General features: G+C 72.2%; 51 protein-coding genes. 26 read left to right on the top strand and 25 right to left on the bottom strand.

The genetic code is table 11. The features are described 5' to 3' along the window. Positions 1-232 precede the first annotated feature (232 nt). Both E1262_RS12845 and E1262_RS12840 read right to left on the bottom strand, forming a co-directional pair. A complete protein-coding gene (locus tag E1262_RS12845) occupies positions 233-910 on the bottom strand; it encodes a uracil-DNA glycosylase (RefSeq protein WP_132103527.1) in 678 nt (225 codons plus the stop codon). A 37-nt stretch (positions 911-947) separates the two neighbouring features. Beyond that, positions 948-2,549 carry a peptide chain release factor 3 gene (locus E1262_RS12840; protein ID WP_132103526.1) on the bottom strand — a complete coding sequence of 534 codons (1,602 nt, stop codon included), beginning with the start codon at positions 2,547-2,549 and terminating at the stop codon, positions 948-950. A gap of 88 nt (positions 2,550-2,637) precedes the next feature. Between E1262_RS12840 and E1262_RS12835 the strand changes: the two genes are divergently transcribed. After that, positions 2,638-3,234 carry a cysteine hydrolase family protein gene (locus E1262_RS12835; protein ID WP_132103525.1) on the top strand — a complete coding sequence of 199 codons (597 nt, stop codon included), beginning with the start codon at positions 2,638-2,640 and terminating at the stop codon, positions 3,232-3,234. Positions 3,235-3,312: 78 nt separating this feature from the next. After that, positions 3,313-3,678: a YybH family protein gene (locus E1262_RS12830; protein WP_132103524.1), complete on the top strand. Its 366-nt coding sequence runs from the start codon at positions 3,313-3,315 to the stop codon at positions 3,676-3,678. A 17-nt stretch (positions 3,679-3,695) separates the two neighbouring features. On the opposite strand, the gene E1262_RS12825 is transcribed toward E1262_RS12830, so the two are convergent. Beyond that, the gene (locus E1262_RS12825; protein ID WP_162605883.1) at positions 3,696-4,553 is read right to left on the bottom strand and encodes a helix-turn-helix transcriptional regulator; all 858 of its coding nucleotides are present in this window, start codon (positions 4,551-4,553) and stop codon (positions 3,696-3,698) included. A gap of 203 nt (positions 4,554-4,756) precedes the next feature. Here E1262_RS12825 and E1262_RS12820 point away from each other — a divergent pair, with 203 nt between their 5' ends. The 4 genes from E1262_RS12820 to E1262_RS12805 all read left to right on the top strand — a co-directional run bounded on the left by E1262_RS12820 (position 4,757) and on the right by E1262_RS12805 (position 13,060). Further along, complete coding sequence (locus E1262_RS12820; RefSeq protein WP_132103522.1) at positions 4,757-6,379, top strand: serine/threonine-protein kinase; 1,623 nt, start codon at positions 4,757-4,759, stop codon at positions 6,377-6,379. A gap of 94 nt (positions 6,380-6,473) precedes the next feature. After that, positions 6,474-7,085, top strand: a complete 612-nt coding sequence (locus E1262_RS12815; protein WP_132103521.1) for a DUF47 domain-containing protein — start codon at positions 6,474-6,476, stop codon at positions 7,083-7,085. Between the two features lie 4 nt (positions 7,086-7,089). Beyond that, positions 7,090-8,097, top strand: a complete 1,008-nt coding sequence (locus E1262_RS12810; protein ID WP_132103520.1) for an inorganic phosphate transporter — start codon at positions 7,090-7,092, stop codon at positions 8,095-8,097. Positions 8,098-8,341: 244 nt separating this feature from the next. After that, the gene (locus E1262_RS12805) at positions 8,342-13,060 is read left to right on the top strand and encodes a ThuA domain-containing protein (RefSeq protein ID WP_132103519.1); all 4,719 of its coding nucleotides are present in this window, start codon (positions 8,342-8,344) and stop codon (positions 13,058-13,060) included. A gap of 64 nt (positions 13,061-13,124) precedes the next feature. Here E1262_RS12805 and pstB read toward each other — a convergent pair whose 3' ends face one another. From pstB to E1262_RS12760, 9 genes are all read right to left on the bottom strand, one after another. Continuing rightward, positions 13,125-13,904 (bottom strand): phosphate ABC transporter ATP-binding protein PstB, encoded by a 780-nt coding sequence (gene pstB / locus E1262_RS12800; RefSeq protein ID WP_132103518.1) that lies wholly within the window; start codon positions 13,902-13,904, stop codon positions 13,125-13,127. 18 nt (positions 13,905-13,922) lie between these two features. Then, the gene (gene pstA, locus E1262_RS12795; RefSeq protein WP_132103517.1) at positions 13,923-15,038 is read right to left on the bottom strand and encodes a phosphate ABC transporter permease PstA; all 1,116 of its coding nucleotides are present in this window, start codon (positions 15,036-15,038) and stop codon (positions 13,923-13,925) included. Then, a complete protein-coding gene (gene pstC, locus E1262_RS12790) occupies positions 15,038-15,994 on the bottom strand; it encodes a phosphate ABC transporter permease subunit PstC (protein WP_132103516.1) in 957 nt (318 codons plus the stop codon). The genes pstA and pstC overlap by 1 nt, the downstream gene beginning before the upstream one ends. A gap of 122 nt (positions 15,995-16,116) precedes the next feature. Further along, positions 16,117-17,262 carry a phosphate ABC transporter substrate-binding protein PstS gene (gene pstS, locus E1262_RS12785; RefSeq protein WP_132103515.1) on the bottom strand — a complete coding sequence of 382 codons (1,146 nt, stop codon included), beginning with the start codon at positions 17,260-17,262 and terminating at the stop codon, positions 16,117-16,119. Between the two features lie 204 nt (positions 17,263-17,466). Beyond that, positions 17,467-18,384 (bottom strand): NUDIX hydrolase, encoded by a 918-nt coding sequence (locus tag E1262_RS12780; RefSeq protein ID WP_162605882.1) that lies wholly within the window; start codon positions 18,382-18,384, stop codon positions 17,467-17,469. After that, positions 18,381-19,922, bottom strand: a complete 1,542-nt coding sequence (locus E1262_RS12775; RefSeq protein ID WP_132103513.1) for a CYTH and CHAD domain-containing protein — start codon at positions 19,920-19,922, stop codon at positions 18,381-18,383. The genes E1262_RS12780 and E1262_RS12775 overlap by 4 nt, the downstream gene beginning before the upstream one ends. Continuing rightward, entirely contained in the window at positions 19,919-22,003 is a 2,085-nt protein-coding gene (locus E1262_RS12770; RefSeq protein ID WP_132103512.1) for an RNA degradosome polyphosphate kinase, read from the bottom strand. Before E1262_RS12770 ends, E1262_RS12775 begins: the two co-directional genes overlap by 4 nt. A gap of 127 nt (positions 22,004-22,130) precedes the next feature. Next, positions 22,131-22,775 carry a response regulator gene (locus E1262_RS12765; protein WP_132103511.1) on the bottom strand — a complete coding sequence of 215 codons (645 nt, stop codon included), beginning with the start codon at positions 22,773-22,775 and terminating at the stop codon, positions 22,131-22,133. Further along, positions 22,763-24,034 (bottom strand): sensor histidine kinase, encoded by a 1,272-nt coding sequence (locus E1262_RS12760; RefSeq protein WP_132103510.1) that lies wholly within the window; start codon positions 24,032-24,034, stop codon positions 22,763-22,765. The genes E1262_RS12765 and E1262_RS12760 overlap by 13 nt, the downstream gene beginning before the upstream one ends. A 141-nt stretch (positions 24,035-24,175) precedes the next feature. Here E1262_RS12760 and E1262_RS12755 point away from each other — a divergent pair, with 141 nt between their 5' ends. Together E1262_RS12755 and E1262_RS12750 are read left to right on the top strand one after the other, a co-directional pair. Continuing rightward, positions 24,176-24,907, top strand: coding sequence for an ABC transporter ATP-binding protein (locus tag E1262_RS12755; RefSeq protein ID WP_132103554.1), 732 nt, complete (start codon positions 24,176-24,178; stop codon positions 24,905-24,907). 2 nt (positions 24,908-24,909) lie between these two features. Next, complete coding sequence (locus E1262_RS12750; protein ID WP_132103555.1) at positions 24,910-27,450, top strand: ABC transporter permease; 2,541 nt, start codon at positions 24,910-24,912, stop codon at positions 27,448-27,450. A 178-nt stretch (positions 27,451-27,628) separates the two neighbouring features. Here E1262_RS12750 and mshD read toward each other — a convergent pair whose 3' ends face one another. Genes mshD through E1262_RS31910 form a run of 3 tightly spaced genes read right to left on the bottom strand, consistent with a single transcriptional unit; the run spans position 27,629 to position 30,113 of the window. Further along, positions 27,629-28,537: a mycothiol synthase gene (gene mshD, locus E1262_RS12745; protein WP_132103509.1), complete on the bottom strand. Its 909-nt coding sequence runs from the start codon at positions 28,535-28,537 to the stop codon at positions 27,629-27,631. Beyond that, positions 28,534-29,307, bottom strand: a complete 774-nt coding sequence (locus tag E1262_RS12740) for an alpha/beta fold hydrolase (RefSeq protein WP_132103508.1) — start codon at positions 29,305-29,307, stop codon at positions 28,534-28,536. Before E1262_RS12740 ends, mshD begins: the two co-directional genes overlap by 4 nt. A gap of 20 nt (positions 29,308-29,327) precedes the next feature. Beyond that, positions 29,328-30,113, bottom strand: coding sequence for a response regulator transcription factor (locus E1262_RS31910; protein WP_132103507.1), 786 nt, complete (start codon positions 30,111-30,113; stop codon positions 29,328-29,330). Positions 30,114-30,204: 91 nt separating this feature from the next. Between E1262_RS31910 and E1262_RS12730 the strand changes: the two genes are divergently transcribed. Together E1262_RS12730 and E1262_RS12725 are read left to right on the top strand one after the other, a co-directional pair. Further along, positions 30,205-31,035: an alpha/beta hydrolase gene (locus E1262_RS12730; RefSeq protein WP_203453812.1), complete on the top strand. Its 831-nt coding sequence runs from the start codon at positions 30,205-30,207 to the stop codon at positions 31,033-31,035. Positions 31,036-31,042: 7 nt separating this feature from the next. Further along, positions 31,043-31,309, top strand: a complete 267-nt coding sequence (locus E1262_RS12725; protein WP_132103506.1) for a MoaD/ThiS family protein — start codon at positions 31,043-31,045, stop codon at positions 31,307-31,309. Positions 31,310-31,791: 482 nt separating this feature from the next. On the opposite strand, the gene E1262_RS12720 is transcribed toward E1262_RS12725, so the two are convergent. Beyond that, positions 31,792-33,207 carry a PQQ-binding-like beta-propeller repeat protein gene (locus E1262_RS12720; protein ID WP_132103505.1) on the bottom strand — a complete coding sequence of 472 codons (1,416 nt, stop codon included), beginning with the start codon at positions 33,205-33,207 and terminating at the stop codon, positions 31,792-31,794. Positions 33,208-33,400: 193 nt separating this feature from the next. Here E1262_RS12720 and E1262_RS12715 point away from each other — a divergent pair, with 193 nt between their 5' ends. The 5 genes from E1262_RS12715 (at position 33,401) to E1262_RS12695 (ending at position 36,545) form a co-directional block, all read left to right on the top strand. Continuing rightward, positions 33,401-34,243, top strand: coding sequence for a hypothetical protein (locus E1262_RS12715; RefSeq protein ID WP_132103504.1), 843 nt, complete (start codon positions 33,401-33,403; stop codon positions 34,241-34,243). A gap of 52 nt (positions 34,244-34,295) precedes the next feature. After that, positions 34,296-34,700, top strand: coding sequence for a thioredoxin family protein (locus E1262_RS12710; RefSeq protein WP_132103503.1), 405 nt, complete (start codon positions 34,296-34,298; stop codon positions 34,698-34,700). A gap of 254 nt (positions 34,701-34,954) precedes the next feature. After that, positions 34,955-35,398 (top strand): DUF4395 domain-containing protein, encoded by a 444-nt coding sequence (locus E1262_RS12705; protein WP_132103502.1) that lies wholly within the window; start codon positions 34,955-34,957, stop codon positions 35,396-35,398. After that, the gene (locus E1262_RS12700; protein WP_132103501.1) at positions 35,395-36,243 is read left to right on the top strand and encodes a sulfurtransferase; all 849 of its coding nucleotides are present in this window, start codon (positions 35,395-35,397) and stop codon (positions 36,241-36,243) included. The genes E1262_RS12705 and E1262_RS12700 overlap by 4 nt, the downstream gene beginning before the upstream one ends. Before the next feature lie 5 nt (positions 36,244-36,248). After that, on the top strand, positions 36,249-36,545 hold the full coding sequence (locus tag E1262_RS12695) for a DUF1416 domain-containing protein (RefSeq protein ID WP_132103500.1): 297 nt from the start codon (positions 36,249-36,251) through the stop codon (positions 36,543-36,545). Positions 36,546-36,643: 98 nt separating this feature from the next. Here E1262_RS12695 and E1262_RS12690 read toward each other — a convergent pair whose 3' ends face one another. Beyond that, on the bottom strand, positions 36,644-37,006 hold the full coding sequence (locus E1262_RS12690) for a DsrE family protein (RefSeq protein ID WP_132103499.1): 363 nt from the start codon (positions 37,004-37,006) through the stop codon (positions 36,644-36,646). Positions 37,007-37,071: 65 nt separating this feature from the next. Here E1262_RS12690 and E1262_RS12685 point away from each other — a divergent pair, with 65 nt between their 5' ends. The 3 genes from E1262_RS12685 (at position 37,072) to ygfZ (ending at position 39,152) form a co-directional block, all read left to right on the top strand. After that, positions 37,072-37,494, top strand: a complete 423-nt coding sequence (locus E1262_RS12685) for a YybH family protein (RefSeq protein WP_203453811.1) — start codon at positions 37,072-37,074, stop codon at positions 37,492-37,494. A 135-nt stretch (positions 37,495-37,629) separates the two neighbouring features. Further along, positions 37,630-38,148, top strand: coding sequence for a heme-binding beta-barrel domain-containing protein (locus E1262_RS12680; protein ID WP_132103497.1), 519 nt, complete (start codon positions 37,630-37,632; stop codon positions 38,146-38,148). Between the two features lie 29 nt (positions 38,149-38,177). Next, entirely contained in the window at positions 38,178-39,152 is a 975-nt protein-coding gene (gene ygfZ, locus E1262_RS12675) for a CAF17-like 4Fe-4S cluster assembly/insertion protein YgfZ (protein WP_132103496.1), read from the top strand. Positions 39,153-39,156: 4 nt separating this feature from the next. On the opposite strand, the gene E1262_RS12670 is transcribed toward ygfZ, so the two are convergent. Together E1262_RS12670 and dtd are read right to left on the bottom strand one after the other, a co-directional pair. Beyond that, entirely contained in the window at positions 39,157-40,002 is an 846-nt protein-coding gene (locus E1262_RS12670; RefSeq protein ID WP_132103495.1) for an NAD-dependent epimerase/dehydratase family protein, read from the bottom strand. 18 nt (positions 40,003-40,020) lie between these two features. Continuing rightward, on the bottom strand, positions 40,021-40,452 hold the full coding sequence (gene dtd / locus E1262_RS12665; RefSeq protein ID WP_132103494.1) for a D-aminoacyl-tRNA deacylase: 432 nt from the start codon (positions 40,450-40,452) through the stop codon (positions 40,021-40,023). A 91-nt stretch (positions 40,453-40,543) separates the two neighbouring features. Here dtd and E1262_RS12660 point away from each other — a divergent pair, with 91 nt between their 5' ends. Beyond that, a complete protein-coding gene (locus E1262_RS12660; protein ID WP_132103493.1) occupies positions 40,544-41,293 on the top strand; it encodes an SDR family oxidoreductase in 750 nt (249 codons plus the stop codon). Positions 41,294-41,362: 69 nt separating this feature from the next. Beyond that, positions 41,363-42,316, top strand: coding sequence for an asparaginase (locus E1262_RS12655; protein WP_132103492.1), 954 nt, complete (start codon positions 41,363-41,365; stop codon positions 42,314-42,316). On the opposite strand, the gene E1262_RS12650 is transcribed toward E1262_RS12655, so the two are convergent. Then, complete coding sequence (locus E1262_RS12650; RefSeq protein WP_132103491.1) at positions 42,302-43,561, bottom strand: APC family permease; 1,260 nt, start codon at positions 43,559-43,561, stop codon at positions 42,302-42,304. The two genes, E1262_RS12655 and E1262_RS12650, sit on opposite strands and share 15 nt — an antisense overlap. 118 nt (positions 43,562-43,679) lie before the next feature. Here E1262_RS12650 and E1262_RS12645 point away from each other — a divergent pair, with 118 nt between their 5' ends. The 4 genes from E1262_RS12645 (at position 43,680) to E1262_RS12630 (ending at position 46,523) form a co-directional block, all read left to right on the top strand. Further along, positions 43,680-44,999 (top strand): glycoside hydrolase family 15 protein, encoded by a 1,320-nt coding sequence (locus E1262_RS12645; protein WP_132103490.1) that lies wholly within the window; start codon positions 43,680-43,682, stop codon positions 44,997-44,999. Between the two features lie 265 nt (positions 45,000-45,264). Next, complete coding sequence (locus E1262_RS12640) at positions 45,265-45,624, top strand: helix-turn-helix domain-containing protein (protein ID WP_119658675.1); 360 nt, start codon at positions 45,265-45,267, stop codon at positions 45,622-45,624. Between the two features lie 4 nt (positions 45,625-45,628). Continuing rightward, on the top strand, positions 45,629-46,117 hold the full coding sequence (locus tag E1262_RS12635) for a hypothetical protein (protein ID WP_132103489.1): 489 nt from the start codon (positions 45,629-45,631) through the stop codon (positions 46,115-46,117). Positions 46,118-46,196: 79 nt separating this feature from the next. Beyond that, complete coding sequence (locus tag E1262_RS12630) at positions 46,197-46,523, top strand: DUF2516 family protein (protein WP_238992917.1); 327 nt, start codon at positions 46,197-46,199, stop codon at positions 46,521-46,523. Here E1262_RS12630 and E1262_RS12625 read toward each other — a convergent pair. Then, positions 46,508-47,587, bottom strand: a complete 1,080-nt coding sequence (locus E1262_RS12625; protein WP_132103487.1) for a serine hydrolase — start codon at positions 47,585-47,587, stop codon at positions 46,508-46,510. The genes E1262_RS12630 and E1262_RS12625 overlap by 16 nt on opposite strands. Before the next feature lie 235 nt (positions 47,588-47,822). Between E1262_RS12625 and E1262_RS12620 the strand changes: the two genes are divergently transcribed. After that, complete coding sequence (locus E1262_RS12620; protein WP_132103486.1) at positions 47,823-50,366, top strand: ATP-dependent Clp protease ATP-binding subunit; 2,544 nt, start codon at positions 47,823-47,825, stop codon at positions 50,364-50,366. A 72-nt stretch (positions 50,367-50,438) separates the two neighbouring features. Here the strand turns inward: E1262_RS12620 and E1262_RS12615 are convergent, their stop codons facing one another. After that, positions 50,439-50,807, bottom strand: coding sequence for a hypothetical protein (locus tag E1262_RS12615; protein WP_132103485.1), 369 nt, complete (start codon positions 50,805-50,807; stop codon positions 50,439-50,441). A 219-nt stretch (positions 50,808-51,026) separates the two neighbouring features. Between E1262_RS12615 and E1262_RS12610 the strand changes: the two genes are divergently transcribed. After that, on the top strand, positions 51,027-51,833 hold the full coding sequence (locus E1262_RS12610; RefSeq protein WP_132103484.1) for an HAD-IIA family hydrolase: 807 nt from the start codon (positions 51,027-51,029) through the stop codon (positions 51,831-51,833). On the opposite strand, the gene E1262_RS12605 is transcribed toward E1262_RS12610, so the two are convergent. From E1262_RS12605 to E1262_RS12595, 3 genes are read right to left on the bottom strand one after another with little or no spacing between them, the layout of a single operon-like run. Then, entirely contained in the window at positions 51,817-53,529 is a 1,713-nt protein-coding gene (locus E1262_RS12605) for a serine hydrolase domain-containing protein (protein ID WP_203453810.1), read from the bottom strand. The two genes, E1262_RS12610 and E1262_RS12605, sit on opposite strands and share 17 nt — an antisense overlap. Before the next feature lie 20 nt (positions 53,530-53,549). Further along, positions 53,550-54,836, bottom strand: coding sequence for an exo-beta-N-acetylmuramidase NamZ family protein (locus E1262_RS12600; RefSeq protein WP_132103482.1), 1,287 nt, complete (start codon positions 54,834-54,836; stop codon positions 53,550-53,552). A 34-nt stretch (positions 54,837-54,870) separates the two neighbouring features. Continuing rightward, complete coding sequence (locus E1262_RS12595; protein WP_132103481.1) at positions 54,871-56,700, bottom strand: glycoside hydrolase family 3 protein; 1,830 nt, start codon at positions 56,698-56,700, stop codon at positions 54,871-54,873. Between the last annotated feature and the right edge of the window lie 41 nt (positions 56,701-56,741).

The raw sequence follows: 56,741 nt of genomic DNA, 5'->3' as shown, positions 1-56,741 counted from the left end.
GAAGCCGCACCGTGCGACCTCCGGGTTGCTGCCGCCGTCTCCCGCTACCACAGTGCTGGAGGCACAGAGAAGCGAAAAACGCCCGCGATAACATCCCACGGGCGTTCAAGGACGTGCGAGGAACTGTTACTGCAACCGCGGAAACAGTACCACCTTGGGCCCGCGCCGGGAAGCATACGATGATCGAACGCTAGTTGCACAAGTGTGTATCCCACTTAGTGAACGCGGCGTCTCAGGGAAGCTTCCAGTCGACCGGCAGGACACCAAGCCCCTCCAGAAGCTCGTTTGCCCTACTGAACGGGCGTGAGCCGAAGAAGCCGTTGCGGGCGGACATGGGGCTCGGGTGGGCCGACTCAATACATGGAACGTTACCAAGTAGTGGCCGGAGATTTCTCGCATCGCGACCCCACAAGATGGCCACGAAAGGCGTTCCGCGCCCGACGAGCGCCCGGATCGCTTGCTCGGTGACTTCTTCCCAGCCCTTTCCCCGGTGCGCGCCGGGATTTCTCGGCGCGACCGTCAGAGCCCGGTTGAGCAGCAGTACGCCGTGCTCGGCCCACGGGGTCAGGTCGCCGTTGCTGGGCGGCGGATACCCGAGGTCGTCGCAATACTCCTGGAAGATGTTGACCAGGCTCGGCGGCAGCGGCCGGACGTCGGACGCCACCGAGAAGCTCAGCCCCACCGCGTGCCCGGGCGTGGGATAGGGGTCCTGGCCCACGATGAGGACTCGGACGTCGTCGAACGGCTGGGTGAACGCCCGCAGTACGTGCTGCCCCGCCGGCAGGTAGCTGCGTCCGGCGGCCAGCTCGGCGCGCAGGAACTCGCCCATGGCGGCGATGCGCGGGGCGACCGGCTCGAGGGCGCGCGCCCAGCCGGGATCGACGAGTTCGGAGAGCGGCCGAGCGGTCATGGCGGTCAGTGTAGAGAAGGCGTGCCCTGTCCGTGCGTCAGTCAGCCCCGGCGACGAGCGGTTCGAGCACGATGTCGGGATGCCGGCGCTGCACCGACGCCAGCCGCCACTTGTCCGGGAACAGGGCCAGCAGCGCGCCGTCGCGGCGTTCCGCCACCTCGACACCGGCCTCCGCGTTCAGCACCGGGACCCCGTCGGCGTCGGTGCGCCGGGCCAAGCCGTAGGGAAGGGAGTCGAGGGCGACCGGCACGCCGAACTCCTGGCCGAGCCGGGTGGTGGCGACCTCGAACTGCAGCGGCCCGACGGCGGCCAGGATCGGTGCGCCGTCGCCACGCCGGTTCGAGGTGAGGATCTGGACGACGCCCTCCTCGGCCAGCTGCTCGATGCCGCGGCGGAACTGCTTGGCCTTGCTGGTGTCGGCGGTGCGGGCGGTGACGAAGTGCTCCGGCGCGAACGACGGCATCGGCGGGAACGCGACCGGGGCGCCCTCGGCGTGCAGGGTGTCGCCGACGGTCAGCGCGTTCGCGTTGACCAGGCCGACGATGTCGCCGGGGTAGGCGATGTCGATGGTCTCGCGCTCGCGGCCGAGCATGGTGCGGGCGTACTTGGTGGCGAACGGGCGGCCGGTGGCGGCGTGCGTGACGACGGCGCCGCGCTCGAACCGTCCGGAGCAGACCCGGACGAACGCCAGGCGGTCGCGGTGCGCCTTGTCCATGCCGGCCTGCACCTTGAACACCAGCCCCGAGAACGGCGCGTCGACCAGCCGCGGCGCGCCCTCGGCGTCGGGCCGGGCGCTCGGCGGAGGGGCCAGCGCGACCAGGGCGTCGAGCAGCTGACGCACGCCGACGTTCACCACGGCTGCGCCGAACAGCATGGGCGTCGACGTGCCGGTGAGGAACGTCTCCGTGTCGAGGGTGTCGAGCAGCGACACCTCGTCCAGCGCGGTGCCCCAGGCGTCGGCGTACCGCTCCTTGGCCTCGGCCGCGGTCAGGACGTGCTCCTCGGCGATGCGCGCGCCGCCGGGCGCCCGCTCGAACGTCGTCATGGTCTCGTCGTCGCGGTCCAGCAGGCCATGGAACGTGCCCGCCTCGCCGACCGGCCAGTTCAGCGGCGTGGCCGTCAGCCCGATGCGCTGGTCCAGCTCGTCGACGAGGTCGAGCACGTGCATACCCGGCCGGTCCCACTTGTTGACGAACGTCACGACCGGGACGCCGCGGTGCCGGCAGACGTCGAACAGCTTCAGCGTCTGCGGCTCCAGGCCCTTCGCGGCGTCGAGCAGCATGACCGCGCAGTCGACGGCGGCCAGCACCCGGTAGGTGTCCTCGGAGAAGTCGGCGTGTCCCGGGGTGTCGAGCAGGTTGATCACGTGTCCCTGGTACTCGAACTGCAGCGCCGCCGACGTGACCGAGATGCCCCGGGCCTGCTCCATCTCCATCCAGTCGGAGATGACCGTGCGCCGCCCCGACTTCCCGTGCACCGCGCCCGCCTCGCCGATGACGCGCGCGTGCAGCGCCAGGGCCTCGGTGAGCGTCGACTTGCCGGCGTCGGGGTGACTGATGACGGCGAACGTGCGGCGCCGCGCCGCCTCGGCGGCGACGCCGGAGACAGCAGCCGGCGACGCGGCGGAGGAGGGGGGCATGGCATCAAGTCTACGGTGGCCGGATGTCGCGGTAGATCGGCTCGATCGCGCCTGGGCACGGCCTCCCGCCCGGCGCACCATCGGTGACATGAGCAGAGCGCTACTCGTCATCGACGTCCAGGAGTCGTTCCGGCAGCGGCCGAGCTGGGAGCTGATCTCCGACCCGGACGTGGCCGGGAAGGCGGCCCGGTTGGTCGACCACGCCCGCGCCAAGGGCGACCTCGTCGTCTGGGTGCTGCACAGCGAGCCCGGCACCGGCACCGTCTTCGACCCGGAGCTGGGATACGTCCGGCTGCAGCCCGGCCTGGACCCGCGGCCCGGCGAGCCGGTGCTGACGAAGACCTCGCACAACGCCTTCACGACGACCGGCCTGCAGCAACTGCTCACCGAGCGCGGCGTCCGCGAGGTGGTGGTCAGCGGCATCCGCACCGAGCAGTGCTGCGAGACGACGGCGCGGCTGGCGTCGGACCTGGGCTACCGGGTGACGTTCGTGATCGATGCGACGGCGACGAATCCGATCGAGCACCCGGAGGCGCCGGCCGGGCGGAGCAACGCCGAGATCCTGGCCGACCCACGCACCCTGAGCGTCGAGGACGTCCTGACGCGGACGGAGTATGCGCTGGCCGGCCGGTTCGCGACAGTGGTGCGGGTCGACGAGCTGACCGGCGCGCCGGTGACTGCCTGACCGGCCGCGACTGGGGCCGGAGGCTCCCACGAGTGTGAGTGTGAGTGTGGCGTGCGTGGCCCGACATGTGAGGTGTTGATGGACGAACCAGCGGTCCGGGCCTGGATCGAGGCCTATGAGCGGGCGTGGCGCAGCCCGGGCGTCGACGCCCTGAACGAGGTGTTCACCGAGGACGCGACCTACCTGCAGGGACCGTACCGAGAACCGGTGGTCGGCCTGCCTGACATCGGGCGGATGTGGGAAGCCACACGCGAGGGGCCCGACGAGATTTTCCGGCTCTGGACGGAGATCGTCGCCGTCGACGGCGACACCGCGGTCGTGCGCGCCGAGGTCCACTACGGCGATCCGGTCACGCAGGAGTACCGCGATCTGTGGATCGTCCGGCTCGACGACGACGGGCGCTGCCGCGCCTTCGAGGAGTGGCCCCACGCGCCCGGACGGTGACGGCGGGCCGGCCGCCCCTAGTCAGCGGCCGGGACCGGGCGGAAGATCTCCCGCACGTCGCGCGGCTCGAACGTTTCGTGCGTGGGCTGCGCGGCGGTCACGTGGTCGAGCTGGAACCAGCGGCCGGCGTCGGCCTCGCGGCTCCACACCAGCACGAACCAAGCGCCGCGCGAGTGGGCGAACCCGAGCGGCTCGACCTGCTCGGTCACCGTGCCGGTGGCGCCGGCGGGTGCGTGGTCGAGCAGGACGACGCGGTGGTCGCGGATGGCGTCGGCGAGGACCGTGCGGACGGCGTCGTCGTGCGGTGGCTCCGGCTCGCCGGGGCGGATCCAGATGCGCTGCGCGACGGCGGTGACGTCGGCGCGGCGGTCGGGCGCGACCGCCCGCAGGACCTTGGCCGCCGCGGACGACCCGGCCGCGGCGAACGGCTGGTCGGGAACCGCCTGCAGCCCGACGACGATGGCCAGCGCTTCGTCGGGGGTCAGGCTGAGGGCGCGCTGCCCGGACTGGTCGATGACGTAGCCGCCCTGCGGCCCGCTGGACGCCCGGATCGGGACGCCGGCCTGCTGCAGGGCGATGACGTCGCGCTTCACCGTCCGAGCCGAGACACCGAGCCGCTCGGCCAGCCACGACGACGTGCGGCCTTGGCGGCCGGCGGCGTGAAGTTCGCGGGCCAGGCTGTCCAGGCGGGTGGTGCGGCTGGCCCGGCCGGTGGCGTCGCCGGGTGCCGGCGGAGCGCCGCCCGGCGCCGGTCGCGATGCGCTCGGTGCGCGCCGGGACGCCGACGGGGTCTCGGCCGGCCGGCGCATGCGCGGCAGCCGGGACGGTGCGTCGGTGCTGTCGTGCTGAGCCGTCGCCTGGCCCTGGCTGCCCATCGCCGGTCCTCCCCGAGCCGGGCTCCTTCGGCCCGGCCGCACCCCCATGATCAGTTGCTGGTCGCCGACCGCGAGGTCTGACGTCAGTCCCCGATGATCGTGTTGCGTCATAGCAAAGCACGCCGCGGCCCCTCAGGCGTGGCGCTCGCCCGGCGTGGCTCGCTGAATGCCTCGTCGCGGCCCGAGTCGGTTACCGTCTATGTGTGGATGCGAGGCCGGCCGAACTCACCCACATCGGCCCGTACCGGGTGGTCCGCCAGCTCGGCGAGGGCGGAATGGGGGTCGTGTACTTGGCGACCGCTCGCGACGGGCGTCCGGTCGCGGTCAAGACGCTGCGGCCGTGGCTGGTCGGGGGCACCGACGGCCGCCGCCGGTTCGAACGCGAGGTCGCCACGCTGGTCCGGGTGCGCGGCGACCGCGTGGCGGAGGTGCTCGACGCCGACGTGTCGGCCGATCCGCCGTACATCGTCACCCGGTTCGTCGACGGCGTCCCGCTGAGCGCGTGGGTGGCCGAGCACGGGCCGCTGGCCGCGCCCGACCTGCGGATCCTGGCGCGCGGCCTGCTCGAGGCGCTCACCTCGGTGCACGCGGCCGGTGTGGTGCACCGCGACATCAAGCCCGGCAACGTCATGCTGGCCGCCGGTGGGCCGGTGCTCATCGACTTCGGCATCGCGCACGCCACCGACGACACCCGGCTCACGGCCACCGGCCTGATCTCCGGGACGCCCGGCTACTTCGCCCCTGAGACGGTCCTCGGCCGCGACCCGACCCCGGCCACCGACGTGCACGCCTGGGCGGCGACGCTCACCTACGCCGCCACCGGCCGGCCGCCGTACGGCGGCGGGCCCGACCTCGCCGTCGTCGACCGCATCCGGCGTGGTGAGCACGACCTCAGCGGCGTCGAGCCCTGGCTCGCGACGGTGCTCGACGTCGCGCTGCACCCCGACCCGGCCCGCCGCCCCGGCGTTCCGGCCCTGGCCCAGGCGCTCGGCCCGGACGAGCCGCCGACGATCGCCGCGGCGCCGCCCACCCTCGCGGCCCCGCCGGCCCTCGACGACACAGCGGTCATCGCGCCGGTGCCACCGCTGCAGCTCCAGCCGGCGCCGCCGCCGTATGTCCCGCCGACCCAGGTGCAGCCCCCGACGCTGCCGGGCTACGACCGGCGCATCCGCGAGCAGCGCGCCCGCGAGCAGCAGCCGCCGAAGCCGTCGCCTCTGGCGGTGCCGCCGCCCCGGCCGGGCGGCGAGCCGCCGGCGCCGCGCAGCTGGCGGTCGCGACTGGCCATCGGCCTGGGCGGGTTGCTGCTGGTGTTCCTCATCGCGGGCATGCCGTACGCCGGCGCCGTCGCCGCGCTGCTGATCCTGCTGACGGGCCGCATTGTCTGGCGCATCCAGCGGCGGCTGTTCGAGCGGCGCGAGACGCGCGGCGCCCATCGCAACGATTCCGTCGTGGCGGCGCTGGCCGCACCCTGGGACGCCGTGGCCGCGGCCCTGCCGTGCCTGGCCCAGCTGCTGGTGGCGGCGCTTGGCGCGCTGCTGGTCGGCGGCCTGCTGGACCTGCTCGACGCGGGCGGCGCGCGTACCCCGTCGATCGGTGCGGCGGTGGTGGCGACGTGGCTGGTCTGGCGTGGTCCCGGCACGGTGCGCAGCCGGCACGGCATCCGGGCGATCCTGGCCCCGCTGGACCGCTCGCGCGAGGTGGCGTGGGTGGTGCTCGGCGCGTTGTTCGTGCTGGCCTGCGGTGCGGTGCTGATTTTCGACTCGTTCGGTGCCGGTTGGTGGCCGGCCGACCTCTCCCTGACCGACCTCGACCGGTGGCCCGGCTGAAGATCCACTGGTGAACCGGGGGCGCGTGTGCCGCGTCACATGCTGTTCACCGTTTAGCATTCCAGCGTTCGCCTTCGTCCGACAGAGGAGTTTCGTGCGCCTTTCTCCGCGGGACAACGCCTTCTTCGATCTGTTCGCCGCCTCCGCGCGCAACCTGCGCGAGGGCGTGCGGCTGCTGTCCGAGGCGCTCGCGTCCGACTCCGACCGGGCCGACATCGCGGTCCGGCTGAAGGAGGTCGAGCACCAAGGCGACGAGCACACCCACGACATCGTCCGGCGGGTCAACTCCACGTTCGTGACGCCGTTCGACCGCGAGGACATCTACCGGCTGTCCGGCGCGCTCGATGACGTGCTCGACGACGTCGAGGCCGCGCTGGACCTCATGGTGCTGTACCGGGTGGGCGACCTGCCGTCGGGCGTCGGCGACCTCGTCGACGTCCTGGATCGCGCGGCCGAACTGACCGCCGACGCGATGCCGCGGCTGCAGACCCCGTCCGAGCTCACCGACTACTGGATCGAGGTCAACCGGCTGGAGAACCAGGCCGACCAGGACTACCGGCGGCTGCTGGCGCGGATCTTCTCCGGCGAGTACGACGCCCTGACGGTGCACAAGCTCAAGGACGTCGTCGACACCCTGGAGTCGGCGGTCGACGGCTTCGAGACGGTGGCGAACATCGTCGAGCAGATCGCGATCAAGGAGTCGTGAGCGGGTGGAGCTCGCGCTCATCCTGACGGTGATCGTCGTCGCGCTGTCGTTCGACTACACCAACGGGTTCCACGACGCCGCCAACGCGATCGCGACGTCGGTGTCGACGCGCGCGCTGACGCCGCGGGCCGCGCTGCTCATGGCCGCGTCGATGAACCTCGTGGGAGCCTTCCTCGGCACCGGGGTCGCGCAGACCGTCGGCGCCGGCATCATCGAGGCGCCCGAGGGTGACCGCGGCCTGCTGGTGGTGCTGGCGGCGCTGGTCGGCGCGATCGTCTGGAACCTCATCACCTGGTGGTTCGGGCTGCCGTCGTCCTCGTCGCACGCGCTCATCGGCGGGCTGGTCGGCGCGGCGCTCGCGTCGGCCAACTCGGTGAAGTGGACCGGCATCCTCGAGAAGGTCGTCATCCCGATGGTCGTCTCACCCCTCGTCGGGTTCGGGCTGGCGTTCCTGGTGATGACGGCGATCCAGTGGATCTTCCGGAAGTCCCATCCCGGCCGGGTCAACCGCGGCTTCCGGATGGCGCAGACACTCAGCGCGGCCGCCATGGCGCTCGGTCACGGCCTGCAGGACGCCCAGAAGACCATGGGCGTCATCACGCTGGCGCTGGTGGTCGGGCAGTACCAAACCGGCTTCGAGGTGCAGTGGTGGGTGATCGTGCTGGCGGCGACGGCGCTCGCGGCCGGCACGTACTCGGGCGGCTGGCGGATCATGCGGACCCTGGGCCGGCGCATCGTGCACCTGGACCCGCCGATGGGCTTCGCGGCGGAGTCGGTGGCCGCCGGCGTGCTCTACACGACGGCGTTCGCCTACCACGCCCCCATCTCCACCACCCAGACGATCACGTCCGCCGTCATCGGCGTCGGCGCCACCAAGCGGCTGTCGGCGGTCCGCTGGGGCGTCGCCGGCAACATCGTCGGTGCCTGGGCGCTCACCATCCCGATGGCCGGGCTGGCGGCCGCGCTCAGCTTCGGGATCCTCCAGCTCATCCCGGGTCTCAGCTCCCTCTGACCACGTTCGCGGACATCACGAGGATTACCTGAGCCTCAACACGCTTACAACCGTGTTGAGGCTCAGGTAATCGTGATGGGCGGCCCGGAAAACGCGGCGAAATCTCACCAGGTGGACGCTCAACGAGAGCAACGCCGCACCGCATGCGCTGGCCGGGTCTTGACAGCACTGAGTGATCACCGACAGAGTGGTCCGCGGTAAGCGCTTTCCGATCGTCCTGGCCCCCGTATGGACGGAGTCACGAATGCGCCGATCCAGTCTGCTCTCAGCCCTGTCCGCCGCCGTCCTGGCGGCCGCGCTCGCCGGCGCTCCGCCGACAGCCGCCGCACCCGATCCGCCCGCGCTCGACGCGGACCCGCACTTCCGCGCCCTCGTGTTCTCCAAGGCGACCGCGCAGCCGCATGAGTCGGTCGCAGCCGGCACCCAGCTCATCCAGGACCTCGGGGCCGAGCACGACTTCGAGGTCGTGGTCGACGACTCCACCGCCCTGTTCACCGACGCGGGCCTGGCCGGCTTCGACGTCGTCGTCTTCAACAACACCCACTCGACGGCGGAGAGCGGCGCCCTGCTCTCGGATGAGGAGCGGGCCGCGTTCACCCGCTACATCCAGAACGGCGGCGGCTACGTCGGGCTGCACTCCGCAGCCGAGTCGGAGCCCGACTGGGAGTGGTACGGCGGCCTGGTCGGCGCCCGGATCAGCGGCCACGCGGACCTCGGCACGGCCGGCGAGACGCTGCCCGGCCGCATCGAGGTGCTGGATCGCGTGCACCCGTCCACCAGCGCCCTTCCGCAGCTGTGGGAGCGCTCGGAGGGCTGGGTGAACCTCGACGCGGATCCGACCGGCGCCGTGCACGTCCTGGCCGAGGTCAAGCTCCACGACGGCATCCCCGGCCTAGCTTCGGGCCTGAACCACCCGTTCTCCTGGTGTCAGGTCTACGACGGCGGCCGGTCCTGGTACACCGCCGGCGGTCACGACGCCGCCGCGTTCGCCGAACCGGAGTTCGCCGGCCACCTGCTCGGCGGCATCACCTGGGCGGCCGGCGCGGCGCCGGGCGACTGCACTGCGACGGACGCCGACAGCTTCGCCGTCACGCAGCTCACCGACGACCTCGCCGACCCGTTCGAGCTGGAGGTGCTGCCGGACCGCCGGGTGATGTACATCCAGCGCACGGGGCAGTTCAAGCTGATCGACCAGCAGACGCTGGAGGTCACGACGGTCGGCGACCTGGAGCTGGGGCTCAGCACGGCCCGGCACTCCGACGGGCTGACCGGCTTCGCGCTGGACCCGGGCTTCGCCGAGAACGGCTGGGTCTACGCGATGTACTCCGACCCGGACGTCGCGCGGATCAACATCTCCCGGTTCACCTTCGACTTCGAGACGTCGCTGCTCGACATGGAGTCGGAGAGCCGGCTGCTGGACTTCCCGACCTGGCGCGACATCGGCCTGGCCAACGTCCACATGGGCGGCGCGGTGGAGTTCGGGCCGGACGGCAGCCTCTACGCCTCGATGGGCGACAACACCGACTTCTCCCAGTCGAACAACTATGCGCCGATCGACGAGCGGGACGGCCGAGCGGCCTGGGACGCACAGGCCACCTCGGCCAACACGAACGACCTGCGCGGCAAGGTGATCCGGATCGTCCCGACTGACGACGGCGGGTACACCATCCCGGAGGGCAACCTGTTCCCCGAGTCGGAGGACACCGAGGACAAGACCCGGCCGGAGATCTACGCGATGGGCTTCCGCAACCCGTTCCGCATCACCGTCGACCAGCAGACCGGTGACCTGCTCGTGGCCGACTACGGGCCGGACGCCACGCAGGCCGACCCCGCGCGCGGCCCCGAGGGCCTGGTGGAGTGGAACGTCGTCAGCGAGGCGGGCAACTACGGCTGGCCGCACTGCGTCGGGGACAACATCCCCTACATCGACTACGACTTCGCCACCGGGCAGTCCGGCGAGCCGTTCGACTGCGCGAACGGCCCGGTCAACGACTCGCCGCACAACACCGGCCTGCAGCAGTTGCCGCCGGTCCAGGAGGCGTACATCTGGTACGGCTACGGTACGTCACCGAACTTCCCCGAGCTGGGCACTGGCGGCGCGGCGCCGATGAGCGGCCCGGTCTACGACTACGACCCGGAAGTGGAGTCCGACACCAAGTTCCCGGAGTACTACGACGGTAGGTGGTTCGTCTTCGAGTACGCCCGGAACTGGTACAAGACGATCACCCGGGTCCACGAGGACCAGTCGTTCCAGGACGAGCGGTTCGCGCCGGTCGCGGCCGGCGACCTGCTGTCGATCAACCCGGTGTTCGGCTCCACCTCGTTCCGCGGCCCGTTCGACGCGACGTTCGGCCCGGACGGATCGCTCTACGTCATCGACTTCGGCTCCGGCAGCGGGGCCGGGCGCGGCGACGTCAACGAGGGCGCCGGCATCTACCGCATCGACTACGTGGGTGGCGACCGGCCGCCGATCCCGAAGGCGTCCGGCACGCCGACGTCGGGGCAGCTACCGCTCACCGTCCAGTTCTCCAGCGAGGGTACCGAGCACCCCGCCGGGCTGCCGATGACCTACCACTGGTCCTTCGGCGACGGCGCCACTTCGGACGAGCAGAATCCGTCGCACACCTACACCGAGGCGGGCAACTACACCGCGCTGCTCACCGTCACCGACAGCCGGGACCGCAGCTCGGTGGCCGCGGTCCGGATCTCCGCCGGCAACACCCGGCCCGAGGTCGGGTTCAGCTGGCCACCGCACGGCGGCTTCTTCGACTGGGGTGACGAGGTCGCCTACGACGTGGCGGTCGACGACGCCGAGGACGGCAGCATCGCCGGCGGCACGATCGAGTGCGGCAGCGTCACGGTCGGCGCCCTACTCGGCCACGACCAGCACGCGCATCCGCTGGACAACTACCCGCACTGCACGGGGACGATCCCGACCATCACCGACGGCGGGCACGGCCAGGAGACCAACCTCTACTACGTGCTGGAGGCCGGCTTCACCGACGCGGGCGCTCCGGGCGTCGAGCCGCTCACCGGCGCCGACGCGGTCCGGCTCAACCCGAAGCGGCGGGAGGCCGAGCACTTCGCCGCCGGCCAGGGCGTCCAGGTGTTCGAGCGGCCGCTGGCCAGCGCCCGGGCGCGGGTCGGCAGCATCTCGCACGGCGACTGGATCAGGTTCGACACCGTGAACCTGACGAACATCGAGTCGCTCACCGTCGGCGCCTCCTCCGCGGCGCACGGCGGCACCATCGAGGTGCGCCGCGACGCCCCCGACGGCGAGCTGCTGGGCTCGGTGGACGTGCCGGTCACCGGCGGTGTCGACACCGTCGTCGAACGGACCACCGACCTGGGCGATCCGGGCGAGACGTTCGACGTCTACCTGGCGTTCCGCAACGACGCCGTCGGGGCCGGCGGGCCGGACCTGCTGGCGCTGGACTGGCTGCGGTTCAACGGCGACGGCGTCGGCGTGCCGCCCCCGCCGTGCGAGGACGGCGGTGTGGACGAGTTCGACGGCGATGCGCTGAACCTGTCCTGCTGGACGTCGATCGTCCGCCACGACCCGGACGGCTACCAGGTGGCCGGCGGGCAGCTGGTGCTGCCGACGGCGCACGGCGAGCTGACCGCCGCGCGGGCCGATGCGACGAACCTCGTCATGCGGCCGGCACCGGACGGCGGCTGGACCGCCACCACGCGGGTCACCGCGGACGTGAGCACCGCGTTCCAGCAGGCCGGCCTCGTGCTGCACGCCGGCGACGCCGACTTCGCCAAGGCGGTCGTGATGGCGCGGCCGGACGGCACCCGGCGGATGTCGTTCTTCACCGTCGCCGGCGGCCAGGAGCGCAACACCGCCGAGGACTACGCCGCGCTGCCGGCCGACTTCCCCGACACGTTCGAGCTGCGGCTGGTCAGCGACGGGCTGGCGGTGACGGCGGAGTACTCGGCCGACGGCGAGGAGTGGACGCCGCTAGGCCGGCCGTACGGCCTGGGCACCGCGTCGTCCTGGAACGTCGGCGTGGTCGCACTGTCCGGCGGGAACGGCGACCCGAACATCCCGGTCGTCGACGTCGCGTTCGAGCGGTTCGAGCTCTCCGAGACCGAGCCCCAGGTCTGCCCGGACCCCGAACCGGCCGATGGCTACACCGCCCTGTGGGACGGGAAGACGCTGGACGACTGGGAGATGGTGGGCAACGGGTCGTTCACTGTCACATCTGACTGCACGCTGCTGAGCCGGGGCTCCGGCGGCCTGCTGTGGTACACGCCGCGGGCCTTCGGCGACTTCCACCTCCGACTGCAGTACCGGATGAACAACCCGACGGACAACTCCGGGGTGTTCATGCGCTTCCCGGCGCCGCTGGGCTGGGAGGGTCCGTGGGTCCGGCAGCCCGACGACAGCGTGCGGGGCTACGAGGCGCAGATCGAGGACAACCCGGCCGGCGGAGACCCGCAGAAGACCGGCTCGATCTACAACTTCGCCACCATCACCGACGTCCTGGCCAACCCGATCGGCGAGTGGAACACCTACGAGATCCGCGCTGTCAGGCAGACCTACACGGTCTGGCTGAACGGGCAGCTGGTGAACACCTACACCGGCGACGGCAGCCGGGCGCTCGAGGGGCACATCGGGTTCCAGAACCACCACGACGGCTCCGACGTCGAGTTCCGCGACGTGTGGATCGCGCCGGTCGACACCACCTGCCCAGACCCCGATCCGCGGGCGACGGTCGTCGTCGGCACGGTGGACAGCGGTGTGCCGAACCGCGCGGACGCCGACGGGTGCACCGTCAACGACCTCATCGAGGAGGACCGCGACTGGGGAACGTCCGGTGCGTTCCTCCGGCACGTCGGTGCGGTGCTGGACCAGCTGGTCGCCGACGGCGTGATCGACGCCCGCGAGAGCAGCGCGATCCGGCGGGCCGCGGCCGAGTCCGGGGTCGGCCGGGGAGGTGCCGCCGGCCCGAGGTGACGCCGCACCGAACGCGGCGCGCCCGCCACGACCGTCGTGGCGGGCGCGTCCGCGTGGCCGATCCTCAGCCGAAGCGGCCGGAGACGTAGTCCTCGGTGGCCTTCACGCTCGGGTTGGTGAAGATCTTCGTCGTGTCGTCCATCTCGATCAGCTTGCCGGGCTTGCCGGTGCCGGCGATGTTGAAGAACGCCGTGCGGTCACTGACCCGGGCGGCCTGCTGCATGTTGTGCGTGACGATGACGATTGTGTAGTTCTGCTTCAGCTCGCCGATGAGGTCCTCGATGGCCAGCGTCGAGATCGGGTCGAGCGCGGAGCACGGCTCGTCCATCAGCAGCACCTCGGGCTGCACGGCGATGGCCCGGGCGATGCACAGACGCTGCTGCTGGCCGCCGGAGAGGCCGGAGCCGGGCTTGTCGAGCCGGTCCTTGACCTCGTTCCACAGGTTCGCGCCCTTGAGTGACCGCTCGACGATGTCGTCGGCCTCGCTCTTCCTCAGCCGGTTGCTGTTGAGCTTCATACCGGCCAGCACGTTGTCGCGGATGGACATCGTCGGGAACGGGTTGGGCCGCTGGAACACCATGCCGACCTGGCGCCGGACGGTGACGGGGTCGACGTTGGCGCCGTAGAGGTCCTCGCCGTCGAGCATGACCTTGCCTTCGACCCGCGCGCCGGGAATGACCTCGTGCATGCGGTTGAGGGTGCGGATGAAGGTGGACTTCCCGCAGCCGGACGGGCCGATGAAGGCCGTGACCGAGCGGGCCTCGATGGCCATCGACACGCCCTCGACCGCGAGGAAGCTGCCGTAGTAGACGTTGAGATCGCCGACGTCGATGCGCTTGGACATAAGGGCGGTTTCCTTGCTCTAGCGGCCGGTCTTCGGGGCGAACAGGCGGGCGATGAGCCGGGCGACCAGGTTCAGCAGCATGACGATCAGGATGAGCGTCAGCGCCGCGGCCCAGGCCCGGTCGAAACTCGGCTCCGGCGACGAGCCCGACAACGGGCGCATCGCCTGACTGTAAACGTATGCGGGCAGCGACATCATCCAGTCGGAGAACGGGTCGCTGTTGATGGACGAGGTGAAGCCCGCTGTGACGATGAGCGGCGCGGTCTCGCCGACGACGCGGGCGATGGCCAGCGTGACGCCGGAGGCGATGCCGGAGATGGCCGTCGGGACGACGACCCGGACGATGGTGCGCCACTTGGGCACGCCCAGGGCGTACGCCGCCTCGCGCAGTTCGTTCGGGACGATCCGCAGCATCTCCTCGCTGGACCGCACGACTACCGGGATCATCAGTACCGACAGGGCGACGGCGCCGGCGAAGCCGTTGCGGGTGCCGACGCCGAACAGCACCGCGAACAGCGCGGCGGCGAACAGGCCGGCCACGATGGACGGGATGCCGGTCATGACGTCGACGAAGAACGTGATGGACCGGGCCAACCGGCCGCGGCCGTACTCGACCAGGTAGATCGAAGTGAGCAGGCCGATCGGCACCGAGATGATCGTGGCCAGGCCGGTGATGAGGAAGGTGCCCAGGATGGCGTGGTAGGCGCCGCCGATGAACGGCGCGGCGCCCTCCAGCGCCTGCTGGTCGTTGAGGCCGGTCACGTTGCGCATCGAGGTGGTGAGGAAGTCGATGCTGAACCGCTCCGCGCCGTTGTCGAGCACCGACCAGATCACCGAGATCAGCGGGACCAGAGCGATGCCGAACGCGGTGTAGACGAACGTGGTGACCAGCTTGTCGACGGCCTTGCGCCGGCCTTCGACGATGCCCGCGAGCGTGGTGTTGACGACCCCGAAGACCAGCACCGACAGGACGGCGAACGAGACCGGGGAGAAGCCGCCGAACAGCGCGGACAGCCCGGCGCCGGCCGCAATCGACAGGACCAGGACGACCTGGGTGGTGTACCGGGGCAGCTGGTTGTGGGCCAGCGAGCTCGGGGCGGCCGGGGTGGCGGGCGGCTTGGTGGCGACGGACATCAGTTGGCCCCCGAGAACTCACTGCGGCGCGAGACGATCCAGCGGGCGAACATGTTCACGGCCAGGGTGATGGCGAAGAGCACCAGACCCGCGGCGATGAGCGTGTTCGTCTTGAGGCCCGACGATTCGGGGAAGTCCAGCGCGATCTCCGCGGCGATGGTGTTGTTGCCGCTGGTGACCATGGACCAGGTGAAGCCGCCGGTGGACAGCACCATGGCGACGGCCATCGTCTCGCCCAGCGCGCGGCCCAGGCCGAGCATGATGCCGGAGATGATGCCGGGCCGGCCGAACGGGATGACCGCCACGCGGATCATCTCCCAGCGGGTGGCCCCGAGCGCCAGGGCGGCCTCCTCGTGCAGGGTGGGCGTCTGCAGGAACACCTCGCGCGAGATCGCGGTGATGATCGGCAGGATCATCACCGCCAGCACCAGCCCGGCCGTCATCATCGTCCGGCCGGTGGCCGAGGCCGGGCCCGTGAAGAGCGGGATGAAGCCGAGGTTGTCGGCCAGCCAGGACCAGGCCGGCTGCACCTGCGGCGCCAGCCACTGGATGCCCCACAGGCCGAAGACCACGCTGGGGATGGCGGCGAGCAGGTCGACGATGTAGCCGAGGCCCTGCGCGAGCCGGCGGGGCGCGTAGTGCGAGATGAACAACGCGATGCCCAGCGCCAGCGGCGTTGCGACGATCAGCGCGATGACGGCCGCGGCCAGCGTGCCGAAGACCAGCGGCCAGACGTAAGAGAAGAACCCCTCGCCGCCGTCGATCTCCGACGGGTCGGCGCTGAAGGTCGGCAGCGCCTCGCGGACGAGGAACGCGGCCACGCCGGCCAGGATGATCAGGATCAGGATGCCCGCGACCTGCGCGGACCGGGAGAAGATGCGGTCGCCGGGGCGCGCCTTGGCCCGTGGCGTGGCGGTGGGCCGTTCGGTCGGCGGTGGCTTGGCGGTGGTGGTCACGGCGTCAGCTCCGGGTCGTGGAGGTCTCGCGGTTCATGCCGGTTGTCGTGCGGACGCCGGGCGGTCCGTCCCGCATGGGACGAGCCGCCCGGCGACGTGGAACTTCGTGCACAGGATAGGACTCAGCCGACCTCGATCGAGTCGACGACGGCCTGGACCTCGGTCTGCAGCTCCGGCGAGATCGGGGCCGAGCCCGCGGCGTCGGCGGCGGCCTGCTGGCCCTCGTCGCTGGCGACGTAGCCGACGTAGGCCTTCACCAGGTCGCCGACCGCCGGGTCCTCGTAGGCGGTGCAGACGATCGTGTACGAGATCAGCACGATCGGGTAGGCGCCGGAATCCGTGGTGTCGCGGGCCAGCTCGATCGCGAGGTCGTTCTCGGGCCGGCCCTCGGCGCGCGGCGAAGCGTCGACGACTGCCGCGGCGGCCTCGGCGGAGTACTCGACGAACTCCGAGCCGACGCCGATGGCGGCGGTCTGCAGGTCGCCGGCCGCGGCGGCGCTGGCGTAGCCGATGGTGCCCTCGGCGGCCTGGACGGCGGCGATGACGCCCGGCGTCTGCGCGCCGGCCTCGCCCGGCAGCTCCGCCGGCCAGTCGCCGCTGATCTCGTAGGTCCAGGCCTCCGGCGCGGCGGCGGCCAGGTACTCGACGAAGTTCTCGGTCGTGCCCGACTCGTCGGAACGGTGCACCGGCGTGATGGCGAGGTCCGGCAGCGTGGCGTCCGGGTTGTCCGCGGCGATGGCCGGGTCGTTCCAGTTGGTGATGGTGCCGTTGAAGATGTTCGCCAGCGTCACGGGGCCGAGCTGCAGGTTGTCGACGCCCGGAAGGTTGTACGGGACGGCTATCGGGTCGATGTACAGCGGCAGGTTGACGGCCGGAGCACCACACGCGGTCTCCGCGGCGACCATCTCCTCCTCGTCGAGGTAGGCGTCGGAGCCGGCGAATGCGACCGCGCCGGAGGTGATCTGCTCGCGGCCGGCGCCGGAGCCGTCGGGGGCGTAGTTGACGGTCACGTCGGGGTACTGCTGCTGGAACCCGGCGATCCACGCCTGGACCGCGGACTCCTGCGAGCTGGCGCCGGCGCCGTTCAGCGTGCCGGAGAGATCGCCGGCGGGCTCCTCGCCGCCCGCGGTCTCGCCGCTGCCGCTGTCGGTCTCCTCGTCGGAGGAGTTGGTGGTGTCGGGGTCCGAGCCACAGGCTGCCAGCACGAGGGCGGCCGCGCTGGCGACGGCTACGGGTGCCAGCGTGCGGCGCACGATGCTGAGGTTCACGTCTGGTGTCCTTCCTGGACCTATTCGTCCTTGCGTATCGCCTAGAACGTAGGTTTCCGAGGTGACACCGTTCCCCGCTGAGAGTGAACGGGGAATGAACGCCTGACGCAGAGAAGGCGACGGATCGCTGACGGTGTGATGGCCGTCACGTGAACAGGCCGCGTGGCCGGTTGCGGGACGATCACGACCCGCCGTTGAGGGCGGTCACAGGTCGATAACCGCCGGCGGTCCGGCACCGCGGGGCCGGTGCCGCTCGACCGTCACCTGATGGCCGTGCTCGTGGTGCAGGACGGCGAACTCGCCGGGCTCGAGGTCGTCGCCCGGGTCGGCGCCGGCCGCCTCGAACAGCAGCGGCAGGACCGGGCGATGCGAGCAGACGACGGCGGGGCCGTCGCGCAGCAGCGACCGGATGACCGCCTCGGCCGGGTGGTCGTGGCGCACCCGCAGGTTCTCTTCGGACAGGTGCGGCTCCAGCTCGACCACCAGCCCCTGCTTGAGGGCGAAAGGGCGCACGGTCTCGGCGCACCGGACGGAGTCGCTGGACAGCACCCGCCCCAGGCCGAGGGTCCCGAGCGCCTCGCCGAGCGGCTCGAGGTCGGCGGACCCCTCGGCCGCCAGCGGCCGCTCGATGTCCGGGCCGGGCCACGTTGCGCGCGGCACCGCCTTGGCGTGACGCAGCAGCACCAGTGGCGTGGTGCGCAGCGGGCCGCGCAGCGCGGCGCGGACGAGCTCGGCGTCGCGCTCGTGGGACAGCCGCCGGACAGCTTCACCGGCCGGCAGGAACACCACCTCGTCGATCTCGCGGTCGGGCAGCCGCGCGGCCGCGTGCGGATCGGCCTCGGCCAGCCAGTAGCGCACCGTCTTGGGCCGGCCGGCGACGGTGTAGTGCTGCGGCGGCAGCGGCCGGCCGAGCGTCACCTGGTGCCCCGTCTCCTCGAACACCTCGCGGGCCGCGCAGACCAGGAGCGATTCGCCGGCCTCCAGCTTGCCCTTGGGCAGCGACCAGTCGTCGTACCGGGGACGGTGCACCAGGCAGATCTCGACCCGGCCGTCCGGTGCGCCCGGCTGCTCGCGCCACAGCACGGCCCCGGCGGCGAGCACCGGGTCGCGCCTGGACGTCACGTCTCCATCCATCGGCGCCACTTCGCCCGCCGTACGTGCCGCCAGGTGTCGGCGAACGCGGCGCGGGCGGCGTGCACGTGCGCGCGTTCGTTCGAGGCCAGCACGCCGAGCGCGAACGCGACGTCGGCGGAGGCGTGGTCGGAGTTGGCCAGCTCGCGGGCCTTCGCCGCGGCCATGGCGGCGTCCTGATGCTCGCCCAGGATCTCGGTGATCTTCTCGACCTGTTTGGCGAACGCCTTCGCGTCGCCGCCGAGCACGGGCGCGACGGCCTCGGCGGCGTAGCGTGTGCGTTTGGCGGCCAGCCTGGCGGCGTGCCACTCCTCGTCGGGCGCCGCGTCGGTGAGGTCGCCGGCCGCGGCGTCGAGCTTCGCCCAGGCCTTCTCGACCAGCCCCGGCAGCACGTCGCGGGCCGGCCGCTCGGCGTCGGGCCGGGTCAGCGGGCGGGCCACGGCGCGGACCAGGTGGTCGTGCAGGGCGAGGTAGCGCTCGTCGTCGAGCAGTTCGCCGACCCGGGCCCGGGCGTCGGCCACCGTGCCGCCGAGCACCTCGGCGAGCAGCTGCTTCACCTCGGTGGCCGGCAGGTCCGGCGGCAGGTCGGTGCAGTGGCGCTCCAGCCGTTCGCGGAGCACGTCGCCCTCGCGCAGCTCGCCGAGGGAGCGGGCGAACCAGGCCAGCTCGGCGCGCAGCTCCTCGGCCCACGGACGGTCCAGCAGCGGCCGGAACGTGCGCAGCCCGCTGCGCAGCCGGCGCGCGGCCACCCGCAGCTGGTGGACGGCCTCGGGGTCGGCGGGCTCGCGGCGGAACGCGACGTCGGCGGCCCGCAACGCCCGCACGTGCCGCGCCAGGTACGCGACCAGCGCGTCGTGGGCCGGGTCCTTCGGCCGGGGCGCCGGCAGCTCCGGCACCTCCGGCTGCGCAGCGGCGTTCGCGCCCAGCGCGCGGACCACCTTGGCGACGAACTCGCCGCCGACCGCGCCGGCCTCCGTCAGCGCCGTCGCCACCGTCGCGATCAGCGGACCGCCGTGCCGCTCCTCCAGCTCCAGCTCGCGAAACCGGGCGGCGACGGTGCCGTCGGCGCCCACCACTTGGACGGTGTCGTCGACCAGCTCGCCGGCGTCGTCGCCGTCCTCGGACCGGATGACCCGCCGGTCCCGGGTGGTGCGCAGGGTCGAGACCAGCTGCAGCGGCGCCGTACGGGTGATCACCCGGACCAACGCGGTGAGCGCGGGTGGCGGTACGTCACCGGCGTCCAGCGGCAGCCGCAGCTCGTCGCGGGCGCCGACACCGCCGGCCGGCAGCTTGAGGTGCCAGCCCTCGTCGTCGCCGCCGCGCCGGCGCAGCGTGATGCCCTCGCGGGCCAGCCGCAGGTCCTCGGTGTCGTAGTAGGCCGACTCCAGTTCGACCGTGCCCAGGTCGTCGACGGCGGACACGCCCGGAAGCGTGGAGAGATCGGGGATGCGGAACAGTCCGTGCACGCGGAACTTCTGCTCGACCTCACGGGCGCTGTGTGGTCGGGCGGCCTGCTCCGCACGGCTCACGTGGTGGACCTCCGGCGCTGCTTACGTTCGATGAGCACCTGTTGCATGTCTGCCAGCGGCTCGCCGTCGGGCCCGGTGTGCACCCGTTCCCACGTGCCGTCGGGGCGCAGGTGCCAGGACGAGATGCCGGGGTCGAAGGCGAGGTCGAACAGGCCCACGACCTCTTGCCGGTGTTCCGGCCGGCTCAGCCGCACCAGCGCCTCGACCCGGCGGTCGAGGTTGCGGTGCATGAGGTCGCCGGAGCCGATCCAGTGCTCGGCGTCGCCGCCGTTCTCGAACGAGTAGACGCGCGAGTGCTCGAGGAACCGGCCGAGGACGCTGCGGACCCGGATGTTCTCGGACAATCCGGGGACGCCGGCGCGGATGCTGCAGATGCCGCGCACCCAGATGTCGACGGGCACACCGGCGGCGGACGCCTCGTACAGCGCGTCGATGACGGCCTCGTCGACGAAGCTGTTCGCCTTGAACCGGATGCGGGCCGGGCGGCCGGCACGATGCTGATCGATCTCGCGCTCGATGCGCTCGACGATGCCGCTGCGCAGCGAGTGCGGCGCCACCAGCAACCGCTTGTAGGCGGACTCCAGCGAGTAGCCCGACAGCGTGTTGAACAGGTGGTTGAGGTCCTCGGCGACGTCGGGGTCGGCGGTGAGCAGGCCCATGTCCTCGTAGATGCGGGCCGTGCGCGGGTGGTAGTTGCCGGTGCCGATGTGGCTGTAGCGCTGGATGCCGCCGGCTTCGTCGCGCACCACCAGGCAGAGCTTGCAGTGCGTCTTCAGCCCGACCAGGCCGTAGACGACGTGCACGCCGGCCTGCTCGAGCTTGCGTGCCCAGGTGATGTTGGCCTGCTCGTCGAACCGGGCCTTGATCTCGACGACGGCGAGCACCTGCTTGCCCGCCTCGGCGGCGTCGATGAGCGCGTCGACGATGGGGGAGTCACCGCTGGTGCGGTACAGGGTCTGCTTGATGGCCAGCACCCGCGGATCGGCCGCAGCCTGCTCGACGAAGCGCTGCACGCTGGTCGAGAACGAGTCGTACGGGTGGTGCACCAGCACGTCGGCCTTGGAGATGGCGGCGAACATGTCCGCCGGCGAGGCGGACTCGACGTCGCGCAGGTCGCGGTGGGTGGCCGGCAGGAACGGCCGGTAGCGCAGCTCGGCGCGGTCGAGGTCGGCGATGGCGTTGAGGCCGGTGAGGTCGAGCGGGCCGGGCAGCGTGAACGTCTCGCCGTCGCTGACGCCGAGCTCGCGCTGGAGCAGGTCGCGCACGTGCGGGTCGACGGTCTCCTCGACCTCCAGCCGGACCGCCGGGCCGAACCGCCGCCGCATGAGCTCGCGCTCCATGGCGGTCAGCAGGTTCTCGGCGTCGTCCTCCTCGACCTCGACGTCCTCGTTGCGGGTGACCCGGAACATGTGGTGCTGCAGCACCTCCATGCCGGGGAACAGCTGGGACAGGTGCGCGGCGATGACGTCTTCGAGTGGCACGAACCGCTGCTCCGCGACCGGCAGGAAGCGCGGGAAGTTCGGCGGGACCTTGACCCGGGCGAAGTGCTCGGTGGCGTTGCGCGGGTTGCGCACGACGACGGCGAGGTTGAGCGACAGCCCGGAGATGTACGGGAACGGGTGCGCGGGGTCGACCGCCAGCGGCGTCAGCACCGGGAAGATCCGCTCGCTGAACAGCCGCCGCAGCTTCACGTGCTCGGCGTCGTCGAGGTCGTCCCACCGGGCGATGTCGATGCCCTCTTTGACCAGCGCCGGCAGCACGTCGCTGCGGAAGCACTGGGTCTGCCGGGCGGCCAGCTCCCGCGTGCGCTCGAGCGTGCGCTCCAGCACTTCGCGCGGCATCATGCCGCTGACCGAGGGGAACGCGACGCCGGCCGCGATGCGCCGCTTCAGTCCGGCCACGCGGATCATGTAGAACTCGTCGAGATTGCTGGAGAAGATGGCCAGGAACCGGGCTCGCTCCAGCAGTGGCACGTCGGGATCCTCGGCCAGCTCGAGCACCCGGGTGTTGAAGGCGAGCCAGGACAACTCGCGGTCGAGGTAGCGCTCTTCCGGCTTCATCGGCTCCGCCATGTCCCCCATGCTGACACGCGCGAGTGAACACTGGGTAGCACGGGAGCGGCCGGACCCGCCGCTGGTCCGCGATCAAGTCGCACCTGAGGTGATCGCCGCTCATGGTGGCGTCCGGCCGGCGGTCACCGGCGCGCCGTCAGGAGCGCAGGTAGGCGAGCACGGCGAGGACACGGCGGTGACCGGTGTCGCCCTGCGCGAGGCCGAGCTTGGCGAAGATGTTGCGGATGTGCTTGCTGACCGCGGTCTCGGTGACCACGAGCCGCTCGGCGATGTCGGGGTTGGCCAGGCCCTCCGCCATCAGCGCCAGCACCTCGCGCTCGCGCGGGGTGAACCTCCGCACCGGGTCGTCGGCGCGGCGCCGGACCATGAGCTGCGAGACCACCTCGGGGTCCATGACGGTGCCGCCGGCGACCACGCGGTGCAGGGCGTCGAGGAACTGCTCGACCTTCCCGACCCGCTCCTTGAGCAGGTAGCCGACGCCGTCGGCGCCGCCGGCCAGCAGCTCGGTGGCGTAGCTGTCCTCGACGTAGGCGGACAGCACGAGGACGGGCAGGCCGGGCCGCTCGCGCCGGGCGGCGGCGGCCGCGGCGATGCCCTCGTCGGTGAAGCCGGGCGGTAGCCGGACGTCGACGACGGCGGCGTCCGGCCGCTCGGCGCGCACCGCGGCGAGGAAGCCGTCGGCGTTGTCGACGGCGGCGGCCACTTCGATGCCCTCGTTGGCCAGCAGCAGCACCAGGCCCTCGCGGAGCAGGGTGTCGTCCTCGGCGATCACGACGCGCACGGGATCACCGCCCGCACGACCGTCGGCCCGCCCACGGGGCTGGTCACCTCGGTGTGGCCGTCGAACGCGGCGACCCGGCGGCGGATGCCGGCCAGCCCGCTGCCGCCGGACTCGTCGGCGCCGCCGTGGCCGTCGTCGCGGACCTCGATCACCAGCGTCTCCCTCTCGCCGGCCGCGGCCGGTGGCCGCAGCGTCGCGGTCACGTCGGCGTGCTCGGCGCCGCTGTGTTTCGCGGTGTTGGTCAGCGCCTCGGCGACGACGAAGTACGCGGCGGCCTCGAGCGCGGCGGGCAGCCGGCGCAGCCCGTCGACGCGCAGCGTGCACCGTACCGCGCAGCGGGCGGCCAGCGCGGCCAGTGCGCCGTCGAGACCCCGCTCGGCCAGCACCGGCGGATAGATGCTGCGGACGACGTCGCGCAGCTCGCCCAGCGCGTCGGCGGCCTGGTCCTGCGCCTTGAGCAGCAGCGGCAGCGCGGACTCCGGGTCGCGGCGCAGCGCCCGTTCGGCGATGCCCAGATGCATGATGACGCCGACCAGCCGGTTCTGGGTGCCGTCGTGCAGGTCGCGCTCGATGCGCCGTAGCTCCGCGCCGTGCGCCTCCAGCGCGGCCGCCCGGGTCGCGGTCAGCTCGGTGACCCGCTGGCTCAGCCGGGCGTCCTTCGTCGGTGCCAGGAGGTGGCGGACGCCCGCCGCCTGCCACCGGGCCAGCAGCGGCAGCAGCACCAGCGTGACGAGCGCGTACCCGGCGGCCAGCCCCAGCATCCCGAACGCGCCGGCCCAGGACGTGACCGGATACGGCGAGGCGGCCGGCTCGTCCTCGGGCATCGCCCACCAGTAGAACGGCACCGCGAGGGCGTTGAGGATGGCCAGCGGCAGCAGGATCGCCAGCACGCCGGCGATCAGGCCGGTGAAACCGTGGATCACCACCCAGGCGAGATCGCGGCGGGTGGCCGGCTCGGCCAGCAAGGCCCGGACGGGCACGGCGGGCGCGTCCCGCGGCAGCTCGTCCGGCGCCGGGTACGGCGCCGGCACGGTACTGCCGGTGTACGCCTCGACCCGGCGCCGCTCGTCGCCGGCCCAGCGGCGCAGGGCTCGCACCGTCGACGGGATCAGCGGCCAGCCGACGATGATCAGCGTGAGGGCGGCCACCAGCAGGACCCGGATCACCAGCACGAGCGCTACCGCCGCGCTGGGCATGCCGCGCGCCAGGAACAGCAGCGCGCGCCAGGCGTCCACCGTCGCCGTGCGCACTCTGCTCATGACCTCAGCATGCCCGAGCCGGCGCCGCCGGACGGTATACCCAGCACCACCATCGATCCGGGAGTCAGCGGGATCGTCGCCGCTGCCGCCGGTCCGTAGCGTCGGAAACAGGTCCTGACGAGGAGGAACGACGTGCACACCATGACGGCTCCGGCGGTGCGGCTCGACGCCGTGACCAAGGTCTACGGCAGCGGCGAGAACCGGGTGACGGCGCTGCAGGAGGTCGGCGTCGACCTCGCCACCGGCACCTTCACCGCCGTGATGGGCCCGTCCGGGTCCGGCAAGAGCACGTTCCTGCACTGCGCGGCCGGGCTCGACCGGCCGACGTCGGGCTCGGTCCGGCTGGGCGACACCGAGCTGTCCTCGCTGTCCGACAACGAGCTCACCGTGGTCCGCCGCGACCGCATCGGCTTCGTCTTCCAGGCTTACAACCTGCTGTCCTCACTGACCGTCGAGGACAACGTGTCGCTGCCGCTGCGGCTGGCCGGTCGCGAGATCGACCGCGACTGGATCGCACGTGTGGCCGGGTCGGTCGGGCTGGGCGAGCACCTGCGGCGCCGTCCGGCCCAGCTCTCCGGCGGACAGCAGCAGCGGGTGGCGATCGCCCGGGCGCTGGTCACCCAGCCCGACGCGGTGTTCGCCGACGAGCCCACCGGCGCGCTGGACACCCGGACCGGCCGGCAGGTACTGGAGCTGCTGCGCCGGATCGTCGACGACAGTGGCCAGACGGTGATCATGGTGACGCACGACCCGGTCGCGGCGTCGTTCGCCGACCGCGTGCTGTTCCTGGCCGACGGCCGGCTCACCGGCGTCATGGAGGCGCCGACGGCAGAGCTGGTCGCCGACCGGATGACGAAGCTCGGGGCGTGGTGAAGATGCGCGATCTCGCCCGCAAGACGATGCACGGCCGCAAGGCCGGATCGGCCGGCGCGTTCCTCGCCGTGCTGCTCGCCTCGACGCTGGTGACGGCGCTCGCCGTGCTGGTGGAGTCCGGGGTCCGCGGCGGCCTGCCGCCGCAGCGCTACGCCGGCGCCGACGCCGTCGTGGGCGGCGTCCAGGCGTTGCCCGTCGTCGAGGACACCGACCTGGGGCTGTCCGAACGGGTCCGGCTGCCGGCCGACGTGGTCGACGCGGTCGCGGACGTGCCGGGCGTGGCCGAGGCGGTCGGGGACGTCAGTGTCCCGGTGAGCGTGGTGGCCGACGGCGCCGTGGCGGAGACGGAGCGGCCGGTGGCCGGACACGGCTGGTCGGCGACGGCGCTGACGCCGTTCGCGGTCGCCGAGGGCGGCGCGGCGCCGGAGCGCGACGTCGAGGTGGCGGTAGAGGACGACCTCGCGTCCGCCCTGGACATCGACGCCGGCGACCGGATCGAGCTGGCCGTCGGCGGCGTCGCGTCGGCGTACACGGTGACCGGCGTGGTGTCGCGGCCGGACGGCGACGCCCGGGAGTCCGCGGTCTTCCTGACTGACGACGCCGTGGCTGCGCTGGCCGGCGTCGACGAGTCGGCCCGCTGGGACGCGATCGGCGTGGTCGCGGCCGACGGCGAGTCCGCGGGTGACCTGGCCGACCGGATCGCCGACGCCGTGCCGGACGTGCGCACGTACACCGGCGACGCCCGCGGCCACGTCGAGTTCTTCGACATCGGCCGGGCCCGCGTCGAGCTGACGGTCCTGGCGGCGTCATTGGGCGGCACGACGGTGCTGATCGCGATGTTCGTCGTGGCCGGCACGATGGCGCTGTCGATCCAGCAGCGGCGGCGCGAGTTCGCCCTGCTGCGCGCCGTCGGCGCGACGCGCAGGCAGGTCCGGCGGCTGGTCGGCGCCGAGGTCATGCTGCTCGCGACGTCCGCCGCCGTCATCGGCGCGGTGCCCGGCTACCTGCTGGCAGTGATCCTGGGCCGGGCGTTCGCCGGTTCCGGGCTGCTGCCGGAGGACTTCCAGCTGGCCATGGGCCCGGTGCCTGGCTCTGGCGCCGTCGTGTTGTGCCTGGTCACGGCCCGGCTGGCGGGGTGGGTGGCGGCCCGGCGGCCGTCCCGGCTGAACCCCGTCGAGGCCCTGGGGGAGAGCGCCGTCGAGAAGTCGCAGCTGGGCGCCGGGCGGGTCGTCACCGGCCTGGTGCTGCTCCTGCTCGGCGTGGCGGCGTCCGGCATCCCGCTGCTGGTGCCCGGCATGGTGGGCGTCGCGGGTGCGGCCAGCGGTGTGCTCCTGCTGGCCATCGGCGTGGCGCTGCTCGGGCCACGGCTGCTGGGCGCGGCGGCCGGCCTGCTGGGCGGGCCGGTACGACGGCTGTCGCCGGTGCACGGCTACCTGGCGACGGCGAACATGCGGGCCAACTCGCGCCGGCTGGCCGCGGCCGTCACCCCGATCGTGCTCGCCGTCGCGTTCGTCTCCTTCCAACTGTTCAGCCAGAGCACGCTGGCCGCCGCGGCCGGCCGGCAGACCATCGACGGCGTCGTGGCGGACCACGTGGTGACGGGGCAGGACGGCGGCGTCGCCCCGGCCGTGACCGAGGAGCTGCGGCGGGAGCTGGACGACGACACGACGGTGACGCCGGTCGTGCACAGCCAGATCGTCGTCCGCTACTCCGAGCTCGGCGAGCCGACCATGGAGACGTTCCCCGCCCAGGGCCTGGACCCGGACGGGCTGGAGCACACCCTCGACCTGGAGGTGCGCGAGGGCGACCTCGGCGCCCTCGACGACGGCACGGTCGCGCTGAGCCGCACCGCCGCGGCGACGTTCGGCGCGTCGGTCGGCGAGACCGTCGATCTGGTGCTGGGCGACGGCACCGAGATCGAGCCGACGGTGGTCGCCGTCTACGGCCGCGGCCTGGGCTTCGGCGACGTCACGCTGCCGCACGACCAGCTGGCGGCGCACACGACCACCGGGCTGGACAGCTGGGTGCTGGTCGGCGGCGACGCCGATGCCGCCGGCGACGCCGTCGCGCGGGTGACCGACGACCACCCGGGGCTGGTCGCCGGGACCGGCGCCGACCTGACCGCGGCCGGCTCCGCCGAGCGCGCGGCGGAGTCGTCCACCAGCCTGGTCGCGATCCTCGCGCTGCTCGCCTACCTGGCGGTGTCAGTGGTGAACACGCTGGTCATGGCGACGGCCGAGCGGACCCGCGAGTTCGCGCTGCTGCGTCTGGCCGGTGCCGGCCGGCGTCACGTGCTGGCGATGATGCGCGTCGAGACGGCGGTGATCGTCGCGGTGTCGGTCGTGGTCGGCCTGCTGGTCGCGCTGCCGCCGCTGGTCGGCGTCAGCGTCGGGCTGACCGAGTCGCCGCTGCCGTCGATCTCACCGACCGGGTTCAGCGGGATCGTGCTGGTGACCGCGCTGCTGGGATTCCTGGCGATCGGGCTCCCGGCCCGCGCGGCCCTGCGGCTGCGCCCCGTCGACGCGATCGGCCTGCGGGAATGACGGGCAGCTATCAGGCGGACGGGGAAAGAGCGGGCACAGCCGTGCTCCGGTGTCCACGTGGTGAGATTTCACCGACGATTCGGGGCCATCATGAGGTTTTCCGCTGCGTCAACACGCTTGCAGGCGTGTTGAGGCTCGGGTGATCCTCGTGATGTGGGCGATCGTTGATTCGCCCCCGTCAGGCGTCGCGGCGGTAGGCGACGTCGACGGCGTGGCGGGTGAAGCCCTCGCGCTCGTAGAGGCGGACGGCAGCGGTGTTGTCGCCCTCGACGTAGAGGGTGACGGTGCGTACGCCGGCGACGTCGGCCAGGTACCGCAGCCCGGCGACGGTGAGCGCGCCGCCCAGTCCGCGGCCATGCGCGTCCGGCGCCACCCCCAGCACGTAGACCTCGCCGATCGGCTCGTCCACCCCGCCCGGACCCGGGTTCGGGTCGTGCGCGTGCACCTTCGTCCAGTGGAAGCCGAGCAGCCGGTCGTCGGCGTCGACGGCGAGCAGGAAGCCGGCCGGGTCGAAGTCGGGCGAGGTCTCGGCGGACCGGATGTCGTCGAGGGTCTGGCCGCCCTGCTCCGGGTGCCAGGCGAACGCTGCGTTGTTGACCTCCAGCCAGGCGGCCTCGTCGCGGCCGGGCTCGAACGGCCGCAGCCGGACCCCGTCGGGCAGCCGCGGTTCCGGCAGCGACCCCGGCGCCACCCGGCGGCGCAGCTGGAGCAGCTCGCGGGCGCGCTCGAGGCCGTACCGCCGGGCCAGCGCGACGGCGCCCGGGTGATCGGCGTGCGACCACAGCCACAGCTCGCCGGTGACGAAGTCCAGCAGGTCGGCGAGCAGTGCGCCGCCCAGCCCCTGCCTGCGGTACGCCGGGTCGACGACGAGCTCGGCGGCCAGCCGGTCGCCCTGTGCGGCCGCGTACGCCGCCCCGACGAGGCGGTCGCCGGCGCGAACGGACAGTGCCGCCGTCGTCGCGCCGTCGCGCGCGGCCGGGAACAGGTCGTCGGCGAACGGGGCGACGCCGTCGGCCGCGCTCGCCCGGTCCGCCAGTGCGCTGAGCTCCGCCACCTCGGTGGCCTCGAACACGCGGGCGACGCTCATGGCGCGGCCGGCGCCCGCCGGATGGGCGCGACGGTCGGCACCGGCTCGTTCGTCAGGAAGTCCACCACGATCGCGTTCACCAGGTGTGGCTTCTCCTGCGTCATGAAATGCGACGTGCCGGGGACCACCGCGAGCTCGGCGTTCGGGATCCCCTCGTACATGTCGACGGCGTGCCGCATGGTCACCAGGTCGTCGTCGGCGAACACCAGCAGGGTGCGGTGCGGGACGTTCGCCAGCTCGGCCGGGTCGAGGTACGGCTCCTTCGCGGCCATCTCGCCGATCTTGGTGGCGACCACCGGGAAGTGCTCCTCGCCGTCGGGCGAGACCTCGCCGTAGGCCGGCCCGAGGAACTGGGTGATCGCGTCGACGTCCCACTCCTCGTCCGGCGCCGCCTCGCCGTCCTTGCTGAAGCCGCCGCTGATGAGCACCAGCCGGTTGATCAGCTCCGGCCGCTGCAGGGCGACCAGCAGCGCGACGAACGCGCCGTCGCTGTGGCCCACGACGTCGGCCGGCGTGTCGACGACCTGCTCGAGGAACCCGATCGTGTCGTCGGCCATCAGCTGGTACGTGATGGGTCCCTCGACGTCGGGCGTGTGCCCGTGACCGCGCCGCTCGGGCGTGTAGACGTGGAACCGCTCGACCAGCGGCGCGAGGTTCGGCTCGAACCAGCGGGCATCGACCAGCCCGCCGTGCAGCAGCACCAGCGGATCGCCCTCACCGTGCTCGTCGTACCAGGTGCGGACGGGACCCACCTGCACGTAGTCGCCCATAGGGCGACCCTATCGGCAGGTCAGTCGGACAGCGTGATGCTGATGCCGCTCTGTTCGGCCCGCTCGGCCCGAGCGGGTGGCAGGTCCTCGTCGTCAGGGAGCGGGACGCTGGCCGTCGGGCGTCCCGAACGGCCCTGCTGAGGAGGGACGAACCGGTAGCCGACGTTGCGCACGGTGCCGATCAGCGACTCGTGGTCGGCGCCGAGCTTGGCCCGCAGCCGCCGGACATGGACGTCGACCGTGCGGGTACCACCGAAGTAGTCGTAGCCCCACACCTCTTGGAGGAGTTGAGCGCGGGTGAACACGCGGCCGGGATGCTGAGCGAGGAACTTGAGCAGCTCGAACTCCTTGTATGTGAGGTCGAGCGTGCGCCGGGCCACCTTCGCGGTGTACGTGGCCTCGTCGATGACGAGGTCGCCGGAGCGGATCTCGTCGGGCGCGTCGTCGCCGGCCGCGGCCAGCCGGCCCTGCGCGAGCCGCAGCCGCGCCTCGACCTCGGCTGGTCCGGCGGAGTCGAGCAAGACGTCGTCGATGCCCCACTCGGCGGTGACGGCGGCCAGCCCGCCCTCGGTGACGATGGCCATCAGCGGGACGTCGACGCCGGTGGTGCGGATGAGCCGGGTCAGGCCGCGCGCCTGGGAGAGGTCGCGGCGGGCGTCGACCGCGACGACGTCACCCGTTGGCGCGTCGACGAGCGCGGAGGCCTCCGCTGGAAGCACTCGGACGTCGTGCAGCAGGAACCCGAGGGCCGGCAGCACCTCCGCCGACGGTTGCAGCGAGTTGGTCAGCAGGACGATGGTTGCCATGTCGCGACCTCCAGTCGGCCGGGGCCGGTGAACGCAGAAGGGACCTGTAGGCGTCATCGCCCAGGTCCCTTGGTGAGAGAGAATAGCTGATATGCCGGACCTCGACATTTCCGGGGCACTCACAGAACCCCGACCGGACGCGCGCCCGCAACGTTCCGGACACTCGCGCCGCCTGCAGGCGGCCGACGGAACGCTGCTGCACGCCCGGTACTTCCCACGCCGCGACGGCCGCGCCGGCGACCTCGCCGTCGTGGTCGCGCACGGCTTCACCCAGAGCTCGCGCAGCCCGCAGATGAGGCGCATCGCGAGCTGGCTGAGCGAGCACGCGTCGGTGGTCCTGCTCGACCTGCGCGGCCACGGCCGGTCGCGCGGCCATTCGACGTTGGGCTGGCGCGAGGTGCTCGACATGGACGCCGCGGTGAGCTGGGCCCACGCCCTGGGCTACCGGCGCGTGGCGACGCTCGGGTTCTCGCTCGGCTCGGCGGTCGCGATCCGGCACGGGGCGTTGCACCGCGGCGTCGGCGCGGTGGCCGCCGTCAGCGTCCCCGGCGAGTGGTTCTACCGCGGCACCGCCGCCATGCGGACGCTGCTGCGGCTCATCCTCACCAAGCCCGGCCGCGTGCTGCTGCGGCTGCTGCGCCGCACCCGCGTCTCGCCGGCCGGCTGGTCGACACCCGACCCCATCGATGCGCGGGCGGCGGCCGCCGAGCTAGACGTCCCGCTGCTGGTGGTGCACGGCGACAAGGACGACTACTTCCCGGTGCACCACGCCTGGCAGGTGCACGCCGCCGCGCCGGTCGCCACGCTCTGGCTCGAGCGCGGCTTCGGGCACGCCGAGGCCGGCACCACCGAGCCACTGGTGAGCCGCATCGGCGCCTGGCTCGACGAGCACACCGTCGCCGTCGCGCCAGTGCGGGCATGATGTCCTGATGGCGAAGGTGACGCTGCGGTACTGGGCAGCCATCCGCGCGGCGGCCGGCATCCCCGAGGAGGTCGTCGACGCCGGCACACTCGCCGAGGCGCTGGCCGCGGCCCGCTCGGCGCACCGCGACAGCCCGCGCTTCACCGCGGTCCTGGACATCTGCGCCGTCGTCGTCGACGGCACCCCGGCCGGGTCGCGCGACCCCGCTACCGTCGTCCTGCACGAGGGGTCGGCGGTCGAGCTGCTCCCGCCGTTCGCGGGCGGCGGGCTCTGAACGCACATCGTCGAGCTGAATGAGAGCCGGGTTTCTGCGCGTTCGATGCGCGCGGCGAGGACGGTGTGAGATCGCTGTGCTCGGTGGGTGATTGCTGTGGCCCTGACGACAGCAACGCCACCCGGTCCGACAGCAGCACGGCGGCCCCGCTGGCCTCCCGGCGGCTTGAACGTGTCGGCGAGCGTCGACTGACGGGTGGTGTCGTGGGCGGACGTGCAATCGGGCAGCAGGGGGACGGCCAACGCCACACACCCTGTGCCAACGTGGGCCACGTGCCACGCGCTCGGCAGAACACGATCCCGCCGCGGCCGCTCACCGGTGTTAAGGAGCCACGGATCGAGCAGAAGAGCCCTGAACGATTACGGTGAGCGGGCCCTGCGCAGTGCGGGCAGCGCGGCGGAAGGACGGGTTCTCCCGCTCCACGAGGCATGCATACCTCGTGGAGCGGGAGAAGTCCTCGTGATGTCGCCGAGCCTTGATGATCAGCCGGCGTCGGTGCGGCGGCCGCCGACCAGGTAGGACGTCTCGCCGACACCCCCTTCCAGGAGGGCCACGCCGAACTCGCCGTCGATGAGGTCGAAGCTCTCGTGCGGCGGGTCGATGGCCGTCGCCTCCGCGCTGGCGAGGTCGATGGTCAGCGTGCCGTTCTCGGTGGCGCCGTAGACCGTCGAGTCGTCGATCGCGGACCCCTGGATCGCGAAATCCGCCGCGACCGGGGTGACCGTGCCGGCCCCGACGTCCAGGACCAGCGCCCCATTCGACCAGCCCGTGAACAGGCGCCGTCCGTCGGGGGAGAGCAGGGCGCCGGCGCCGCCCAGACGGCCGGGGTCGGCGATGACCGGCTGCACACCGGCGAGGTCGGCGGCCGACGGCGTGGCCGGCTCGTGCGTGGCGGCGTCCAGCCAGGCCACCTCGAAGGCGGTGGCGTTCTCGTCCGTCGCGGCGATGGTCAGCAGGTACGAGCCGACCAGCATCGTCAGCTGGTTCGGACCCTCGGCGAACAGCAGGTCCTCCTCGTTCGGCGTCGACGCGACGGTGTTCCACGCCTCGGCGCCGTCGAACGTGCGGGCCAGCCAGCCGACGTAGGTGTCGCCGTTCTCCGAGACTTCGTAGGCGATGCCGCGGACGTAGGAGATCAGCAGGTCACCGGAGACGCCCGCGAAGTACTCGTCCAGATCGTAGTCACCGACGAGCATCGGTTCCGGGTCACGGTTGACCGGGACGAACTCGGTGGCCCCCGGCTTCAGGAGGAAGTCGCCGGCCAGCACGCCCTGATCGGTCCAGAACACCTCGGTGTGCGGGTTCTCGCCCTGCGGGACGGTGATGTGCACCTCGGCCGGGAAGGACGGGTCCGCACTGCCGGCGTCGCCGCCGTCCTCGCCGCCGGCGTCGGCCGGCCAGGCGAGGTACCCCCACGCCGTCGAGGCCTCGGTGACCGCGTCGCCCGCGTCGTTCTCGGTGACCACGACGGCGACGCCCGGGCCGCCGTCGACCTCGGTCGCCCGCAGTGCCGACACGGGGCCCGGCAGCACCTCGGACTTCCACAGTCGCTCGCCGGTCTCGGCGTCCAGCGCGACGATGTGGCGATCTGTGGTGGGATCGGAGGCGTCGGGCTCGAGGGCGAACACAGTGCCGTCGATCAGCGCCGGGCGCTCCAGGCCCTCGTGCGACCAGCAGTTGTCCGGGTCCAGGCCTGCGGGCAGCTCGGCGCTGAGCTCCGGCGGGCAGCTGAACTCCGGAGTGGTCTCCTGCGGGGTGGACGGTTCGCCCGACGGCGCCTCGCTCGGCGCCTCGGTGCTGGTCTCCTCCGCCGACGGCTCTGAGTCGTCGCCGCACGCAGTCAGGGCGACCGCGGCGACGGCCAGGAGCACCGTCAGGCGGCCGCGTGTGTTCGTCATCTCCAGGGGGTCCTCTCTATCGACCTGCAGGTGTGCCCGGTCACGTGGAACGATGTGCCATATACCGTAGGGGAGCGATCCCCGTCCAGTCAGCGAGACAGAGATCACGCCGTGCCTCGGGGTCGGCCGGACTGTTGTGGAGTTGTTGTCATTTCGGCGTGGGTGGGCGGTCCGCGTCTGCGAGCATTCAAAGGTGCCCTCCGTTCATGCCTCGCTTGCCGTCGTCGCCCTCGCGGGCGTGCTGGCGCTCGCCTCGGCGTCGGGGAGCACGCTTCTGGCCGGTGGCATCGCCCTGGTCATCGTGATCTTCACGCTCGGCGGCGTGGCCGCGGCCCGGGCCGGCGCGGCTCGATGGTCCGCCGGCATCGCGCTGGTGGCGGGGCTTGGCGCGCTCGGGTGGACGTGGTCCGAGGGCGGCTCCGACCTCACGCCCATGGCGGCGCTGCTGGGCCCGACGCTGGTGGCGTCGATCGTCGTCCAGCTGCTGCGGCGGGACGGGCGATCCGGACTGACCACGTCGCTGGCCGTGGCGGTCACCGCGTGCGTGCTGGCGGTGCTGCCGGTCGCCTGGCTGGCGCTGCGCGAGTCGGCTGACGGCGAGTACCCGGTGGGGCTCGCGCTGCTGGGCGTCGGCGCGGTCGGGCTGGCCGAGTCGGTGCCGATGTCGCGGGCGGTGCGCCGGCTCGTCGGCGTGCTGCTCGCCGCGCTGGGCGCCGGCGCGCTGGTGCTCACCACCGACTGGGTGGGCGACGCCGTGCCCGCCGTCAGCGCCGTCGTCGTCGCCACGTTCGCCGGTCTGCTGGCAGCCGTCGCGTTCGCCGCCGTCGACCGTCTGGCCGACGAGTTCACGCCGCGGCCCGAACCGGTCCCGCTGCGGGTGGGCGGCGCTGCGGTCGCCGCGACCGGCACCGGCGACGGCGCCGAGGTCACGGCGGTGCCGCGCGGCGCCACCGCGTTCCTGCCGCTGCGGGTCAGCCTGCCGTTCATCGCCGCCGCGCCGGTCGTCTACGTGCTGGGCCGCATCTTCGTCGGCTGAATCCGTCAGTTCCGGTGGGAATCCGACGGCAGTGCGGGTGCGTTGTCCCGGTGTGACAGGTCTGGTGGTCGTCGTCATCGTGCTCGCGGCCGCCACGGCGTTCGGGCTGTGGCGGCGGGCCCGCGACGGCCGGGTGGTGGAGGCGAGGGTGGACGAGCCGCTGCTGGGGCCGGACGAACTCGGAGCGCCGCTGGGCGAACGGGCCACGCTGGTGCAGTTCTCGACGGCGTTCTGCCAGCCGTGCAGGGCCGCGCGCGCCACGCTGGCGCACGTCGCCGCCGACACCGACGGCGTCGTGCACGTCGAGATCGACGCCGAGCACCACCTCGAGCTCGTCCGCCGCCTGGACATCATGCGCACGCCCACCACGCTCGTGCTCGACGGCAGCGGCCGGATCGTCCGGCGAGCCACCGGTGCGCCGCGGCTGGCCGACGTCCGGGCCGCCCTCCCCGCCTGATTTGGCCGGATTCCGAGACGGCGAATCTCGTTATCTGATACGGGCGTGACGACGGCGGGCCGTCGCCCGTACCCTCTGTGCCATGTTCGGCACAGAGCTCTGGAAGCGCCGCGCCATCGACTTCGGTCGCGCCGCGTCCATGCTCTGTCTGCCCTGACGGGGAACGGCCCCGCCGCGCGATCCTCGATTCCGCGCCCTCCGGCCTGCTGCCGTTCCTGACGATCGTCTCCCGTTCCGTCCACGTCAGGAGGACCATGCCGACTCGCATCGACCCCCGGGGTCCCCGGTTCGCGGCCGCGCTCACCAGCGTCGTCCTCGCGGCCGCCCTGGTCACCGGCAGCGCCTGGCTGCTGGCCGTCCAGGGCGTGGTATTCGCGGCCGGAGCGCTGCTCGGGCTGCCCCGGGCGCCGTACGGGCTGCTGTACGCGCGGCTCGTGCGGCCCCGGCTCGGTCCGCCCGGCGAGCTCGAAGACGCCGCGCCACCCCGGTTCGCCCAGGCCGTCGGGCTGGTGTTCGCCGTCGTCGGCGTCATCGCCTTCGCGGCCGGGCTGACCGTCGTCGCGTACGTCGCCGTCGCGGCCGCCCTGGCCGCGGCGTTCCTGAACGCCGCCTTCGGCTTCTGCCTGGGCTGTGAGATCTACCTCGCCTACCGGCGTCTGTTCCCATCCCAACCCAACACCACGGAGGTCGCGTCATGAGCCGCGAGTCCAGCCTCGTCTCGGCCGACTGGGTCGAGCAGAATCTCGACAACCCGAAGGTGGTGCTCGTCGAGGTCGACGAGGACACCGCCGCCTACGACAAGAACCACATCCGCGGCGCGGTGAAGGTCAACTGGTCCACCGACCTGCGTGACCCGGTCCGCCGCGACTTCGTGAACAAGGAGCAGTTCGAGGCGCTGCTCGGCGGTCTCGGCATCTCCGACGACGACACCGTGGTGCTCTACGGCGGCAACAACAACTGGTTCGCCGCGTACGCCTACTGGTACTTCAAGGTCTACGGCCACGAGGACGTCCGCCTGCTCGACGGCGGCCGGAAGATCTGGGAGCTGGAGAGCCGTCAGCTCGTCGACGCCGTCCCGTCGCGTGAGGCGACCACCTACACCGCCAAAAACCCGGACAGCTCCATCCGCGCCTTCCGCGACGAGGTCGTCGCCGCCATCGGCGCCCAGAACCTGGTCGACGTCCGCTCGCCAGACGAGTACGCCGGCCGGCTGCTCGCCCCGGCCCACCTGCCGCAGGAGGTGTCGCAGGTCCCGGGCCACATCCCGACCGCGGCCAACGTCCCGTGGAGCAAGGCGGCCAACGACGACGGCACCTTCCGCTCCGACGACGAGCTGCGGGCGCTCTACGGTGAGGCCGGCGTCGACTTCGGCAAGGACACCATCGCCTACTGCCGCATCGGCGAGCGCTCGTCGCACACCTGGTTCGTGCTGCGCGAGATCCTCGGCATCCAGAACGTCAAGAACTACGACGGCTCGTGGACCGAGTACGGCTCGCTGGTCGGCGTTCCGGTCGCGATCGGCGACGAGCCCGGGACGGCGTGATCACCATGTGCGGAGCCACCACCGGCGGCGTGTCGTTGGAAGGGGTCGATGTGACCAAGGAGACTGTCATCCAGGGCGTCGTCCACCGTGACGACGCGCCCCTGGCGGGCGCGTACGTGCGGCTGCTGGACGCGACCGGCGAGTTCACCGCCGAGGTCCCGACCAGCGCGACCGGCCAGTTCCGGTTCTTCGCCGCGCCGGGCACCTGGACCCTGCGCACCCTCGCGCCAGGAGCCCAGCCCGTCGACCGCGCCGTCGTCGCCGAGGTCGGCGTCACCGACGTCGACGTCTACGTCGGCTGATCGGTCCTGTGATCATCAACCTTTTGCGCCGTTATGGCAGCGCAAAAGGTTGATGATCATGCAAGTGGGGGCTCGGCGCCGGGTGCTGCTGACCGGCGTCAGTAGACGAGGGCCTGGACGCCGTCGGCCATGATCTCCTCGACGAAGGTCGGGGAGCCGGCGATACGGACGCCCGGGATGACGTCGCCCGGGCCGATGTCACGGCGGGCGGCGCACTGGGTGCACAACGTCACCGTCCCGCCGGCCAGCAGTGCGTCCAGGAGGTCGGGCAGCGGCGCGGCGTGCGGCAGCTCGAACTCGGCGGCCCGCCCGGGCAACGCGAACCACGCCGACTCGCCGGTCAGCCACAGCGACACCGTCGCGCCCGCCGCGAGCGCCGTCGTCGCGACGGTGAACGCCTGCGAGCACCGTTCCGGCGCGTCAGAGCCGGCAGTGACCTTGACCACGAGACGTCGCTCCATGCTCGCAAGCCTACGAGACTCACATCCGGCTGCGTCATGGCGTCGATATGGGTATGACCGACACCATGACGGAGATCAGCGCGCTGCTGGAGCACCGCTCGGAGGCCATCCGGTCCAAGGACCTGGAGCGGCTCATGTCCTTCTATTCGGACGACATCGTCTACTTCGACCTCGTGCCGCCACTGCTGTACGCCGGATCGGACGCGTTGCGCGGCCGGTTCGCGGACTGGTTCGGCCGGTGGGCGGGCCCGATCGGCCAGGAGATCAGCGACCTGCACATCGAGGCGGGCGGTGACGTCGCCGCGGTGCACATGCTGATCCGGACCAGCGGCACCCTGGCCACCGGGCGCGAGGTCGGCTACTGGGTGCGCGCGAGCGACACGCTCCGGCGGGCCGACGGCGCGTGGTCGATCACGCACGAGCACGTCTCGCTGCCGGTCGAGTTCCCCAGTGGGACCGCGGCGATGGACCTCCTGCCGCCGGCCTGAGCCGTCGACCGGATAGACTCCGGACCGTGCTCGAACTCGTCTTCACCAGCATCCTCGTCCTGGTCACGGCCGCCGCCGGCCTGATGGGCCTGTTCGTGGTCTACAAGCTGTTCAAGGGCCAGGCCTGAGCCCGTCGTGATCGAGATCCCCGACGACCTCCACCCGGCCTGCCTGCCGATCGCCTGGCTGCTCGGCCGCTGGGAGGGCGCCGGCCTCGGCGACTACCCGACCATCGAGGCGTTCCGGTTCGGCCAGGAGGTCGAGTTCACCTACGTGCCGGACAGGCCGTTCCTCTCCTACCGCAGCCGCAGCTGGATCCTCGACGAGGACGGCAACCTCGTGCGGCCCGCGGCGCGCGAGACCGGCTACTGGCGGCCGCAGGAGAACGACGAGATCGAGGTGCTGCTCACGCACCCGACCGGGTTCGTCGAGATCTACCTCGGGCGGACCGAGCCGGCCCGGGTCGAGCTCGCCACCCGCGGCGTGCTGAAGACCGAGCCCGCCAAGGACTACCGCACCGGCCACCGGCTGTACGGCCTGGTCAACGGCGCGCTCATGTACGTCTACGAGATGTCGGCCATGGGCCACGAGCTGCAGCCGCACCTGTCCGCCGAACTCAAGCGGGTCGCCGGCGCCACCGACGCGAAGGATTGATTCGTCCGTCCGCGGTGTTGGATGAAGACATGGATGCCTACCGCAGCCCGCTGCTCGACACCCCCGGAGCCGTAGCGGCCACCGAGCCCGATGAGGGCGTCGCCGCGCACTACGGCGACCCGTTCCGCGAGCAGCGCCGCCTCGTCGCCGGCGAGGGCGCGGTCGACCTCTCCCACCGCGGCGTCCTGCGAGTCGGTGGCCCCGACCGCCTGACCTGGCTGCACCAGCTGATCACCCAGCACGTCGAGCGGCTCGAGCCGCACCGGGCCACGTCCGCGCTGGTCCTCGACGCGAACGGCCGGGTCGAGCACGCGCTGTACGGCATCGACGACGGCGACTCGTTCTGGTTCCACGTCGAGCGGTCCTCGGCCGAGCCGCTGCGCGACTACCTGGAGAAGATGAAGTTCTGGTCCCAGGTCGAGGTCACCGACGTGACGGACGAATACGCCGTCGTGTGGGAGCCAGTCACCCAGCCGGCCGCGGCGCACCTGAGCCGCGTCACCGAGCGCGGCCGCGACGTGTTCGTCCCGCGCGCCGAACTGGCCGCGTACGTCACCCAGCCGGCCGGCGTGTGGGCGTACGAGGCGCTGCGCATCGAGGCGCGTGAGCCGCGCCAGGGTCTCGACACCGACGACCGCACCATCCCGCACGAGGTCGGCTGGATCGGCACCGCCGTCCACCTCGACAAGGGCTGCTACCGCGGCCAGGAAACCGTCGCCCGGGTGCACACGCTCGGACGGCCGCCGCGCCGGCTCGTCCTGCTGCACCTCGACGGCTCCGTCGACACACTGCCCGAGCACGGCGACCCGGTCGAGCTGGACGGCCGCACCGTCGGCACCGTGGGCTCGGCCGCCCGCCACCACGAGCTGGGCCCCATCGCGCTCGCCGTCGTCAAGCGGAACACCCCGGTCGGCGCCGACCTGCTGGCCGGCGGTGTGGCCGCCGCGCAGGAGGTCGTCGTCGACCCGGAGGCCGGCCTGCACGTGCGGGCCCAGCTGCGCTGACCGCCTACGCTGTCCGCCAGCTGTGCTGCGGCTCGTAGCCGAGCACCCGGCGGGCCTTGTCGATGGCCAGCAGCGTGTCGTGCTCGCCGACGTCGCGCCGCCGTTCCACACCGGGGAAGACCTCGTCCAGCAGCTCGCCGTTCGGCCGCTTCATGACGGTGTCGGCGTTGGCGATGACGAACACGTCGGCGCCGGTCAGCGGCGCCTCCAGGGCCAGCCGCAGCGCCTGGGCGGCGTCGCGGGCGTCGATGTAGCCCCACAGGTTCCACTTCCGCTGCAGCGGGTCGTCCTGGAACGAGGCGAAGCGCGCGTAGTCCTCGGGGTCCATGACGTTCGACAGCCGCAGCCCGATGATCTTCCGCTCCGGATCCCACCGGCAGAACTGCTCAGCCATCGTCTCGCCGATCAGCTTGGACAGTGAGTACGCCGTCTCCGGCCGGCCCGGATACTCCTCGTCGACGGGCACGTAGGGCGGCGGCGTGTCGAACGGCAGGCCGAGCACCGTCTCGCTGGACGCCCACACGAGGTTCTTGATGTCCAGCTGCCGGGCGGCCTCGAACACGTTGTAGGTGCTCAGCGTGTTGACGGAGAACGTGACGGGGTTCGGCGCCAACCCCGGCGCCCGGATCGCGGCCAGGTGCACGATGCCGGTGACGGCGTCGACGCGGTCGTCGATGCCCGCGAACGCCGCCACCGTCTGCCCGTAGTCGGTGAGGTCGACGCGGCTGTGCCGGACCGACGGGTCGGCCGGCGGCGCGAGGTCCACCGAGACGACGTCGTAGCCGTGCGCCGTCAGGTCCGCGACGCAGGCCCGGCCGGCCTGGCCGCTGCCACCGGTCACGATGATCATGGGCTTCCCTTCGGAGAGTCAGGTGTCGAGGAGCAGCGTCACCGGGCCGTCGTTGACCAGGCTGACCTTCATGTCGGCGCCGAAGACGCCGGTCTCGACCTGCGCGCCGAGCCCGCGCAGCGCGGCGACGAACTCGGAGACGAGCGGCTCGGACACCGGGCCCGGCGCGGCGGCGCCCCACGACGGGCGGCGGCCCTTGGCGGTGTCGGCGTAGAGCGTGAACTGGCTGACCACGAGGATCGGCGCGCCGACGTCGGACGCGGACTGCTCGTCGGCGAGGATCCGCAGGCCCCACACCTTGCGCGCCAGCTTGGCCGCGCTGTCGGCGCTGTCGTCGTGCGTCACGCCGACGAGGACCAGCAGGCCCTGCCCGTCCGGCTCGATCGAACCGACGACCTCCCCGTCGACCGAGACCGACGCCGACGTCACCCGCTGCACGACCGCACGCATGCCCCGCATCGTCGCACGGCCGGGTGCGGGCCCCAACGCCGCGGCCGATTGCCGCCAGTATCGCCGGGCGGCGGGCCGGAGGATCGACGTCATGAACACGCAGCTCCCTTTGAACGGCCGGGCGGCCATGGTGGTCGGCGGCAGCCGCGGCATCGGCGCGGCGGTGGTCCGCCGGCTGGCCCGCGACGGCGCCGACGTCGGCTTCACCTATGTCACCGATGCCGCCGCGGCGGAGAAGGTGGTCGCCGCGGTCGAGGAGGCCGGACGGCAGGCGCTCGCGCTCGCGGTCGACAGCGCCGACGCCGCCGCGCTGGCGGACGCCGTCGACGCCGTCGCCGACCGGTTCGGCCGGCTGGACATCCTGGTCAACAACGCCGCGCTGTACCCCGTCGGGCCGATCGACCAGCTGGGCATCGACGAGTTCGACCGCACTGTCGCGGTGAACGTCCGGGCGCCGTTCGTGGCGTCGACGGCGGCCGCACGGCACATGACCGGCGGCGGCAGCATCGTCACGATCGGCAGCATGGTCGCCGATCGGACGGTGTTCCCCGGCTACGGGCTGTACACGATGAGCAAGACCGCGCTGGTGGGGCTGACGAAGGGACTGGCCCGCGACCTCGGCGGGCGCGGGATCCGGGCGACGCTCGTGCATCCCGGGCCGACGGACACCGACCTCAACCCGGCGGACGGGCCGTACTCCGACGTCATCCGGTCACACACGGCGCTGGGCCGCTACGCCCATGCTGACGAGATCGCCGCCACCGTCGCGCATCTCGCGGGCGACGACGGCCGCTTCATCACCGGGACGTCGGTGCTGGTGGACGGGGGTTTCACCATCTGACTGCCGGGGCGGCCCGCGGCCCGTGACAGGATCGTCGCAGGGAATTGCGGCGAGAAGACGAGGAGCGACATGCACGCGGGCGACGCCGTCCTGGTGGCTGAGGTGGTCCGGTCGGGACTGGTGGAGTCCCGGCACCGTGGCTCGGTGGCCGCGCTGGCCGCCGACGGGTCGGTGGCGTTCGCCGCCGGCCGCGCCGACGCTCCCATGTACCCGCGCTCGTCGAACAAGCCGGCCCAGGCGGCCGCGATGCTCCGGCTGGGTCTGCCGCTGGACGGCGAACTGCTGGCGCTCGCGGCCGCCAGCCACTCCGGCGAGCCGATCCACCTCGAGGGCGTCCGCCGCATCCTCCAACTCGCCGGCCTCGAGGAGTCGGCGCTGCGGAACACCCCGGGCTATCCGATCGACCCCGACACGATGGTCGACTACGTGCGCAAGGGCGGCGAGCCGTCGTCGCTGACCGCCGACTGCTCCGGCAAGCACGCCGCCATGCTGCTCACCTGCGTCGTCAACGACTGGCCGACGGAGGACTACCTGGACCCGGCGCATCCGCTGCAGACGGCGATCCGCGACACGGTCGGCTCGCTGGCGGGCGCGCCCGTGGCCCACACGGGTGTCGACGGCTGCGGCGCGCCGCTGTTCGCCGTCCCACTGACCGGGCTGGCGCGGATGTTCCGCTCGCTCGCGCTGGCGCCGTCGGGGACGCCGGAGCGGCGGGTGGCCGAGGCGATCCAGGCGCACCCCGAGTACACCAGCGGCACCACCCGCGACGAGGCGCAGCTGATCCGCGGCGTGCCCGGCCTGTTCGCCAAGGCCGGTGCCGAGGCCGTCATCGCCGCCGCCCTCGACGACGGCCGCGCCGTCGCCGTCAAGATCGACGACGGCGGTTACCGCGCCCGCATGGTCGTCCTGGTCGCCGCCCTCCGGCGGCTGGGCGTCGAGGCGCCGGTGCTGGACGAGCTCGCCTCCGCCCCCGTCCTCGGCGGCGGCGTCCCCGTCGGCGAACTCCGGTCAGCTCTGCGCTGATCGCGCCTTACGCTTCCGCGCGGCCGTTCGCAGCAGCATCACCACGGCGAGGACGGCGGCACCCACCACCACGGTGCGCCAGGGGAGCGACACCGCGAGCAGCACGCACGAGACCAGCCCGGCCGCGGACAGCCAGCGCGGCCACCGCCGTTCCTCCGGGTCCAGACGCCAGGCCGCCGCGTTCGCGACCGCGTAGTACACCAGCACCGCGAACGCGCTCGCCGCGAGCGTCGTCGCGAGGTCGCCGATCAGTACGAGCAGCACCGTCACCACGGCGGAGGCCAGCTCGGCTCGGTGCGGGACGCGGCGGCGCGGATGCACGGCGGCCAGCGTCCGCGGTAGGTCGCCGGACGTGGCCATCGCGAACGCCGTCCGCCCGACCCCCGCCTGCAGCGAGAGCAGCGCGCCGAGCGCCGCGACCGCCGCGCCCGCCGCCACGACCGGCTCCAGCCAGCCGGCGCCGGCCGCCGCGGCCACGTCACGCAGCGGCTGCGACGACTCCGCCGTGCCCGGCGCGCCGAGCACCAGCAGCACCGTCAACCCCACCACCGCGTAGAGCGCCAGCGTCGCCGTCAGCGACACCACGACCGCCCGCGGGATCGCCGCAGGATCGCGGACCTCCTCGCCCAGCGTCGTGATCCGCGCATACCCGGCGAATGCGTAGAACAGCACGGCGGCCGAGCCGAGCACTCCCAGCACTCCGCCGGACGAGACCCCGGACGACCAGTCCGGCGCGACCCCGGCGCCGCCCAGCCCCGTCGCGACGACCACCACCAGCACGGCGGCGACGACGGCCACCAGCACCGCTCCGACCCGGGCCGTCTTCGTGACCCCGGCGAGGTTGACCGCCGTCACCGCCACGACCGCCGCCAGCGCCACCGGCACCGCGTGGACCGGCCACAGGTAGGCGCCCGCGGCCAGCGCCGCCGTCGCGCACGAGGCCGACTTGCCCAGCACGAACGCGTGCCCCGCGAGCGCTCCCCACGCCTCGCCCAGCCGCAGCCGCCCGTAGTGGTAGGCGCCGCCGGCCCGCGGGTGAACGGCAGCCAGCTGGGCGGTCGACGTCGCGTTGCAGAAGGCGACGAACGCCGCGATCGCCAGCCCGAGGAGCAGCCAGGCGCCCGCGGCCGACGCGGCCGGTTGCCAGGCGACGAAGACGCCGGTGCCGATCATCGCGCCGAGGCCGACGGCGACGGCGTCGCCGGTTCCGAGGCGCCGTGAGAGTCGTGAGTCCGGTGGGGTCACCCGACCATCCTCCCTTGCCGGCAGCCGGCGCGGGCGCCAACGACGGGCGAACGAACGGCGACCGAACCGTGACCTGGCGGGGAACGCCCGAATGGTATGGACCACGTACGCTGGTTTCGTGCGATCGTCCCGCCGCCTCGGGTGGCGCATCGGGCTGCCGGCGGTGATCCTCGTCATCGCCGCACTCAGCATGGCCCCGTCGCGCGGGACCGTCCTCCCTCTCCGGGCCGACGGCGTCGTGGTCGAGCCCGGCGGCGCGGTGGCCACTGTGCCGGCCGGCTCCGAGGCCGCGTTCGTGCCCGGCACGAGTGTGCTGAGCTCCGCGAACCGGTCCGATCCCGCCGTCGCGGCCCGCATCGACGGCGACCGCCGCTGGCTGGCCGACGGCGTCGTCCCCGGCCACGGCACCCGGTACCACGCGATGTCCGAGCGGGCGCTGCTCGACCTGCGTGCGCTGACGTCGCCTTCCGGCGCGCTGATGGCCGCCCCGATCACCGCCTGGCGGCACGTCTGGCCCCGCGACGCCTCGTTCGCGGCCGCCGCGTACGCCGTCACCGGTCACGATGAGGAGGCCGCCGACGTGCTCGGCTTCCTCGCCCGGGTGGCCCCGGCCGACGGCGAGTGGGAGGCGCGCTACCTCGCCGACGGGTCGGGCCCGCCCGACGACCGTCCCAAGCAGCTCGACAGCGCCGGCTGGGTGCTCTGGGCCGTGTGGCTGGTGTCCCAGGAGGTGGAGCCCGACATCGCGGCCGAGGTGCTCGACGAGCTGCGGCCCGCGGTCGTCGCGTCGACCAACGCGATCGTCCGCTCCCTGGGCGACGACGGCCTGCCGGAGCCGTCGTCGGATTATTGGGAGAAGGAGGAGACGGACCTGACGCTCGGGGTGGCGGCGCCATTGTCGCTGGGCCTGCGCTCAGCGCTGGCGCTCGCGCCGCTTCTCGGCGTCGAGGACCCGTTCGTCTGGAGCAACGCCGCCCGCCGTCTCGACGACGCCATCGAGCGCGAGTTCGGCTCGCACGGCTACCCGCGCACCCTGCCCGACGGCGGCGCGGACGCCGCGGTCACGTTCCTGGCCCCGCCGTTCGCGCCGTCGACGCCGGAGGTCAGCGATGCCGTGCGGGCGACGGAGCTGGCGCTGCGGGTGCCCAACGGCGGCCACCGCCCGGGCGAGGCCTGGCGCAAGGACGTCGACGTCGCGTGGACACCTGAGACCGCCCTGCTCGCGCTCGCGCTGGCCGGCAACGGCGACCGCGAGGACGCCGACCGGCTCCTGACGTTCCTCGACAGCTACCGCACGCCACTCGGCTCACTGCCCGAGAAGGTCGACGCCGAGGCCACCCCCGCCTCCGTCGCGCCCCTGGCCTGGACGTCGTCGCTCGTGCTGCTCACGCTCGCCGAGCTCGAGGACGGCCTCCCCGTCGTCCCGCCGTCGCACTGACGCCGTTCCCTTGGTCACGTTCGTTGGCGGCGTGTCAGCGAACGCGAGCGAACATGATCATGGAGAAGGTCCCCTTTCGAGGCGCCGGAAGGGAACGTTTTCCCATGATCAACGCGACGTCTTGAGCGTCACCACGATTGCAGGACTGGTGAAGCACGGGATTTCGTGGTGAACGTGATCATTTCCAGCCCCAGTCGGTCCGGCCCGAGCCGCTCCGCTAACCGTCGTTTGCAAATGCTTGCAATAGTTAGCTACCGTCGTAAGCATGACGAAGGCCGGGATCGGTGAGTTCCTCCGCGAGCAGCGGCGCACAGCGCAGCTCTCGCTGCGGCAGCTCGCCGACCTCGCCGGCGTCAGCAACCCGTACCTGAGCCAGATCGAGCGCGGCCTGCGCAAGCCGTCGGCCGAGGTGCTCCAGCAGATCGCCAAGGCGCTGCGGATCTCCTCCGAGGCGCTCTACGTCCGGGCCGGGCTGCTCGACGAACCCAGCGGCGACCACAGCGTCGAGGACGCCGTCCTGGCCGACCCGGGCCTCGACGAGCAGCAGAAGCGTGCGCTGCTCGACGTGTACGCGTCGTTCCGTGCGGCCAACGCCGCGCGGCGCGGTACCGAGAAAGAAGGTTGATCCCATGCCCGCCACCGACACCACCGAGACCACCACGACCACCAAGGCCACCACCGACCGCAAGCCCCTCTACGCCGCCGCAGGTGCGGCCGACGCCGCCGTGGCCGTGCTGCGTGAGCTGCCGGCCAAGGTCACCGAGGCCGTCAACGACGAGAAGCTGCGCGCCGAGTTCCGCAACCGGTTCGCCGAGCTGCCGGCCGACGTCCGGGCGTTCCGTGACGGGCTGCCCGACCTGCTGCTGTCGGCGCAGGCCAAGGCCGCCGACCTGCCGCAGGTGGTCCGTGAGCTGCTGGCCGACGCCGGTCGCGAGGCCGGGAAGGCCTACGAGACCTTCGCCACCCGCGGCGAGGGCGTCGTGACGAAGCTTCGCACGGAGTACGGCCCGGTCGTCGAGAACGCCGTCGCGAACGTGCGCGGCCGGGTGGCCGACGCCGCCGACGAGGTCGCCGAGATCACCGGAAAGGCCGCCGACGACCTGAAGATCAAGCGCTGACCTGGGTGATCGGCGTTGATCGGCAGCGGGTCAGCAGTGCTGAGCCCGCTGCCGATCACGTACAGTGGGGCGGGTGAACATGTTCGGGGATTTCCAGTCCTGGATCCTGATCCTCCTGGGCATCGGCGCTCTGGGGCTGAAAGGGTACGCCTTCTTCGACGCGCTCCGGGTCCCCACGCAGGCGTTCCCGGCCGCGGGCAAGTGGACCAAGCCGATCTGGCTGGGCATCCTCGGCGTTGCCCTGCTGGTCGAGATCGCGCTGTTCCCGACCCCGCTGTTCTTCGTGAACCTGCTGGGTGTGGTGGGTGCCGCGGTGTACCTGGTTGACGTGCGGCCGGCGGTGCGGCAGTACGGCGGCGGCCGCCGGAACGGCAACACCCACGACGGGCCCTACGGCCCCTGGTGATCCGCCAGTAACAGGAATGCGTCCGCGCCGAGCGCGAAGAACGCGTCGTGATCGGCCACCGCACCGGAATCGGCCGCAGCGGCCTGCATGACGAAGACGTAGCGTTCGCCGTCGGCCCGCTCGCCGTACCACGACGCCGTCACCACGCCGGGCGCGCTGCCACCCTTGTAACCGACGTACGGCCAGTCGCCCCGGTCGATGGTCACGCCCCGGTTCTGGCCGAGCACCGACCGCAGCACCTCATCCGAGGCGTTGGCGTGCAGGGCCGCCTGCGCCGCGCACACGTCGAGCGCGGAACCGAACCAGTCGACCCCTGACTCCCAGGCCGGGTCGTCGATGTCGCGGCCGGTCACCCGCAGCGGGCCGGCGGGCAGTGCGGCCAGGAGCCGGGCCCGTCCCGCCGCGCCGGCCAGCGCCCAGTCGTCGCGCAGGTCCGGCTGACCCCAGCCGACGGTGAAGAACTCGCGCGTGGTGAGGAACGGACGGTTGAGGTCCGGCCGCGAGTGCCCCAGCGCCGTCATCGCCTCCTCGACGGCGGTCCGTCCGACGCGGTCCATCAGAAGCTCCGCCGCGGTGTTGTCACTGATCGCGACCATCGCGGCGGCCGCCCGCTCCACTGTCACCCGGGTGCCGGCCGGAGCGTCCTGCAGCTCGCCGGAGGGCAGGCTGCGCAGCCCGCCGCTGACGGTCAGCTCGTCGGTCCAGGACAGCTCTCCGGCGTCGACGGCGGCGGCGACGGCGCCCAGCACGTAGAGCTTGAAGATCGACGCCATCGGCCGCGGCGTCGCGGGGTCGAGCTCGGCCACCGGACGGCAGCTGCCATCGTCGGCGACCCTGGCCGCCACCATGCCGACGTCGGCGTCCAGCGCCTCCAACCGGCCGCGCAGCTCGTCCCATGACCCGGCCGGCGCCGGCGCGAGCGACGCCGGGCCCGGCGAGGTGACCAGCGAGGTGGCCGACGGCGTGGGCGCTTCCAGGCCGGGCGTGGGGGCCGGTGCGCCGTCCGTCCCGCAGCCCGCCGCCAGCCCCACGACCACCGCGAGAGAGACGGCGGTGCGGCGCATCCGGCCACTCTACGGAACTTCGCCCGCAGCGAACTCCGGGGCCAACAGGCCCATCGAGTGGAACATCGGGTACCGGGCGTGGTGTTCTTGCAGGCACAGTAAGTAGAAGGATCCGCCGCCACCGTCTCGTTCCCGGAGCACCGCGGAGTGAGAGGCGGCCGACGGATATAGCATCGAATGGTCAGATGTGGAGTCCCCGTCTCCACAGCCGACCGCTCGGCAAGGAGCGCCACTGATGTTCGAGAGGTTCACCGACCGCGCGAGGCGCGTTGTCGTCCTGGCCCAGGAAGAGGCCAGGATGCTCAACCACAACTACATCGGCACCGAGCACATCCTTCTCGGCCTCATCCACGAGGGCGAGGGTGTGGCGGCGAAGGCGCTCGAGAGTCTCGGCATCTCGCTCGAGGCCGTGCGTCAACAGGTCGAGGAGATCATCGGCCAGGGCCAGCAGGCGCCCAGCGGGCACATCCCGTTCACGCCGCGGGCCAAGAAGGTGCTGGAGCTGAGCCTGCGCGAGGCGCTGCAGCTCGGCCACAACTACATCGGCACCGAGCACATCCTGCTCGGCCTCATCCGTGAGGGCGAGGGCGTCGCCGCCCAGGTGCTGGTGAAGCTCGGCGCCGACCTCAACCGCGTCCGCCAGCAGGTCATCCAGCTGCTGTCCGGCTACCAGGGCGGCAAGGAGGCGGCCACCGCCGGTGCCGGCCCGCAGGGCGAAGCGCCGTCCAGCTCGCTCGTTCTCGACCAGTTCGGCCGCAACCTGACCCAGGCCGCCCGCGAGGGCAAGCTCGACCCGGTCATCGGCCGCGAGAAGGAGATCGAGCGGGTCATGCAGGTGCTGTCCCGCCGTACCAAGAACAACCCCGTGCTCATCGGCGAGCCCGGCGTCGGCAAGACCGCCGTCGTCGAGGGGCTGTCGCAGGCCATCGTCAAGGGCGAGGTACCCGAGACGCTGAAGGACCGGCACGTCTACACGCTCGACCTCGGCGCCCTGGTGGCGGGCTCCCGCTACCGCGGCGATTTCGAGGAGCGGCTGAAGAAGGTCCTGAAGGAGATCCGCACCCGCGGCGACATCATCCTGTTCATCGATGAGATCCACACTCTCGTCGGTGCGGGTGCCGCCGAGGGCGCCATCGATGCCGCGTCGATCCTGAAGCCGATGCTGGCCCGGGGCGAGCTGCAGACCATCGGTGCCACCACGCTCGACGAGTACCGCAAGTACGTCGAGAAGGACGCCGCTCTCGAGCGCCGGTTCCAGCCGATCCAGGTGCAGGAGCCCACGCTGGCCCACACCATCGAGATCCTCAAGGGTCTGCGCGACCGCTACGAGGCGCACCACCGGGTGTCCATCACCGACGGCGCGCTGGTGGCGGCGGCGCAGCTGGCCGACCGCTACATCTCCGACCGGTACCTGCCCGACAAGGCGATCGACCTCATCGACGAGGCCGGTGCCCGGCTGCGCATCCGTCGCATGACGGCGCCGCCGGACCTGCGCGAGTTCGACGAGCGCATCGCCGAGGTCCGGCGCGAGAAGGAGTCCGCGATCGACTCGCAGGACTTCGAGAAGGCCGCGTCGCTGCGCGACAAGGAGAAGCAGCTCATCGCGCAGAAGATCGAGCGCGAGAAGCAGTGGAAGGCCGGCGACCTCGACGTCGTCGCCGAGGTCGACGACGAGCTGATCGCGGAGGTGCTGGCGTTCTCCACCGGCATCCCGGTCTTCAAGCTCACCGAGGAAGAGACCTCGCGCCTGCTCCACATGGAGGACGAGCTGCACAAGCGGATCATCGGCCAGGAGGACGCCATCTCGGGTCTTTCCAAGTCGATCCGCCGTACACGCGCCGGCCTGAAGGACCCCAAGCGTCCCGGTGGCTCGTTCATCTTCGCCGGCCCGTCCGGTGTCGGTAAGACCGAGCTGTCCAAGACGCTGGCCGAGTTCCTGTTCGGCGACGAGTCCGCGCTCATCCAGCTGGACATGAGCGAGTTCTCCGAGAAGCACACCGTCTCGCGGCTGTTCGGCTCCCCGCCTGGCTACGTCGGGTACGAAGAGGGCGGCCAGCTGACCGAGAAGGTGCGCCGGCGTCCGTTCTCCGTCGTGCTCTTCGACGAGGTCGAGAAGGCCCACCCCGACATCTTCAACTCGCTGTTGCAGGTGCTCGAGGACGGCCGGCTCACCGACGCGCAGGGCCGGGTCGTGGACTTCAAGAACACCGTGATCATCATGACCACGAACCTGGGGACCCGCGACATCGCCAAGGGAGTCAACCTCGGCTTCTCGGCCGCGGACGACACCACGGGCAGCTACGACCGGATGAAGGCGAAGGTCACCGAGGAGCTCAAGCAGCACTTCCGGCCCGAGTTCCTCAACCGTGTCGACGACATCGTCGTGTTCCACCAGCTGACCCAGGAAGAGGTGCTGCGCATCGTCGACCTGCGGATCTCCGAGCTGGACGAGCGGCTGCGCGACAAGGACATGGGCCTGGAGCCGACTCAGGCGGCCAAGGAACTGCTGGCCAAGCACGGGTTCGACCCCGTCATGGGTGCCCGGCCGCTGCGCCGGACCATCCAGCGCGAGATCGAGGACACCCTGTCCGAGAAGATCCTGTTCGGCGAGCTCAAGGCCGGCGAGCTCGTCGTGGTCGACGTCGAGGGCGAGGGCGCCGAGGCGAAGTTCACGTTCGTCGGCAGCCCGAAGTCCGAGCTGGCCGAGGTGGCCACGCCGGTCGGCGCGGGTGCCGCCAGCGGGACGGCCGCGGCGACCAAGCGCGACAAGACGTCGTAACGACGTCCCACGCGAGACGGCCCCGGAGCATCCGTGCTCCGGGGCCGTTCCGCATGCAATGGGTGCCCAGGCTCAGCCGAGCTCGATGTCGCACTCGTCCTGGGCGTGCTGCTCGATGTTCTCCATCGCCGTCGTCGCCGCCTCGGGGTCCTGCTCAGCAGCGGCCTCGGGGTCGCTCATGGCCTCCAGCGCCGACTGGAAGGTCTCCCAGTCGCCCTTGAGATCGTCGGGTGCGGCGTCGACGACCTCCTGAAGCTGGTTGTTGAACTCCTCCATCGCCTCGGGGTCGGTGGGGTCGGCGTCGGCGAACGAGGTGTCCTCCTGGGCGCTGTTGAGCAGGTCGCAGTACTCGGAGTCGCCTCCGCCGCTACACGCGGTGAGGCCGAGGACGAGCGCGGCCGCCGCGCCGAGCAGCGAGGCGGTCCGGGTGGAACGGGTCATCTCGAGGAACTCCTATGTGGGGGGTGTCGTGTCGTTATCGCTCAAACCCCGGCGACATTACCCGATCTGTCCTACCGGCCGGGGGCGAACCGGCAACGTCCTGGAGTGGTGCCTGTGGAGGGCCGTGCATACCGGCGACGACTGGGGGCCGGAGGCCTCCACGAGTCGTCGGTCGGGGTGACCCGAGCGTGACGGGAGCGGCAGTCTGCGGATTGGCGCATGCACGGTCCGACACGTCAGAGTGGACCTGTGAGCGACCGTGAGATCGAGTGCTGGCTGACCGACATGGACGGCGTCCTCGTGCACGAGGACCGCGCGATCCCCGGGGCTGCGGACTTCCTGCGCCGCCTCGTCGACCGTGAGCGCCGTTTCCTGGTGCTCACCAACAACTCCATCTACACCCGGCGCGACCTCGCCGCCCGGCTGGCGCGCACCGGGCTGGAGCTGCCCGAGGAGTCCATCTGGACCTCGGCGCTGGCGACGGCGCAGTTCCTCGACGACCAGCGCCCGGGCGGCACGGCGTACGTCATCGGCGAGGCCGGGCTGACCACGGCGCTGCACGAAATCGGCTACGTGCTGACCGACACCAAGCCCGACTACGTGGTGCTGGGCGAGACCCGCACCTATTCCTTCGAGGCGATCACCAAGGCGATCCGGCTGATCGGCGAGGGCGCGCGGTTCATCGCGACCAACCCGGACGCCACCGGACCCTCGCAGGAGGGCCCGCTACCGGCCACCGGAGCCGTCGCCGCCATGATCACCCGGGCCACCGGCCGCGACCCGTATTACGTCGGCAAGCCGAACCCGATGATGTTCCGCAGCGCGATGAACGCCATCGAGGCGCACTCGGAGATGACGGCCATGGTGGGCGACCGCATGGACACCGACGTCGTCGCGGGCATGGAGGCCGGGCTGCGCACCTACCTGGTGCTCACCGGCTCCACGTCCCGCGCCGACATCGGCCGGTTCCCGTTCCAGCCGAACCACGTGGTCAACTCGGTGGCCGACCTCATCGATCTGATCTGACCCAGCCGTCCGCCACGAACCGCTCGGGCTCACGCTCGCCGTCGAACACTGGCGCGCCGCGGGTGCGCACCTTGACGCCGTCGACGTAGACACCGCGGCCCTGGTAGAGCGCGTCGGTGACGTAGCGCCAGCGCAGGATCGTGTCGCCATCGCCGGGCAGCCCGGCGCGCGCCGTCCACCATTGCCGGCCGCGGTAGCCGCTGACGACGCCGTCGGCCGCGTCCACTCGATCGCCGCCGGCGCGGGCCGTGAACGGCACCGGCGTCCAGGTGGCGCCGCCGTCAGTGGACCGCTCCAGCGTGAGCCGGTCGGTCGACTCGGTGTCGACGAACAGGTCGAACAGCAGCGTCGAGCTGCCGGACAGCTCGACCGGCAGGCTGAGCGTCGATGCCGTCGCGTCACCCTCATGGGCCTGCCAGGCGTCGTCGCCGGAGCGCGGGTCGACGGCCAGCGCGTGAGCGAGCTGGTGCGCGACCGCGCGCCGGGCCGGGTTGATGGTGCCCCAGTTGCGCGACGGGTGGACCCGGTTGGTCAGCAGGATGACGAACGAACGCGACAGCGGATCGATGACCATGCTCGTTCCGGTGAAGCCGGTGTGCCCGGCCGTCGACGGCGATGACAGCGCGTCCATGTACCAGCGCTGGTTCAGCTCGAAGCCGAGGCCGTGCGCGTTGCCGGGGAAGCCGGTGTTCTCGTCGGTGAGCATCGCCTCGACGGTGTCCGGCTGCAGGATCCGCTCGCCGCCGTAAGCGCCCCCGTTGAGGATCGCCTGCGCCAGCCGAGCGAGGTCCTGCGCCGTGCCGAATACGCCGGCGTGGCCGGCGACGCCGTTCAGCGACCAGGCGTTCTCGTCGTGCACCTCGCCACGGACCATGCCGCGCGGCGGCGCCGCCTGGAACTCCGTCGCCGCGATCCGGTCCAGCTCGGACGCGGGCGGGTTGTAGCCGGTGTCCGTCATGCCGAGCGGCTCGGTGATGCCCTCGCGGACCAGCACGTCCAGCGGCTGGCCGCTGACCTCCTCCGCGACCAACCCGGCCGTGATCATGTTGAGGTCGGAGTAGAGGTACGCGGTGCCGGGCGGCTTGGTGGGCATCGCGGCCAGAACGGCGTCGATGCGAGCCTCGGGCGTCGGCCAGTCGCGCCACAGCGGCAGCCACGACACCAGGCCACTGGTGTGGGTGAGCAGCTGGCGGACCGTGATGCCTTGTAGGCCGGTGGGCGCGTAGTCCTCCAGGTAGCCAACGGCCGGCGCGTCGAGGTCGATCCGGCCTGCCTCGACCTGTTGCAGCACCACGATCGTGGTGAACAGCTTGGACACCGAGGCGAGGTCGTAGATGGTGTCGGTGGCGGCCGGGATCCACTCGTCGCGGGACAGCTCGGCGCCGGTGCCGTCGGCGAACCGCAGCGCCCAGCCGGCGGCGTCCTCTGCGACCACCGCGCCGTCGTGGGCGGCGAGCACCGTCATGCCGGAGTACAGCGGATGAGTCGCGCCGGCCGGCGTCTCGGTGTAGGACGCGGCGGCGTCCACCAGCGCCTCGATCCGGTCCGGGTCGAGCCCGGCGTCGTCGGGGCCGGCCGCGCGCAGCGTCGTCTGCGGCGACATGAAGCCGTCGTTCGGGCGGTCGAACCGGCCTTCGTCGCCCTGTGCGCCGGCCGGGACGCCGGCTGCGAGCAGGGCGGCGGCGAGTGTGGTCACGAGGACGATTCTGCGCGCCGTCATCGCCGGCCCCGGTAGATCAGGTAGGGCTGCCGCCGCTGGTCGAACTCGGCCAGCTCCTCCTGCCACGACGCCACGATCTCGTCAGCCGAGGCGCCCGCATCGACCATCACCCGCAGCCGCTCCGACCCGTGCAGCTTGTGGATGAAGCCGTCGCTGGTGCCGCCGCCCCGCCAGGAGAACTGGTTCGGATAGGTCTGCTTCATCGTCACGAGCATGGTCACGCCCGTACGGATCGGGTCGAATTCGTGCGGGTCGGTGACGTGCAGCTGCACGCCGCCGCAGACCTTGGTGACGTGCTTGCTGAACGTCGGGACGAAGTAGGCCTCGCGGAAGTCGACACCCGGCAGCCCGGCGGAGTTGAGCGCGTCGGCCCAATGCCAGGTGCCGTACGGCGCGCCGATCAGCTCGAACGGCCGTGTCGTCCCCCGCCCTTCGGAGGCGGCCGTGCCCTCGAACAGGCAGGTTCCGACGTACACCTGGGCGGTGTCCGGCGTCGGCATGTTGGGGCTGGGCAGCACCCATGGCAGCCCGGTGTCGGCGTAGCGCATCTCCGGCCGCCACCGGCGCATCGTCACGATCTCGAGGTCGTCGACGACGGCGCCGGCGTCCTGCAGCAGGAACTCGGCGTTGAAGAACCGGGCGAGCTCGCCGACGGTCATGCCGTGCTGCTGGACGATGTAACGCTGCCCGACGCCGGACTCGAAGCCGGGGAACAGCATCGGGCCGTACGCCGTGCCGCCGACCGGGTTCGGCCGGTCGAGCACGACGAACTTCAGCCCCATGCGGGCGGCCGCGCGCATGGCCGACCACATGGTCCAGATGTAGGTGTAGAACCTCGCACCCACGTCCTGGATGTCGAAGATCACCACCTCGACGTCCGCTTCGGCGAACATCCGCATGAAGCCGGCCTCCTGTGCGCCGTAGGCGTCGTAGACGATGACGCCGGTGCGCGGGTCCTGGGTGGTCTCCTCGGCCTCGCCGGCCTGGGCGGAACCGCGGAAGCCGTGCTCGGGGCCGAAGACGCCGGAGATGTCGATGTTCGCCGCGACCATGCTGTCGACGATGTGCGAGGCGTCGGCCAGGATGCCGGTCGGGTTGGAGATGACCCCGACCCGGTATCCGGCGAGCGCCGTCCAGCCGTCGTCGGCCCAGCGCTGGGCGCCGGTGAGCACGGCCCGCGCCGGGGTGACCTCGTCGCCGTCGTCGCCTCCCTCACCGCCCAGGCCGATGGCGGGGACGGCAGCGGCGGCGCCGGCCGAAGCGATGAACGTACGGCGGTCCATGGGGGCTCCTCGGGGTGTCAGGCGGTTGGTCCGGTCACCAGGTGAGGCCGTGGCCGATCGGGTAGAGCACGTCGCCGTCGGCGGCCGGGACGACCACCGGCAGCCGCCCGGCGGGGGAGAGCTCGCCGGTGATCACCTTCGCGACGCTGCGCATCGACACCGTCGTCGAGGAGTAGGCGGCCAGGAACCCGGCGGTCTCGGGCAGGTACGCGACGTCGTAGGCGTTGCGGACGGCGACCGCGACGACCGGGTGCCCGGTGGCCGCCAGCTCGGTGACCAGCCGGCGCTGCCGGCCATCGGGATCCGTCGCCACGGTGTCCCAGGCGTTCGACGTGACGACGACGGTGAGATCGTGCGCCGGAGCGGCCTGGACGGCGGCGGCGATGGCGGCGTCGCTGGGTCGCGTGCCCACCGCCTGGACGGCCGCCGTGCCGCCGCGCTCGCGCAGCGCCGCGGCGAGCTCGTTGCCCGCGGCGGTGTTCGTCGTGACGACGTTCACGCTGCTGGTGGGCGCGACCGGGAGGATGGCGGCGCCGTCCCCGCCGGTGTTGCGCAGCGCCGTGACGGTCGGGTCGGTGATCCGCTGGGCCGCGATCTGGTGGGCACGGGCGCCGACCGTGCGGTCGACCCGGGTGACGTCGACCTGCTCGTCGTCGGTGAGTCCGCGCCTCCACTTGAGCTCCAGGATCCGCTCGACGCTCTCGTCCAGCCGCTGCTCGCTGATCTCGCCGTCGCGGACCGCCTGGAGCACCGCCTGGTACATGACGTCCATGTCGCCGTCCTTCGGCACCAGCAGCTGGTCGACGCCGGCCTGCAGCGCGAGCACCGGGACCCGGGCCGGGCCGAAGCCCTGCCGGACGCCCTCCATGTTCAGAGCGTCGGTGATCACCACGCCGTCGTAGCCGAGCTTGCCGCGCAGCAGGTCGGTGATGATCGGCTCGGACAGCGTCGCGGGGACGCCCGTGTCGTCCAGGCTGTCCACGACGATGTGCGCGGTCATGATGACGTCGATGCCGGCGTCGATGGCCGCCTGGAACGGCGGGGCGTCGATCGCCTCCCACTCCGCGAAGCTGTGGTCGATCTCCGGCACGCCGTAATGGCTGTCGGTGGTCGTGTCGCCGTGTCCGGGGAAGTGCTTCGCCGCGGCCGCGACGCCCTCGCCGTGCTGGTAGCCGGCCACCTGGGCGGCGACGTACTCGGCGGCGATCGCCGGGTCGGAGCTGAAGCTGCGCACGCCGATCACCGGGTTCGCGGCGTTCACGTTGACGTCGGCCACCGGCGCGAAGTTCTGGTTGATGCCGACGGCGCGCAGCTCGCGAGCGGTGATCCGGGCCGCCTCGCGGGCGGCGTTGGTGCTGCCGGCGGCCGCCAGCGCCTGGGCGCCCGGGAACTGCGTCGCCGGGGCCGGCATGCGGGCGACGATCCCGGTCTCCTGGTCGGCGGCGACGATCAGCGGCGGCCCGCCGTCCTCCGTCGCCGTCCGCTGGAGGTCGTTGGAAAGCTCGGCGATCTGCTCCGGGTTGTTCACGTTGCCGGCCCACGCGAAGTAGATGACGCCGCCGAGCTGGTACTTCTCGACGACCTGGGCCGGGGTGTCGACGCCGTAGGCGGCCTGGTTGCTGGCCCGCTGCGCGGCGGTGACGGTGTGCGCGTCGGCTCCGTACACCTGGACGACGAACAGCTGGCCGACCTTCTCCTCCAGCGTCATGCCGGCGAGTCGGGCGGCGACCCACTCGGCGCCTTCGTCGACGGGTGCGGTGGTCATGGTGCCGGCCGCTGGGCCGGCGAGCATGGGCGATGCGAGAAGCAGCGCGGCGCCGGTGGCGGCGGCGCGGAACAGGCTGCGACGGTGGATCCGGGGCATGCGGGGCCTCCCCAGGGATGGGCGGTTGCCGTTTTCAGCGA

Origin of the sequence: Jiangella aurantiaca (assembly GCF_004349105.1) — a bacterium.
GTDB lineage: Bacteria > Actinomycetota > Actinomycetes > Jiangellales > Jiangellaceae > Jiangella > Jiangella aurantiaca.
This window is presented reverse-complemented; position numbering and strand designations above follow the sequence as displayed.

Bases quoted from the DNA above. Each gene is read 5' to 3' on its own strand.
- E1262_RS12845 (WP_132103527.1), bottom strand. From the start codon at position 910: ATGACCGCTCGGCCGCTCTCCGAACTCGTCGATCCCGGCTGGGCGCGC.
- E1262_RS12840 (WP_132103526.1), bottom strand. From the start codon at position 2,549: ATGCCCCCCTCCTCCGCCGCGTCGCCGGCTGCTGTCTCCGGCGTCGCC.
- E1262_RS12835 (WP_132103525.1), top strand. From the start codon at position 2,638: ATGAGCAGAGCGCTACTCGTCATCGACGTCCAGGAGTCGTTCCGGCAG.
- E1262_RS12830 (WP_132103524.1), top strand. From the start codon at position 3,313: ATGGACGAACCAGCGGTCCGGGCCTGGATCGAGGCCTATGAGCGGGCG.
- E1262_RS12825 (WP_162605883.1), bottom strand. From the start codon at position 4,553: ATGGGCAGCCAGGGCCAGGCGACGGCTCAGCACGACAGCACCGACGCA.
- E1262_RS12805 (WP_132103519.1), top strand. From the start codon at position 8,342: ATGCGCCGATCCAGTCTGCTCTCAGCCCTGTCCGCCGCCGTCCTGGCG.
- pstB (WP_132103518.1), bottom strand. From the start codon at position 13,904: ATGTCCAAGCGCATCGACGTCGGCGATCTCAACGTCTACTACGGCAGC.
- pstA (WP_132103517.1), bottom strand. From the start codon at position 15,038: ATGTCCGTCGCCACCAAGCCGCCCGCCACCCCGGCCGCCCCGAGCTCG.
- E1262_RS12770 (WP_132103512.1), bottom strand. From the start codon at position 22,003: ATGGGGGACATGGCGGAGCCGATGAAGCCGGAAGAGCGCTACCTCGAC.
- E1262_RS12760 (WP_132103510.1), bottom strand. From the start codon at position 24,034: ATGAGCAGAGTGCGCACGGCGACGGTGGACGCCTGGCGCGCGCTGCTG.
- E1262_RS12755 (WP_132103554.1), top strand. From the start codon at position 24,176: ATGACGGCTCCGGCGGTGCGGCTCGACGCCGTGACCAAGGTCTACGGC.
- E1262_RS12750 (WP_132103555.1), top strand. From the start codon at position 24,910: ATGCGCGATCTCGCCCGCAAGACGATGCACGGCCGCAAGGCCGGATCG.
- mshD (WP_132103509.1), bottom strand. From the start codon at position 28,537: ATGAGCGTCGCCCGCGTGTTCGAGGCCACCGAGGTGGCGGAGCTCAGC.
- E1262_RS12740 (WP_132103508.1), bottom strand. From the start codon at position 29,307: ATGGGCGACTACGTGCAGGTGGGTCCCGTCCGCACCTGGTACGACGAG.
- E1262_RS31910 (WP_132103507.1), bottom strand. From the start codon at position 30,113: ATGGCAACCATCGTCCTGCTGACCAACTCGCTGCAACCGTCGGCGGAG.
- E1262_RS12730 (WP_203453812.1), top strand. From the start codon at position 30,205: ATGCCGGACCTCGACATTTCCGGGGCACTCACAGAACCCCGACCGGAC.
- E1262_RS12725 (WP_132103506.1), top strand. From the start codon at position 31,043: ATGGCGAAGGTGACGCTGCGGTACTGGGCAGCCATCCGCGCGGCGGCC.
- E1262_RS12720 (WP_132103505.1), bottom strand. From the start codon at position 33,207: ATGACGAACACACGCGGCCGCCTGACGGTGCTCCTGGCCGTCGCCGCG.
- E1262_RS12705 (WP_132103502.1), top strand. From the start codon at position 34,955: ATGCCGACTCGCATCGACCCCCGGGGTCCCCGGTTCGCGGCCGCGCTC.
- E1262_RS12700 (WP_132103501.1), top strand. From the start codon at position 35,395: ATGAGCCGCGAGTCCAGCCTCGTCTCGGCCGACTGGGTCGAGCAGAAT.
- E1262_RS12695 (WP_132103500.1), top strand. From the start codon at position 36,249: ATGTGCGGAGCCACCACCGGCGGCGTGTCGTTGGAAGGGGTCGATGTG.
- E1262_RS12690 (WP_132103499.1), bottom strand. From the start codon at position 37,006: ATGGAGCGACGTCTCGTGGTCAAGGTCACTGCCGGCTCTGACGCGCCG.
- E1262_RS12685 (WP_203453811.1), top strand. From the start codon at position 37,072: ATGACGGAGATCAGCGCGCTGCTGGAGCACCGCTCGGAGGCCATCCGG.
- ygfZ (WP_132103496.1), top strand. From the start codon at position 38,178: ATGGATGCCTACCGCAGCCCGCTGCTCGACACCCCCGGAGCCGTAGCG.
- E1262_RS12670 (WP_132103495.1), bottom strand. From the start codon at position 40,002: ATGATCATCGTGACCGGTGGCAGCGGCCAGGCCGGCCGGGCCTGCGTC.
- dtd (WP_132103494.1), bottom strand. From the start codon at position 40,452: ATGCGTGCGGTCGTGCAGCGGGTGACGTCGGCGTCGGTCTCGGTCGAC.
- E1262_RS12660 (WP_132103493.1), top strand. From the start codon at position 40,544: ATGAACACGCAGCTCCCTTTGAACGGCCGGGCGGCCATGGTGGTCGGC.
- E1262_RS12655 (WP_132103492.1), top strand. From the start codon at position 41,363: ATGCACGCGGGCGACGCCGTCCTGGTGGCTGAGGTGGTCCGGTCGGGA.
- E1262_RS12640 (WP_119658675.1), top strand. From the start codon at position 45,265: ATGACGAAGGCCGGGATCGGTGAGTTCCTCCGCGAGCAGCGGCGCACA.
- E1262_RS12635 (WP_132103489.1), top strand. From the start codon at position 45,629: ATGCCCGCCACCGACACCACCGAGACCACCACGACCACCAAGGCCACC.
- E1262_RS12630 (WP_238992917.1), top strand. From the start codon at position 46,197: ATGTTCGGGGATTTCCAGTCCTGGATCCTGATCCTCCTGGGCATCGGC.
- E1262_RS12625 (WP_132103487.1), bottom strand. From the start codon at position 47,587: ATGCGCCGCACCGCCGTCTCTCTCGCGGTGGTCGTGGGGCTGGCGGCG.
- E1262_RS12620 (WP_132103486.1), top strand. From the start codon at position 47,823: ATGTTCGAGAGGTTCACCGACCGCGCGAGGCGCGTTGTCGTCCTGGCC.
- E1262_RS12615 (WP_132103485.1), bottom strand. From the start codon at position 50,807: ATGACCCGTTCCACCCGGACCGCCTCGCTGCTCGGCGCGGCGGCCGCG.
- E1262_RS12610 (WP_132103484.1), top strand. From the start codon at position 51,027: ATGCACGGTCCGACACGTCAGAGTGGACCTGTGAGCGACCGTGAGATC.
- E1262_RS12600 (WP_132103482.1), bottom strand. From the start codon at position 54,836: ATGGACCGCCGTACGTTCATCGCTTCGGCCGGCGCCGCCGCTGCCGTC.
- E1262_RS12595 (WP_132103481.1), bottom strand. From the start codon at position 56,700: ATGCCCCGGATCCACCGTCGCAGCCTGTTCCGCGCCGCCGCCACCGGC.